A 42,543-nucleotide genomic window follows, 5' to 3' on the forward strand; every position below is an offset into this window, starting at 1 on the left:
TTGTTTCCGGGTACTTGACAAATCAAGACATTGTGTTTTCAAGTAGATATTATTTTCATATCAAAAAATGATTGAACGCAATTTTTAAACAAAAAAACAAACAGCAGTAGGGTTATCCCCAAAATATTGTTTGTTTCACTTTCTTCGTGCAGTATTTTTTCAAGCATCTCTTATTTCCGATAAGATTAGAGCCTTTATTTGCAACTTTGAGTTTTTTATAAATGAAAAATTCATATTCTAGTAAAAGGATGTTCCTCATACTATTAGCTAATTATTAAATAAGGAGGACCTTGATGAATAGATATTATAAAACAAATCAGCCTTATCTAAGTCCTTTCAGTTCTTATCCGCCAATAATGATTAAAACATACTCCACCCCATCTAATTTATTTGGATACCATCCTTCGAATCTTTCACGATTAACTTCTGGAAAGGCATTAAGGGCAGGAACCTTATGGAAATCATACGCTCCTTATTACAATCCTATATTCACTCGCAACGGAGATGGGTCCTTTCCACGTTTTCGTATGCCTAATCAAGGGATGTTACCTGAAACCGCGTACAAAAAAGTCCGCGATGAAGTTGCTCAAGATGGCAATGTCCATCTCAATCTTGCAACATTCGTTACGACCTGGATGGAGCCTTCCGCAGACCGCTTATATGCTGAATCAGTCAACAAGAATTTGATTGATAAGGATGCATATCCGCGGACAGCGGCGATAGAGGAGCGGTGTGTACGAATTTTAGCCGATCTCTGGCATTCACCAAGCCCGCATAATACGATGGGTGCTTCGACAACAGGATCGTCGGAAGCGTGCATGCTCGGGGGGCTTGCATTAAAGCGGCGCTGGCAAAACGCACGCAAGAGACAGGGGAAGCCAATTGACCGGCCAAATATCGTATTTAGTTCCGCTGTACAGGTCGTTTGGAAAAAATTCGCGAACTATTGGGATGTTGAACCGCGTTTTGTGAACATTAACCGAGAACGCCCTTATATGGATCCCGAGGGTGTACTCGCTTCCGTAGATGAAAACACAATCGGTGTGGTACCGACTCTTGGGGTGACTTATACAGGTCTTTACGAACCGGTTGCCGAAATTTCGAAAGCCTTGGATGAACTTCAATCTAGAACTGGTCTCGATATTCCGATACATGTAGACGCTGCTTCAGGAGGATTTATAGCACCATTCCTCCGGCCAGACTTGGTCTGGGACTTTCAGTTGCCCAGGGTGAAATCCATCAATGCTTCCGGACATAAATACGGATTAGTATACCCGGGAATTGGATGGATCATTTGGCGTGAGGCTGAAGATCTCCCTGAGGACCTTATCTTTCGGGTATCCTATTTAGGCGGGAACATGCCAACATTCGCCCTGAGTTTCTCCCGTCCTAGCGCACAAGTACTCCTGCAGTACTATAACTTTCTCCGTTTAGGTAAAGATGGATACTATAAGGTACAAAAGGCATCTCAATCAGTGGCGCAGTTCCTTAGCAAGGCGATTCATGACATGGAGCCTTTTGAACTATTTACAGACGGCTCGGATCTTCCGGTATTTTCTTGGCGGCTGAAAGAAGGATACACATCAAACTGGAATCTTTACGACTTGTCTCGCAGGTTGCGCTCATTTGGCTGGCAAGTGCCGGCTTATCCTTTACCCCCAGATATGGAAAATGTAACAGTTATGCGCGTTGTCATTCGAAATGGATTTTCCATGAACTTGGCCCATTTGTTCTTGATGAACCTTATACAAGCCGTCTCATTTCTGAATTCCTTAGATAGGCCAATACCACATGACCCGAAACGCGACATCAGCTTTCACCATTAATCTCGAAAACGTTCAAATGGGCAGCATGGACTGATTTTTATAGTCAGTCCTTTTTATCATGATTCCAATGTCATTGACGAAATCTATAGTTCATTTGCTCAAATTTACTTCTTCTCATCGAATGGCTCAATCGGAAAACTTTTGTCAACATAAAATGAACTATGACGATGTATAAAGGAGGTACACCATCTTTGAGCGAGAGCGGATATGGGCACGGTTCAGGCTTTATTCTGATTGTTGTCCTTTTTATTCTGTTAGTCATCGTTGGCGCTATTGGTTTCGGCGGCGGTTTTGGCCGCGGTGGCGGATTCGGCGGCGTTGGTTACGCGGGAGGCTACGGAGACGGATATGGTGGGGCCGGTTACGGCGGCGTTGGCCCAGGCTATGGCGGATTCGGCGGTTGGTGGTAATAAGTGTACTAACGGCCAATGAAAATACAGATTTACAGCGTTATTATAAAAAAGAAAGACTGCGGGTGATGGAACACCTACAGCCAATCGCACTTTTATAAAGACAAAATCTACCCGTTCTTAAAAATCCAAAGGGTAGATTAGTCTTTTTTTGTTGGTTTTTATTTATTATATCGCCACGAGGCCCAATATCTAGCACAATAATAATCAATTCATCATTATGTATCCGATACAATAAACGAAGGGATCCTATGCGAATTCGATAATCGTCATGATCGGATCCCTCAAGAGGCTTTACATTAGCTATTGCATATGGATTTTCACTAAGCTTGTTAATGACTTCTTTAACCTTGTTCTTTAATTTCGGGGGCAATTTTTCGTAATACTTGGAAGCAGGCTTTCTAAGTTTAACATGAAATCTAGGCATTAAGATCATTCCAGTCAACAAGATCTCCGTTTTTAATGTCAATATCAGCCTGCTTTAATATTTTCTTTTCATTTTCCGTTAAAGGAGAATTGTCAGCTTCAACAACGACTTCATTGTCCTTTTCAACAACAACTCTAATTAAATCATATACAAGCTTTGCATCATGTTCGCTTACAAGATCCACAAGCCTATGAATATCTTCTTTACGAATACTCATTCTTTTCACCCCTCTGGATGGCTTTGCTTTCATTATACATTTTATGAAAGTAAAAGCGATACCTTTTTACTTCCCGGCCTTCTCAATCTCGTTCAGGATCATCCCGATGCTATCCGTCGGCGCATTAGTTTCCATCGCTGCAATATAGTTGTCCCGGTTGGCGTACAATTCATTGATGCTTTCCATAAATGCTTCATTTGTTAGTTCCTCTTCTTCCAGAACGGCTGCAAAACCTTGCTTTTGAAAAGAATCTGCATTTAATAGCTGGTCGCCACGGCTTGCTGCCCTTGACAAAGGGATGAGCAGCATCGGCTTTTTTAGTGCCAGCCATTCAAAAATGGCGTTTGAGCCGGCTCTTGAGACGACGAAATCAGTCGCCGCGACGATGTCTGGAAGCTCGTCACTAACGTATTCAAATTGCCGGTAGCCTGGCGTATTTTCCAATGAATCATCGATATTCCCTTTCCCGCATAAATGGACAATTTGGTAATCTTCTAAAAGTGTTTCGAGGTTGTCTCGTATGACTGTATTTAATTTCACGGATCCAAGGCTTCCGCCCATAATGGTTATTACAGGTTTACTTAAATCAAAGCCAAGAAATTTCAAACCCTTTTCTTTACTTCCTTTCAATATTTCTTCACGTATCGGCGATCCGGTATAAAGCACTTTTCCTTTCGGAAGAAATTGTTCCGCTTCTTTGAAAGTCACAAACATCTTTGTTGCGAACTTGCCCGCAATTTTATTCGCCAACCCTGGCGTGTAATCCGATTCATGAATGAGGACAGGCACATTGTTTAGTTTGCCTGCAATGACAACTGGAACCGAAACGAAGCCGCCTTTTGAAAAAATAACTTCGGGCTTTAATTTTCGAATAATAAAATACGCATCTGCAATCCCCTTTAGCACTTTAAAAGGATCTTGAAAATTTTTTATATCAAAATAGCGGCGCAGTTTTCCGCTTGAGATTGGATAGTATGGAATGTTTACTTCTTCAATCAACGTTTTTTCGATACCATCTTTAGAACCGATGTAGTGGATATCCCAATTTTTTTCCTGAAGCTTTGGAATAAGCGCCAGGTTCGGCGTCACATGTCCCGCCGTTCCGCCGCCTGTCAATACAATCCTTCGCATAATTATCTCCCTTACCTTGATCCTTCATATAGACTATACTCAGCATTTCCCTAATCATTCTATCATTTTTATTGAAGGAGATCCTAAAAATTAAAGGCAATTGACGGGAGCGATGCATAATTTAATGTAATAATGCTCATGAAATGGAGAATAAGAGGAATGCCTTCATTAAAATACCAGCTTCAAAAAGAAGATTATTACCGTGTTCTAAGCTTTGACGGCGGGGGCATCCGTGGTATCTTAATCACAATTTTATTATGCCGATTAGCAGAACAGTGCCCGGAGGTATTTGAAAATACAGATCTGTTTGTAGGCTCCTCATCGGGGTCATTTATTGCGCTTGCCCTTGCAAGCGGGATTCCGCCTGGTGATGTCGTTGAGTTGTTCTCATATAAAAATGCGAAAAAAACATTTGGCAATCCGCGTCCCTATTACTTTTTCAAGCCGAAGTACAGCAATAAGCCATTGAAAAAATTGCTTCATGACATTTTTCCAAGCACACTCCGCCTAAAGGATTTGCCAAAACATGTTGTTGTCCCTTCCTTTAAACTTTATTCACCGAAAACGGACCGCTGGGAGCCAGCTTTTTTCAATAATTTCCCTTCATCAGACAATGCGGAGGAAACGGTAATCAATGTGGCATTGGCAAGCAGTGCTGCACCCATTTATTTCCCGTCCCATAAAAGATATATTGACGGCGGCGTTGTATCGAAAAATCCTGATATGGCAGCAATCAGTTTTGCGGCCGGAAAATGCGGAGCAGGAGCCAAGCTTGAGGATGTTGTCCATTTATCGTTTGGAACAGGCTGGAATCCGATGAAAATAAAACGCGATACATCGAATTGGGGACTCCTCCAATGGATGTACTCGCTTCTACCGGGGCCTTCAAATCCGAAGCTGCCGCTTTTAAGCATCGTCACAGAAGGTGATGTTGATTCCGATATGTTTGTCAGCGGACATTTGCTTCATGAGCGCTATCTCCGAATTAATCCAAGGCTTCACGAGAAGGTCGTCTTGGATGACTACAGAAAGATTCCAGAGCTTATTGACTTAGCGAACAATGTTGATCTTGGCCCGGCTATACAGTTTATAAAAAGATATTGGCAAAATAGCCTGCAAAGGTTAGAACCAATTGGTTGAGAACATCCAACGAAAACGGGGTACTTCCAATAAAGTTCCCCGTTTAACACGTGCATTTGATAGCAACTGCCTCTTCACCCTTGCTGTTGACTACCGAAACTTTGTAGTCATTTTCAACATTTGCCTGTTCAATGCACACTCTGAATTCTTCATCAACCGTAATCGGTTTTAGAAATGTAGCCTCCAATACGCCTTTTTGGCCCCATTTTTGAAAAAAAGCGTCCAGTTCCTTTTCAACAATCGCAAGAAGATAAACGCCTTGGACAAGCGTTTTTTTAAAACGGGTATTTTTTGCGAATTCGGGATCAGTATGAATTTTCCCATCACCTGCGGTTACCTCACCAAACTTGTTCATCTGCTCCTGGGTGATTTTGTATATGCCGCTTTCATATTTTTCACTATTCAATTCACTCAACCCCTTCCGCTGAACGCCCATAGATGGGTTGTCGTTACTCTGCTGACAAGCTCGCCATCTTTTAGAAAAGAAGCTTCGTAGATTAAGTAGTCCCTGTTTTTCCTGTTGTATTTATCGACGATTTTTACCTCAACGTTAAATTCATCGCCTAGGAAGGCGTCCCCAAAATGCTCCACCTTCTGCTTCAAGTGAATTGTCCCTTGTGCGATACGTCCGCCAAGCGCTTCATATGCCGGCCTATATACTTGAAAAATGGACGGAGGTACTTTTTCATTTGGATTGAAAGGCAAGCCTAATGTGTCCGCATATGCTTCGTACAGTTCTTTTGTGATGGCAAGCTTGCTATGTAGTATATCTCCCACTGCGTGATCGTCATAATTAAATGCTTTCAATCGGAATCCTCTCCTTCTTTAATGGCCGGGAATGCGGCCAAAATATCCTCCAATCCATTTATAAACCGAACGACATCAGTTACCCCCGTCTCAAACTCAAATTGCAGGACGGCTCCAATTCCGACCGGGTATTGTACATATCCTTCCACTCCAATCCTTTTCTTTCTTTTCGAAAGAAAGCTGAATGTCAGGCCAAAATATGGCTCTGTAGGTTCGAAAAACACTTCATTTATTTTTAAAGCCGTGAAAGCGCGCAGTTCCTCAATATAGTATGTTAATAAGTTCCCTTCCAGCATAATCTCATCGATTTCAGCTTTGAATGCAGGCAGAGTGAAAATCAAATAATTTCGATGCCAGTCCGCATCATATATATTATCAGCTTCGGGATAGGCATAATTGTACGTACAAATCTTGAAAGAAGCTGTTCCATCTTTTGAAACCAAATGCGCATGGGGAAATTGAGAAAAATAATCTGTCTTCACTTTTGCCCTCCCAACATTTGAAAACAACCACCAGCCTTTCAAACTAATGGTTGTTACATGTTTTTTCTTAATGGGTTCTTCCGCCTGATATTGTAATAGTTTCGCCAGTGACGAAGGAAGCGGCTTCTGTGCCAAGATATAGGCATGCATTCAATATGTCTTCCGGTACACCGAGGCGGCCCGCCGGCGTCTCATCGATTACTTTTTGTTTTTTCTCTTGAGTCGGAACCAATACTTCTTCCGCTCCTTCAGTTATAATGAGGCCTGGAGCGATGCAATTGACGAGAATGTTGTATTTTGCCCATTCTTTCGATAATGTTTTCGTTAAATTAATGACTCCGGCTTTTGCTGCACCATAAGCACCTAATCCGGGCGATGCGTAAATGCCTGCAACTGAACTGATATTTATGATTTTTCCGCCGCCTTGTTCTTCAAAGATCGGGCGGACGGCGGAACAGCAGTAGAATACTTGGTTTAAGTTGTTCCTTACAACGGCATCAAATCCGTTTGGGCTCAGTTCATCCAATGTATGGCCGAAGCTTCCGCCGGCATTGTTAATTAGAAGATCAATCCGGCCAAAATGTTGTTTTGTTTTTTGCATCATGTTCACAACTTCATCTACTTTTCTCATATCTGCTTGAACCGAAAGAACGTCACCGCCAAACGACTTGATTTCTTCTTCAATCGGCTGAAGCTTCTCAATTTTGCGGCTGTTGATAACAACCTTTGCTCCTTCTTTCGCAAAACCTATCGCAAGCGCCCTGCCAATTCCTTGTGAACTTCCTGTTACAACGACGACTTTGTCTTTAACTGAAAAATCTGCTAATGCCATTTTCAATCCCCCTGGTTTATCCCGGATTAACTGGCAGCAAGACCCCCACCTCTAAGATAGAGGAAATTCATAGAAGTGAAGGCGGGGAATAACTGCCGGTAAAAGCCTGGGAGTTATACTCTGTGTGTGCTAACAATCAGTGGGGGATGAAGAATCCCCACTGATTGCAGTCTCACTTTATGTGAATTTTTAACTCAAATATGTTTAATATGACATCACTTTGTTAATGGCTTTTTCGATTCTTGGTGCGTTTGGAAGCCAATCATCTTCGATGGGCGGCACCGGATATGGCGTGTCATACCCCGTCACCCTTAAAATCGGTGAAGCGAGTGAAAACAACGCGTATTCACTGACAAGCGCGGCAATTTCCCCGCCGACTCCCCCGCTCTTCACGGCTTCGTGAACGATGATGAGCCTGCTCGTTTTTTCGACAGATTGCACGATTGTCTCAAGATCGATCGGCTGAATTGTCCGAAGGTCAATCACTTCAACGGAAATGCCTTTCTTCGCTGATTCTTCTGCAACTTTTTGAACGAGCTTGACAGGAGCGCCCCACGTTACGATTGTCACATCGTCCCCTTCCCGCACAACGTTTGCTTTCCCAATCGGGACCTCGTACGGTTCCTCAGGAACCTCCATTCTGAATGCGCGGTAAAGCGGCATCGGTTCTAAAAATAAAACCGGATTATCGTCTCTCATCGCTGAGATTAAAAGGCCCTTGGCATCGTATGGGTTCGACGGAATGACAACCTTCAATCCGGGCGAATGTAGGAACAAAGCTTCCAAGCTATCAGAATGAAGCTCTGGCGTCCGAATCCCTCCCCCGTAAGGGCTGCGAATGACCATTGGCACGGTAAATCTCCCGGCAGAACGGAAGCGAATGCGCGCTGCCTGTGCTGCGATTTGATCCATTGTTTCATAGATGAATCCGAGAAACTGAATTTCAGCGACAGGGCGAAACCCATTGATTGATAGTCCGATTGAAGTGCCGATAATCGCTGACTCGGCAAGCGGTGTATCCATCACTCTATCTTCGCCAAATTTAGCCTGCAATCCTTCCGTTGCCCGAAAAACGCCTCCATTTTTTCCGACATCTTCACCAAGAATAATGATGCGATCATCTTTCTCCATTTCTTGCTCCATCGCTTCTCGTATCGCTTCAATCATCGTAAGATTAGCCATGCCCGTTCCCCTCCTTCGCAGCAAGAAAACGTTGGACTTCCCGCTTTTGTTCAGCAAGCAGCTTGTGCGGCTTATCATAAACATAATCGAAAGCTTCATCGGTCGTTGGTTGTGCAACAGCTTCCGCTTCCGCAACCGCTCTGTCGATGTCTTCGGTAAATTTTTTCTTAATTTCAGATTCGTAGCCTTCGTCAATAAGTCCTTTTTTCTGTAAAAAAGTATAAAAACGTTTTAGCGGATCCCTTCTTTCAATCCAGTCCTTCACTTCATCGTCATTTCGGTATCTCGTCGGGTCATCAGCTGTCGTGTGCGGCCCTTGCCGGTATGTGACAGCTTCAATCAAAATGGGGCCTTCCCCGTTCCTGCATTGTTCTACTGCATCTTTCATCACTTGGTAAACAGCGAGAATATCATTTCCATCAACTTGAATGCCCTTCATTCCGTATGCAACCGCTTTTTGGGCGATGGTTTTGCTTGCCGTCTGTTTTTGTAATGGGACGCTGATCGCCCAATGGTTGTTTGAACAGAAGAAAATGGCCGGCGCTTTATTCACAGACGCAATATTTAGGGCTTCATGGAAATCTCCTTGCGATGTCGCCCCGTCGCCGAAGTAAGATACGGTTACATGTTTTTCGCCTTTTAATTTTGAGGCGATTGCGCAGCCTGCGGCATGGAGCGTTTGGGCTGCAATAATAATTTGAACAGGGAAAACGTTTAGATCCTTAGGAGTTTGGGATCCTTTCAAATTCCCCATCGTATAAAGGATAATCTGCTTCATCGGATAGCCGTGAACCATCATAGCAGCCAATTCCCTATAACTCGGAAATATCCAGTCATCTTTTTCCAACGCGAATGCACTTCCAATTTGAGCGGCTTCTTGTCCACTGAACGGCGCGTACGTTCCGATCCGCCCTTGCCGTTGCAGGCGGAGCATTTTCTCGTCGAAAAGACGCATTTTAACCATCCATTCATATAGTTCAATCAGCGTTTCATTGGATAGCTGAGGGATTCCTTCATTTTTAACAATGCCGTCTTCGCTTAATAATTGGACAAATTCATGCTTTAAGTCGTTTTCATCAAACATCGGTGTTTCCCTCCTCCTTTCGAGTACTGGAGCTATCTCACATCCAACAGCAGTCTTTCGGGGTTTTCAAGAATATCTTCGATCATTTCCATAAATCGCCCTGCCGGTTCTCCGTCGATCACCCGATGATCAAATGTCAGCGAAACACCCATCATGTCGCGGATGACAATGGCATCGTCAATGACGACAGGCCTTTTCTTAATGGCATGTGCGCCAAAGATTGCCACTTCCGGGTAATTTATAATCGGTGTCGCAAACCAGCCGCTGCCTCCACCCGTACTTGTGATTGTAAACGTTCCGTCCTGCATATCTGACAGCTCTAATTTCTGTTCGTGCGCCTTCTGTGCAAGTTGTTCAATTTCCATCGCAATCTCCAAAATTGATTTTTGGTCAGCATGTTTAATAACGGGAACGTACAGGCCTTGCTTTGTAGCGGTTGCAATTCCGATGTTGTAACGTTTCTTCAATACGATTTCGTTGTGGTCATCATCAAATACCGCGTTAAAGTAAGGGTGCTCTTTTAACGCCTTTGTAACCGCTTTAATAATAAACGGCAAATAAGTAAGCTTAATTCCGGGATCGATTTGGCCAATTAATTCTTTACGCAAGCGGACGAGCTTTGTGACATCAAATTCGCTGAAACTTGATACGTGCGGCGCGGTAAATTTGGATTTCACCATTTTTTCAGCAATTTTTTTGCGAAGCCCTTTCACAGGAATTCTCTCATCATTGCCTTCTTCAAATGTATGTTGTGGCGGTGAAACGGATTTCTTTGAATCTGCCTTCTTTTCATTTTGATGGTTATGCTGGTTCAAATGATTTTCCAAATCGGCCATTGTAATTCTTCCGCCTTTTTCAGAACCAGTAACCTGTGCAATGTCTATTCCGAGTTCCCGGGCACGCTTACGTACGACAGGCGCAGCAATAACACGTTTTTTTGCCGGCTTATTGATTCGTTCATTATCCAAAGGCTGTTCATTTTCATGACGTTTCTCTTTTGCAGGAGGTTCCTTTCTCTGTCCTTCCTGTTCAATCGTTATGAATGTCTCTCCTACTTTTACAACATCGCCTTCTTCACCGGCAAGGGAAAGAATCTTTCCGCCTACTGGCGATGTAATCTCAACAACCGCTTTGTCAGTTTGGATTTCCGCGATTCGCTCATCATATTTAATGGAATCTCCTTCTTTCACAAACCAACGGACAATTTCTGCCTCATGCAGTCCTTCCCCAACATCAGGAAGTTTAAATTCGTAAGCCATACGGAAAAACCTCCTTATTTCTGAAGGTACATTTGATTATTTGTTTACAGAATTGCCTTTATTTTATCATATTATAAATACTAATGGGCGCTACAAAAATAAAAAAAGACACGCATACGTACGTGCCACTTAATAAGAAAAGCACTGTCGCGTCTTTCTTGGAGGTGAGAGATGAGATTGGTTTAGGCTAGCGACCTACCAATTTGTACTCTCTTACTTATTGACCAATGCGTAGTGCGACCTTTCCAAATTGTTCAGCTTCTTCAAGATAGCGCAGAGCATCTAATGCTTCATTTAAAGGAAACACTTTATCAACGATTGGTTTGATGTTATGTTTTTTAAAAAAGGTAAGCATTTCATAAAATTCTTCGTTGCTTCCCATCGTTGTCCCTAAGAAATTATATTGGCCATAAAAGAATTTTCGTAGATCGAGTGTAATTTCATCGCCTGCTGATGCGCCAAATACGACGATGGTGCCGCCAAGGCGCAGCTGCGCCAACGATTTAGTAAACGTCGCCGCCCCGACACTGTCAATCACGATGTCCGCTTTTTCCCCGTTCATCTGCTTACTCCAGTCTCCATCGGAATCGATGGCAGCGTCAGCTCCAAGCTCCAATGCGAGCTTTCGCTTCTTTTCACTTCTTGAGGTTACGGTTACTTTTGCACCTGCCGCTTTTGCCATTTGTAAAATATATGTCGCAACCCCGCTGCCGATTCCGGGAAGAAGCAAATGCTGCCCTTCTTGAAGATTGCCTCTCGTAAACAATGCCCGGTAACCTGTAAGCGCCGCTAAAGGCAGCACACCCGCCTCTTCCCATGAAAGATTTTCAGGTTTCTTCACAGCATTTTCTGCAGGAATGACAATTGTTTCGGCGAATGTCCCGTGATCTGGCAAGCCTAAAATTTCAAATCCTTTTGGAGGTGCATCGCTTTTTTCTTTCCATCCAAGGCTTGGAATTATGATAACCTCATCCCCGACAGCAACGTTTTTCACATTCTCGCCTATTTCTTCAATCACACCAGCCCCGTCTGAACCAAGAACCACTGCGGGCTCATTTTCTCCATGCCTGAACGGGACAAAAAGATCGCGGTGGTTTAATCCTGCTGCCTTTAATCTGACCTTCACCTCATTTGACGATGGGCTTCCCTCTTCCATCTCAATCACCTGGACACCATCTAAGCCTTGCTTGCCTTTATGTACGACTGCTTTCACTGTAGTAACCCCCAATCAATGTGTTTACTTTCTATTAAAGCATAACTAATCATAAGAAAAAATGAAAACGCTCATATTTTTGAATATAAGTGTGTGTTCAAAAAGGAGGACAACGAGAGGCAAGAAGGTCGAGGAAGCGTAGCTCTGAGCACAAAGCTGGCCACTACGTGAGCATCCGCATCGCACGCAGGAAAAGTGTTTTTCTTTTCCAAGGAACGCAGCGACGAGCGATACTTCTATGATCCTCTGCGAGTTGCACCGAGGAAGCATGCTTCGGAGCAATGCTTGTAGACGCAGGTGCATAACTCCTTTCAATTAAATGAGTAGCGGAAGAGCAAGCTGACGAAGAGATTCGCAGCCTATCGTGCCCGGACTTTTTGAATAACCTCTATAAAAATCCGGCCATGTTTCAGCCGGATTTCTTTGCATCATATTTAACTTCGCTCATTTTGCGAGGCAGCGCGGTAATGCTGTCATTCAATTTTTCAAGCTTTGCTTCAATGCGGTGAAGCAAATATAACGTGATGACAGCCGGAAAGCCAACTTCGCTAATGAGCGGCATCCATGTCTCCATGATTCGTTCCTCCGATCGAGAAGTTAGAAATTAGAAGTTGGAAAAAAGACCGATTTCAATTTGTTTATTTTTCAAAAGGGAGGCTTCCGCCCCCCTTCATTTAGTCGAGTGCAATTTCAGTTACTGTTCTTTCGACGATGCGCGCGCCCTTTTTCGCAACAAGGTTCCCGCCGCTTGATGTGAGTGCGTTTTCTGAAATGACCGTATCCATTGCCGCGCTAATCTCGGCAGGATTGACCGGGTCAACAGGATCCTCCAAGGAAATCGTCACTGTCCGGTTTTCTTCATTTAAAAATTGAAGTTCAATTTGTTTCGCCATCATTGACTCCTCCTTTCCTTATTGTTTGAATTAAAATTAACCTTCCAATGTTGATGAATCATTCCGTTCAATCTCGAACAAGCTGTGCTCTTGAAGGGGAACAAGTGCTGTCGCGATGGCATATAATGCGTCCGGAGTTGCGTCAGGCTTCACGTTGTTGAAGCTTTTGTTTCGGTAGACTGGATTACCGAATCTGTCTATACCTGTTTCAAAAATAAGGCGGAGCTGCGTGCTCTTAATTGCTGCCTGTGCCATGCTTATCACCTCCTTTCACCCTATATATAGGTTGAAAAAACAGAAAGGGGGTATATAATTACAGGAGTAAAAAATTTTTTATACAATACAATAAAAAATAAAGGGGGAGTGAAAATAATGAATGATGTTGGAGAGACGCCTGGCCTTGACATGATGGGCGCTGCATTTGGGATGTTTGGCCTTCTTTATTTCGCTTTCATTTTGTTCATGACCGTTTTGATGATTGTCTTTATTTTCAAAGCAATGGGATTCATGAAGAAGAAGAATTTGGAAGATGAACGCTTGAACGCTAATATTGAGAGACTGCTAGAAAAAATGGATGGCGACCGCCTTCCGCCAAATCCGCCAGTCGAATGACGATGAAACAGGCATGCAGCGATGCATGCCTTAAAAATTTAATGTAATAGCCACTGAGCAATCATTTTGTGAGGAGCCATAAATAATCTCTGGAAAGAATGCTTTTATTATTTTTCCTTTGCAAGTTCTTTTCTATTAGGAGCAAGCGGTGGTTGTTCTAACCATTTATTTTGAACCATGAGATTAAACCATTCTTTTGTTACCATTAGATTTTTTAGAATAACCTTTTCATACGTCGTAACGAGGTCTGTTCTCATGGCCGACGCTAAACCTGCCCCGTGATATGCTTGCGCCGTTTGATACAAGAAACCAATATGGTACAACATTAACTTCTCGGAAAAAGGAGATTCCGTTGAAGTTGTCACTTCTGTTTCCCATGACCTAGGAACTGGTAAATTATCCATACGCATGATTTTTGCAAAGGCTTGTATTTGCTTATCAGACGTGTTCTCGGAATCAGTAAAAAACTTTCTTACTTCTTTCGTTTGGGCGACTTGGCTAAATGCGATAGAAAGAGTTTTAGCCATAATACTTTTTTTAAGGTTGAAAGAAATATTTACGATTTCTGTTGCAGATAAACGTCTCCCTTTACCAAAAATTCCATCTGTGAAATCTTTGCTGGAAATAAATTCAGGGTCCTTGGCAGGATAAAATAAAGGGTCTCTCTGAAAATTCCCTTTCTCCAGCAATAAATCAATGGTTTGATGGTACATTCTTTTTCCATCATTATCACATGAATCGTAAAAAAAACGTAAATCCTCTCTGACGGAGACACCTAATCCAGTAGTATGTCCCAGCAAGCCATGCAAAGTCATGATATGTAAATAATTTAAACAAAATATGTCAGAAAACAATCTTTCCGCACCTTTATTAAGGTCAGATTCAGTAAATCCAATTGGAACTGGAAATCCCTCATTTTCCATAAAAGCTGCGATTTGTTTCTTTTGTTTTTCAAATGTCTTGATAGCATCCTGAAAAATCGTTTTTATTGACTTATCCTCAATGATAGAAAGCATATATCTATTTACTATATCTGTCATTGTTCCGTTTACATATTCGCTCCAAAGTGAACCTATTTCTGAAGATGTAAGTTTTAATTTATCTTTGTCCATATTATCACCTCTTCAGATATTATTCTCTAATATAGCACTAGTTATGTAATTCTTAGTGCAGTGAAAGTGAAGGCCAGTTAATGCGGGATCAATAAAAAAAACCCTATATCAAAATAATATAGGGTCCATTTTATTTAATTAATAAAATACTTTTTTCAACGCTTCCCCAGCGTCTTTCAACGCTTGCTGTCCCTTGTCAATGACGTTTGCCATTGTGACAAAGCCGTGAATCATGCCGGGGTAATCGACATACTCCACTTCAACGCCCGCATCTTTAAGTTTGTCGGCATATGCTTTTCCGTCATCTCTTAGTGGATCATATTCGGCCGTCATAATGAGTGCCGGTGGAAGTCCACTGACATCTTCATATAAGTAAGGGCTGAAGTATGGATTTTTAGCGTCGCTTGGATCGTTCATATAATGTTTTCGAAACCATGCCATTGTGTCTTTCGATAAATAGTACCCTTCCCCGTTTTCTTCATAGGATTTGGTTTGCCCTACTCCTGTTGAAGGGTAAATGAGAAGCTGAAAGACGATGTTGGGGGCTTGCTTTTCCTTCGCCATAATTGACATAACGGTCGCCAAATTGCCCCCAGCGCTATCTCCGCCGACAGCGATTCGCTCCCTGTCCCCACCGAAAGATTCAGCATGTTCAGCTACCCATTCAAGCGCTGCGAACGAATCTTCAACAGCAGCTGGAAATTTATGTTCAGGACCGAGCCGATAGTCAACAGATACGACGATACATTCCGCTTCGTTCGTTAATGTCCTGCAAACAGAATCATGCGTATCAAGGTCACCTATGACCCAACCGCCCCCATGATAAAAGACAAGGATCGGAAGCTTGCTGTTATGATTATGAATCGGCTTGTAAATGCGGATTGGGATGTCGCCGAGCGGTCCCGGAATTGTTTCGTCATTTACACTTCCAACTTCCTCGTTCACTTCCTTGTCTCTCATTGAACGGTAGACTTGACGCGCCTCTACAGGTGTCATTGTATGCATGCCGGCTCCCCCGGCTGCAGCCATTTGTTCCAATACTGCCTTTACTTGTGGATCTAAAGCCACTATAAACACCTCCATTTTGATAGGATAGATGCTTAAATAAAGTCACCAATTTTTACGTTGCCTTTAAGCAGGTTTCGGGAAATAATCAAGCGCTGAATTTCATCTGTCCCGTCATAAATCCGCCAAAGCCTGGCTTCTCGATACCATTTTTCAAATGGCATTTCTTTCGTATAACCCATTCCGCCGTGAATTTGAAGAACTTTATCGATCACACGGTTGCCCATGTTTGATCCGTAAAGCTTTGCAATGGAAGCGAGGTGGCGGTTATCCTCTCCTATATCAAGCGTATATGCTGCATTCAATACGAGCCATCTTGCCGCTTCCAAGTCAACTGCAGCATCCGCAATCATCCATTGGATCGCTTGTCTGTCCGCAATTGGCTTTCCGAATGTGTAGCGCTCCTTGGAATAGTCGATTGCCATTTGCAATGCTCGTTCAGCCATGCCGACTGCACGTGCACCAACGATCCAGCGGGCATTTCCAATCCACTCCAGACCCAATTTATAGCCGCCGTTCACTTCACCAAGAATGTTTTCTTCAGGTACGCGGACATTGTCGAAAATTAACGATGCAGGGCCCCAGTCACCCATTGTATGTATGTATTCAGATCTCCATCCCATATCTCGGTCTACGAGGAAGCATGTGACACCTTTCGGACCAAGTTCCTTGTCCGTTACCGCGATGACCATCACAAAGTCGGCTTCGTTTCCGCCTGTGATAAAGATTTTCTCGCCGTTAATGACCCATTCGTTGCCATCTTTTACCGCAGTCGTTTTAATATTCCTTGTGTCAGATCCTGCACCTGGTTCTGTCATCGCAAAGCAGGATTTCTTTTCGCCGTTGATTGTTGGGATTAAATATTTTTTCTTTTGCTCTTCATTTCCATAATATAAAATATTGTCTGCCGTCCCGCCAAATTGGAAAGGAACGAAGGTTTTTGCTGTTTCCATAAGGACAATCGCCATCATAACCTGTCCAAGGTCGGCGCCGCCATATTCCGCTGGCGTGTTAATTCCCCAAAATCCAGCTTCTTTCGCTTTCAGTTGAAGCTCTTTTAATTTCTCAGGAGAAAGGCTAGGTTTTCCTTCCCTGTCATTTCTTAAGACTTCATTTTCTAAAGGCATTAATTCTTTTTCAACAAATTGCCGTATCGTCCTTTGCACCATACGCTGTTCATCAGATAAACGCAAGTCCATAATTTCTTCTCCTTCTCTCATAGCGAATTCAAATTTTCAGAAATAATTATAATATTTGCACGTTAACAATGTCAATGAAATTCTGTAAGTTAAGACAGTTATTCACTAAGAAGACGCAAAACCGTTCGAAAAAAAACAAGGGTTTATAATACAAATAAGCGTAAAGACTAAGAAAATCATGAGTCTCCACGCTTTTGCTTTATAAGTACTACAGCCTTATCACCGCGTATATTAAAGTGCCTATAATTGCGGCACCGACCAAAACGACATAAATCATGAGCATTGTACCGGTTTTGTTTCCTGTTTGTTCTTCATAGGGGACATCAGCTTGCTTTCTTGCTTTAGCCAATGAATAGACAAATCCGAATGCGAGAAGCAAAATAACGAGTGTAATTAAGGTTGGATACATTTGTGCACCACCTGTCACCTGTATTCTTTTCCAATTTCTTCAATCATGTTTGTGCTTTGAATATGTTCTTTCGCTTTTTCATTTCCTAGCCGGTAAATGATTCTATAAATTTCCTGTAGCGTATTATCGTAATGATGCATATCGTAGTCCTCGCCGGATCCACTGAACGGACGCGCTACCCTGTAAGCAACATCCATGCTTTGTCTTGACGCTTGGTCAAATAATTCGCGAAGCTGATGCGCCTCATCTTCTGTCGCATGAATTTCGTATTGCCACGGTGTAATTGTAGGATCATCAACAATTTCACCGGTATTCACTGCAACGTAATATGTTCGTTTCTCCAAACTTTCCACTCCTTTGCTTAACTTCTTTTTCTTTTAGGTGGTAACGGAGATTTCGATGCTTTTCTTTTATTTTTGTCTTACGTTGCAAAATTATGCATGCTGTCTGTATGTTGTTATTCGACAGTGAATAGGTAGGAAATATCGTATCTTCATAATTCAACGACTGAACAGCCTGAAATTGATACCTTTCAATTTTACTTAAGAGCATTCTTAAGCTCCTCTTTTTCGAAGAAGAAAAAACTCAGCAAACCAAGATTTTGTTCTTGGGATTGCTGAGTTTCGTTATAAAGGTTGTTCAAAAAGTCCGGAGGCTTACAGGAGGTAAGTCAGTTCGACGTTATCACAGGGACGTGATGCTTTTAGTCGAACTTCCTTAATAGGCTACGAATCTCTTCGTCAGCTTGCTCTTCCGCTACTCACTTAATTGAAAGGAGTTATGCACCTGCGTACAAGCATTGCTCCGAAGCATGCTTCCTCGGTGCAACTCGCAGCGGATCATAGACGTATCGCTCGTCGCTGCGTTCCTTGGAAAAGAAAATCACTTTTCCTGCGTGCGGTGCGGATGCTCACGTAGCGACCAACTTTGTGCTCAGAGCTTCGCTTCCTCGATCTTCTTGCCTCTCGTTGTCCTCCTTTTTGAACACGCACTTATAGCATTTTTTTTGCGGATTTTAAAAATTCCCGGTAGCCTTTTCGATTCAAGTTATTGTTTGAATCAATATATTCGTTGCTTCGTAATAAATCAATGACAGATTCCGGCAACTCGTCTTTTAATACTTGAAAACGGCTATTAATGTCGGCAAATGACCCGCTGCTGACAAATTCCGGTCCAAGTTTTTCTACAACATCGCGAACTTGCTTTGTTTTTTCCAAAACAAACATTTCTGAAAGCGATGAATTAATTTTTTTTCTTAATTGGTTTAAGTTGGAACGTAAATTGAATAGATCATAGTTAACTTTCTCAAGCTGTGTGATGTACATTTGCTTCTCTTCATCATCCAAATCGGCTTTATGAAGCAGCTTCTCGAGTAATTGGTTTCTTTCTTCTTCCTTTAATTTCAATGTTTTTTCTTCTGCTTCAATTCGTGCTGTCGCCTCATTGATTGTATATTTATGAACCTCTTCCGGCTCCTCATCATTAAGGCTATCTTCAACTTGGACATCATTACTCATTGTCGTCTCAAATTCGTCCAATCCCTCATCATTAACAGATTCATTCGCCATGTCGTCTTTCGTTTCCATTTCAACCTCAGATGTGGCGGCTTTTGCTTGTTTTTCTACAGGTTCCACTGGATGGCTGTCCAATAATTGTTTTTCTACAGGTTCCACTGGATGGCTGTCCAATAATTGTTTTACTGAACGTAATGTTTGATTCACTTTTATGTAGAATAATAATGAAATGCCAATTGTAAACAAAGCGAGTAAAAACGTAAGTAAAATGGAAAAATCAATTTCAAAAGGTGTTATCGCGATTTTCCATAAGAGCAACAGAGCAAAAAGGCCAATGATGATCCAAAAAATTAAAAAATTGCGTTCCTTTCGTTTATTATCAAGTGCTGTTTGTTTCTTGTCGTTATTTTTCTCTTTATATCTCAATGCCAAATCCCTCACTTATATTGTTTTCATACCCTAATATTTCTATTATAAACGGTAAACAAAAATGATGAAAATAAATAAAAAACCCAAAAGGGCATTTTGACGCTTAGGAGGGAGGAGGCAACAGAACTTCAACGTCTGGGGTGACAGTCGACAATTGAATTGCCGGTTCACTAAACGCGCCGGTATTATATAAGTTTGAGAGCGGCTTAATGACGCCTGAACTTCCGATTTGCAGGACGGATGAGTTCGTAATGCCTTGTACCCGCAACTCATGGATAATGATTTTTTGATTGACAAACAAATTCATGCTGCAATCCCCACCTGTTTAATCTTCTTTTTTTGGCAAGTTTCCAATAAATTCTTCAATCGCTGTATAAATATCTTTTCGTACTTTTTCAATGATTTTCTTTTCCTTTTCCGGTTCCTCTTCATCAACCCGTTCCAATTGGTTGATGTATGTCGTAATTCTTTTGTCAACCTGGCGTCTTATGTCGTCAATAATAAACTTTCGATAAGGTTCATCAAGCGGATATTCGTATTTCTCCTCCGCTTCCTTTATATCATCCATGGCTCCGTTATTTAAATAGCTATGGATTTGCTGTTGAACCCGATCATACATGCCAGGATCGGTTTGGATAGGGAAGTCAATATCACCTTCATCGCCACTATATTGATCCCCGACTAAATATTGCCCAATTGCTTCGGGATCCTGTGGAGACAGGCCAATGTTTAGTGTGCCTTCCAACCGTTCAACTTTTAACTGATCAAATTTATATTCAATTTTATCAATATACGTTTTTTTTTCATTCCGAAGCAAGGTAATTTCATCCTCAAGTATTGTTAAACGCTGATTAAAATCTGTTAAAGAATGCTGCATTTTATCCAGTTGCTTCTGAATTTGCCTAAAAAGTTCAAATGCGTCATAAAGCGGGTACATTTCATCAACCTCCCCCTTACTAGCATATGCACGAAGGGACGGGTATTCATCTTCTTTTTTGATTTATACTTCATTGTTTTGAACTCGCTTCATTTCGTTAACGGATTGGTTTTAAACCAACCAGCACTGATTCTTCCCTATGCAACGGAGAACTATAAAAGTTCATCCTGCTCCTTCTATTGATGGTTCGCAGCCCATTTCTTACGTTAAATGAACCAGGCCCTGAAAAAATAGCCGCTTCACTTTTCGGCGAGCTCCAAACATAATCTCCCACTTGAAACATGGCTGATTCAAGCAGAAAATTAATTTTTACCGCTCCAACGATTGCTGGCACCTCTCAAACCACCTTTTCTATATAGATTTATTTTTATTACGCCGCCATTAGTGGGGAGGAAGAAAACCCCACTGATGAAATCTCGCTTTATAGTATGAAGAAAAAAGCCCTTACGTTCATTTCCTTTAAAATTGTTTCGTTTTAATTAAACGAATAACCCCTAATAAAACAACGATGATAGCAGCGTCAATTGCGAGCATATGTGTGATGTTCTCCGTATTTACATCCCTAAAATAATGCTGTAAACGATCAAGGCCATGTAAAATACTCGGCTCTTTTGCCATTGTAAGCACGCTTACCTGTGCCAGGATACCACCTGCAATAATTTGCAGCCAAAAAACGGTATGTACAATTCTTGAGAGTGCGGAAAGCAATGAAAAGATGATAAAAAGGCTCAAAGATAAACTAACCACCGCCTGAAAAAGATTTTCCGCTAGCCCGGCTGCCAGAATAACCGTATCAATTGAAATGGCAAAGTCAGTTAGCAAAATAATGAAAATCATTTGATATAGTGGAGTTGGAGGATGCCCTTTCCCTGTAGAAAATGGATGCCTGCCCTCAATGCCCCCGGCTGCCAATGCCATTCTAATGCCAATCCATAGGACAACCACCCCTGTTATAAGGTGGAAACCAGGCAATGAAGTTAAAAATTGTACGGCAGCGACACTGAATGATCTGGTTACCGTTAAAAGGACAATAGCCATTGATTTTACGAGAAACATGGCTTTTGGATAATCATCATAACAATGTTTTCTAAGCAAAGCAGCAAAAATTAAAACATTATCGATATCATTAATAAGAATTAAAAGAGTCAATTGAATGATGGACTGCATCTCAGATCCTCCGCCAATTCTTTCAATACAACCATTCTATGCTGCCAAGCAATGAGACATGCTTTTCCGGAGGTCAGGGGTCTGAAAACAGATAAAAAAACTCGGCAGTTTTTGCCGAGTTTTAATAAAGATAGAAAGTCTAATTTATACCCTCTGTCTTCTGATCTTCAACTTCCTATTATGTGGTCCCTGCCGTTGATGTATCAATTACATCGGCATCATTCGTATTCGTTGTACTTGCTCCGCTTGCCGTTCGAATAAAATCACCTGTATTAAAGGCGCCTGAGCCGGCAAACGTTTTTGCCGTATTTTTTGGCGAATTGTAAAAGGTATCGCCAAAATTGACGATTCCGCTTCCCGTCACCGTTACAATCTTAATTGGTCCAACAATCGAAGGCATTCAAAACACCCTTTACTAAAAAGTACTATTCTATGCTTTATGTCGTTCCGGCCGTTGTTGTATCTATGACATCCGGATCATTTGTGTTCGTGGCACTTGCCCCGCTTGCCGTGCTAATAAAGTCACCTGTATTGAACGCGCCCGAGCCGGCAAACGTTTTTGACGTGTTTTTTGGCGAATTGTAGAATGAGTCACCGAAATTAACGACTGCACTTCCTGCAACCTCAACAATTTTAATCGGTCCAACAATTGAAGGCATGTTTAACACCCTTTGCTCTGCTAATTACTGCTTATAACATATTTTATGGCTGAGGGCCGAGTTTTGTTCTCCGCAATTAATCAAATAACCGCACATGTTTTATTCTTGATTCCGTATCAATATATTTTGTTGAACCAATTTGAAATACAGAAGCGTTTCCGATGGCAATGATTCTGATCCCACCAACCCGGATAGAAGGTGATAGATCCTGTTTGTTCATAAGAACATTTTCAGTAATATATGGTTTTGGTATGGGCATGCGGTATATTGAATTTGAAAAGATGTTTTCAGGTTCGGTGAACGTCGGGTTTAAGCGATCCAATGCAAATCCGTTTGATCTTGGATTATAACCGACTGAATCGCCAATATGGAAAATGGCAGCTTCACGCATTGCATTCACTTTTACTGCTCCTACTTTAGAAATACGTGGTTTCATCATCTCGCCCTTGCATCGTTATTACCTGTTAACCAACGAAACCTGCGGCCCTACAATATAGGACTCTGGAGGCGTATCAAAGACAGAGGACAACGAGATCGTTTCCGTATCTCCAATCAATACAATGGAAGAACTGGCAACAGCGATAATTCGAATCATTCCGACTGCCAATTCATGGTTAATGACCTGATAATTCATGTTCTCCTCCTTTGGAAGTGTTAGATGAACTTTCCTTATCCTATGTAGTCATTCGCCTAATTGTTCACCTTCGTCACTGTTGTACCACTCTTCTTCCCATTCATCATTTTCATGTTCACTGCACCACCGGTAATTTTCTTTTCCGAATGTGAGAATGTAATTTTTTAACATGTCGTTACGGGTATTTTTTTGATGTTCTGTTAATGCACCCTTCCAATAATACAATTCAATTAAATCAACATATCCCATGTAAATACGTTGATAAATTTCATCTAATTTCTTTTTCGTTTCAGGTGAAAAATCCATCTCTTTCGTACAATCCATTTCATCCACATCATCATTAATATCCCACTGCATCGACTCCGCAAAGGAAGATAACGGCAAAATCAAAAAAAATAGCCCAATGGCTGTCCAAATGCTTATCCACTTTTTCATACTTGTTTGCTCCTTAAGTAAATTCTTTTTGCTTATTGTTTCCGGAGCCTGCTGATTCTTTCATGAAAACTGATATCATTTATTGGGTGCCCGTCCATTTTCTAGGTAGAATAATTCTCCTTCACAAAAGCAACGGCTATAATTGTAAATTTTGATTTGGTAATCGGATCCATTCGGTATGTTTGTAAACGTATGCTCAAAAAAAGGCTGGTCCCCTTTAACAATGAATGTCTCATAAGATTGCTTAAAGCCGAATCGGTTTGCCTTTATCAATGTATATTCGATCGCATTTTCTTCCCCCACGTTTTTCTGCGAGCCAAAAATGGTTACTTCTTCATCTTGTACATTGATCGTTTCGCTGTATTGGATCGGACTTGCGACGCTCAACCTCCATGTGGAGTCATCAGCATTCGATATAAAAAAATAAAAAAAGACAATAAGACATAGAATAAGTGCGCCGGCATACAAAAAGAATCCCGCCTTAAAATTCTTCATAAAACCCCTTCCTTTGCCTTTGATTCTTATATACATGTATGCATATAAGAATGGAAAGGAGGCGGCGATCATCTGCTTTGTACCGAAAATAAGAAAAACGCTGTCACTTCTTCCTTAGGAGGCCGGAAGGCAGCGGCCGGATTGGTCTAAATTTGCGAAAGAACAAATTTAATAAACACGTTCACCCAATTGGTAAACGTGTTTTCGGACCATCAATCCCAATCTTCATTTTCGTATTGATCATCGTCTTCCCAATGATCGTCATCACACATATATTTCGGATTTTCCTTCACTCTTTCAACGTGTTTTTTCATTATTTTTAGATGTCTTTCCTTTTGCTCTTTCGTGATCATTTCGTACTCTTCCATTGCTTCAATAAGTTCCGCTTTGTCGCTATACAATTTGTCATGGAGCTCGCTGAGTCTTTGCTTTTGTTCATCCGTTAAATTGGCTTTTTCCATGCATTTCTTTTCATACACGTCATCATCCCATGTTGGCTCGTTTGCCTTTTCCGCAAATGCCACTCCTGGTAAGATTAGAGATAAAGCCATGGCAAATAGTACTGTCAATTTTAGAATGGGCTTCAATAAGTTCAACTCCTTTTCTTTTTTTTCATGAATATCATCCCTCTCCCTTCTGTTTTTATTCCAGATTACTTTTATGGAAATTTTTTCTTAATAAAAAAGAGTGCTTGCACATATTGATTAGCCAACGGATAATTTTCGACGCTGCCGCGATATTCAAATCCAGCCCGTTTAACCAATTGCACAGCAGCTTTGTTCTTTGTATGAATATAAGCGTAAACTTCGTGAAGCTTTAACGTTTGAAAAGCAAAAGCGATCATTGCATGAAGTGCTTCGCTGCCATACCCTTTACTCCAGCAATCTTGCACAACATCAAGACCGACCTCCGCCCTTGAGCCGCCATTCCAATGTCTCAATCCACCTGTTCCAATGACCCTGTTCGTTTCCTTTTCAACAAAAGCCCAAACGACGGATTGCTGTGCCACATACCAGAATGGATTTCCAAACATGGCTACATACTGCTCTGCCTGTTTTCGATCAGTCATTGTGATTTCACCTTCAAACTTCATGACCTGTGGGTCGGAAAAAAGAAAAAAAATATCGTCAATATCATTTGAAGAGAGCTGTCGAAGCAATAACCTATCGGTTTCTAACGATGGAATGGCCCATTGATTTTTTTCCATAACGATCCCTCCGTTGTCATTGTATGAAGGGACTCCTTGATAGGTCAGGCATGTTTTGATGTTTCCCACTTGCACAAGGAAAATGTTTGCTACATACTGTTATGGAGAATATAAAATTTTGAAACAACCTTTAAAGGAGCGCATCATGATTCAATTCAAATCGTATAGAGAAATAGAAAAAATGAAAGAAGCCGGAAAAATTCTTACGGACTGCCATAAAGCACTCGCGAAAATGATAAAACCGGGCATATCTACAGAGGAACTGGATCGATTCGCTGAAGACTTCATAAGAAAAAACGGGGCGACGCCAGAACAAAAAGGCTATAGAGGTTATCAATTTGCGACATGTGCATCTGTCAATGATGAAATATGCCACGGATTTCCACGCAAAGAGCCTTTAGAGAATGGTGATATTGTGACCATTGATATGGTTGTCAATCTTAATGGAGGTCTTGCGGATTCAGCTTGGACTTATGCTGTTGGCAACATCTCCAACGAAAAAAAATATTTAATGGAAGTTACAAAAGAAGCCCTTTATATCGGGATTGAAAAAGCCGTCGTCGGCAATCGAATCGGCGACATCGGCCATGCCATTCAAGTGTTTGCTGAAGCGAAAGGCCTATCTGTCGTACGCGACTTTACGGGGCATGGGATTGGACCGACAATCCACGAGGAACCGCTTGTCCCTCACTTTGGTAAACCCGGAAAAGGAATGCGCTTAAAAGAAGGAATGGTCATTACGATCGAACCGATGCTTAATCTTGGCACTTATTTCAGCCAGATGGATTCAAACGGCTGGACGGCAAGAACGGTTGACGGCAAGGCTTCTGCACAATTTGAACATACTGTTGCAATCACAAAAGACGGTCCGCTCATTTTGACGAATCAAGACGAATAAGCAGGAAACTGTCGAGGAGGAGTGAATGTGAAGCAAAACCGTTTCCATTGCTGCGCGACGTGCAAACATTTTGAGGCTAGAAAAGAAAGAGAAGGGATGCGCTACTTCTGTTCCCGGCTCGGCTATGAAACAAAAACAACGTATGTCTTTACCTGTTGGGATCCGAAAGATAATGTTGTGAAATTAATTGAAAAAGAAGAAAGCAAGGAAAATTCCCTTTAAGTAGACAGGTAAAGGTACTCCAAGGAATTGAAACTGGCTGCGATGCACGATAATGAATCTGGCCAGTATTCCCTGGAGTATGAGATATCAAGCAACTCTGTTTTGAGAAAATGGATCAAGAATTTAGAAAACGCCGTTCGGTACTAAAAAGTTTTGATTTATGAGGAGCCATTTCCGTTTTGTTTCACAACAAAATCATCCTGACTAACCTTTTGAATCTCTAAGTTTTCATCCCCTGGCATTAATCTCCAACCCTTGTTTACAACAATCCGCAGCCAAGTTCCTGGAATCCACGATGTAATGAGTGCTAATAGCACAATCACCGCAAAAAACTCTTGGTTAATAATCCCTGCGCCATACGCTACAGACGCAAGTACGATCCCAGGGCCACCTCTGTCATTGATCGCCGTTGCAAGATTGAAGCTCGATAACCGATCCAATTTAACGAAACGAGCGGAAATATAAACCGCAATCGTTTGGACAATGGTCGCAAACAATAAATATTTAAGGAAAAACCAAGGGTTAAAGTGATTAACGAGATCAAGCTGTAAACCTACGATTGCGAAATAGACAGGGATAAACCAAGAAAATGAAATATTGTTAACCCCTCGCTCAACTCGATCTGATAGTTCCTTCGGCAACCCAACTTTTACAGCGATTCCCGCAAGCAGCGCCCCAAAAATTGTTTCTACATTCAGCTTTCCTGCAATAACGGCTAATAGAAACATAATAAACAGGAAATAGCCTAAATTGGACGAGCGGAAAAATAAATTTTGCTTTATCACTGTTAATCGCTTAAATAAGAAAGTGGTAATAAGTAAGGCACCAATAATGAACGCGACCGTTGTAAAGATGCTTTTCAATACAAATCCTGTCGAAACTGCCTCTCCTCCTTGCGCGGCAAGTGCTGTTGCCACACCAATCGCTGTCCATAAAAAAATGTCGTGAATTCCCGCAACGGAAATCACCGTTTTTGCAAAACGTGAATGGATAATCCCTAAGTCAAACATAATTTTTGAAATGACCGGGATGGATGTAATGGCGATGGAAACCGCAATAACGAGTTTAAGCGATGTTAAGTTATTAGCTGTGCCCAGATAAGGAGTAATTTGAAACATATAGGTTGCCAACCAGCCAACGATAAAAGCCGGAACCGTTGAACCAATAACGAGGGCCGTTGTAATTTTTACATCCTCTCTTTCAAATTTTGCCTGGAATTTCAAGCCTGCTGTAAACATCAGCATGAGCAGCCCGATTTGGTAGACAAGCCCAAACAACTTGCCTTCGGTGTCAAATCCTAAAAACAGCCATTCAAATGCCTCCGGAAAAAAATAGCCTAACAACGTAGGGCCGAGAACTATACCCGCTGCAACTTCACCAATAACTCGAGGAATAAAGAGACGTTCAGCGATGTATCCTAAGATATGTGCTACAGCCAGCAAACCTGCCATCGCCAATAGAAAATGGGTGATTTCCTCTCCCGTTAAACTAAACAATGATGTTTTCCCCCTTAATTAATTGACTTAACCACAACATATGTACAACATTTGCAGTTTGAACAGGCGTACACCTTGTTTGTTCGTCCAGATTTTATAAGGGGAAAAAATTAAGCAATCCCAGTTCTGTGGAGTACAGAAATACTAAGATTGCTTAGAAATCAAATGGATTATTAGCTCCTTCCTCAGTTTTCAGACTGAAGAAGGGTAGTCATGCTGAAATTCCTGCGGGTCGATTTACCTTCCGAGAAGCGGGTTTTTCTATCGAAAAAAAGATTCTCTCCAGGCAAAATCGCCCCATCATAGGCTTATCGAAATGAATTCGCGATCTCTGTAAACTGTTCAACTTGTAAAGGTTCCTGCCCTTCGTTCACTTTATCGCTTGTGTAATAAATCAAGCGGTAATGAAGTTCACCTTCGTTCCAAAACAAGAGTTGTCCGACGTCATCCTCTACATAAGTGGCCTCCCTTCCATTTGAAAGCGGCACACTCTCCCCTTGCGGAGGGGTTTCTTCCAAATTTGAAACGGTCACATCTAAATATCTCTCATCACGGTTTGTTTTTATGTAATGAATATAAATCTCTTCAACCTGTTCCTCTTTTTCATATAAATCTTTATAATCATTGCGTTCCGCAAAAATCTCGACAGGCTCAAATGGAAGCTTTTTCGGAAGTTTGTATGGAATCGTTGCTTGTTTTTCCAATTGTTCAAGCGTTAAGTTTTCATGGACAATCGGGATTTCTTTCATTTTTTCTTCAGATTTTTGTTGGCAGCCTACTGAAAATAGAAGCAAGAAACAGGCAAAAAGGAAAAAAATATATTTTTTCATAAAAAACTCCTAAATTTTTCATAAAAAGGTTTAAGATTCTTTGAGGTGGGAATAATGTAATTAAATCCCCCTTTTTACATTTTTATAGAGTTAACCCTTTTCCAAAACCCTTAAATGTTCCCCCGCATTTAAGGGGTTTTTTTTAGTGCGTGTTCAAAAAGGAGGACAACGAGAGGCAAGAAGATCGAGGAAGCGAAGCTCTGAGCACAAAGCTGGTCGCTACGTGAGCATCCGCATCGCACGAAGGAAAAGTGTTTTTCTTTTCCAAGGAACGAAGCGACGAGCGATACGTCTATGATCCGCTGCGAGTTGCACCGAGGAAGCATGCTTCGGAGCAATGCTTGTAAGACGCATGTGCATAACTCCTTTCAATTAAGTGAGTAGCGGAAGAGCAAGCTGACGAAGAGATTCGTAGCCTATTAAGGAAGTTCGACTAAAGGCATCACGTCCTGTGATAATATCNAGACGCATGTGCATAACTCCTTTCAATTAAGTGAGTAGCGGAAGAGCAAGCTGACGAAGAGATTCGTAGCCTATTAAGGAAGTTCGACTAAAGGCATCACGTCCTGTGATAATATCGAACTGACTTACCTCCTGTAAGCCTCCGGACTTTTTGAACACCTCTTTTACATATTTTTAATGGTTTCCTCCATAAATTCATATGTCATTGGGCCAAAGTGGACCTGCTGAACGATGCCCTTCTCATCAAGAAAATAACTTGTAGGGATAGGAATGATTTTATAAACTTCTTTTTGTTTTCCTTTTTCATCAAGCGGGATCGGGAAGGTTAAACCGAATTCCTCCACAAACTGATCTACTTCTTCCCTTTTACGCTCGAAATACGTTAAATTAACTGCCACAACCTCAACATCTTTTTCTTTATACGTTTCATAAAATTTTTGCATCGCTGGCATTTCTTCACGGCAAGGGCCACAAAAGGAACCCCAAAAATTCAAAATGACTTTTTTTCCTCGGAAATCCGATAATGACACAGGGTTGCCTTGCATATCATTCAATGTAAAATCAGGAGCCATTTCGCCTATCTTTAGTCCAGATTCCTCGTAAAAATTTTCAGTTGTCGGAGCTTGATTTTCATCGAGCTGCGCCTCATTGTCTGGAATCGTATCTGCTTTTTCAAAAAATTGTCCGTACATAAAGAAACCACCTAAGACAACAAGAATGCCTATAGCCATCCATGATTTTAATTTCACGGCAAACCCTCCCTCTTTCAACGTCATTTTAACATATTAGGCTTATCTAATTGTGTCGAAAGAAGAAAACTTCCATCAACTCTCTATGATGGAAGTAATCTTTATTCTTGATTACCAATTTTTGAGAGAATGGCTTCTCTTGCCCAATCTGGAACATCATCTAAATTAGAATCGCTCAGCAATTCAAGGATAGGTGATGAAGTTAATAAAGAGCGAATGCCTTGAATATCATTGCCGTTGCCATGTATCGAACCAAATCCTTGGTTTTGTTTCTTATAATTATTAAAATTTGATGGTAAATTATTTCCTAAATTGACGCAAGATGCTCCTTCAACCGTTCCAATTCGAATATTACCAATGAAAAAGGTAGGCGATAAAGATGTCAAGCAATCCCCTCCTACTTTCTATTTAATTTAATATGAAACCCGGAGCGATTTTGATTCATTGTAAACTCGTCAGACCTTGCAGTTTCCCCCGTTTTTTGATCATTGCTGCCAGCAAGCTCGCTTTTATGTTTGCTTTTCAGCGCTTTGTTTTTATCCTTCTGGTGAACTTGGATGCCAAAGTTATTCCCTACATTCAACGCACCACTTAATTCCTCAACATCGATCGTATCTAATTGAAATGTCAGTTCATCTAATTTCGGGTTATGAATATCCAACTTTTCAATATTAATATGGTATTCGAACGTTTTTTCAGACAATTCCTCAATTAATTTTTCTAATTTTTCGATTCGTTGATCGATGTCTTTCTTGGTTTTTGTTCCCCTAAAGAACCACATTTTTGTCACCATCTTCTGTGCTGAGAATATGGATAAATAGGTTCTATTTTTTGTGGGCTAGTCTTGTTTCGTCTCATCGTTTATAACAGTGTGATGATTCTGGCATAACTTGTTTTTATCCCCAGTTATAGAGCCTAGGCCTTCATTTATCTTTTTTACAGCTTTCCAACCGTAATGGAAATTGTCTCCTGAAAATACACCGGAAGAGTTTTTAATTTCTCTGATGATTAAATCCTTAAACGTGATCCGTTCCATTTATAGCACCCCGCTTAGATTTTTTCGGACGAGATTGTGAAGAAGAAGGAGGAAAAATATGAATAACTGGAAAGATTTCAACCCTTTTAACAAAGACACTCCTAATATGAATGATTTCTCTTCAATCGAAGACTACATTAAACAAGTTCTGTCCCAATCCATGCCTTCCTCTCTTCTACCTAACTTATTTAATGAATCGGAGAAAAATGACGGAAATGATCATAAGGAAAATAATTATAAGCAAAGAAGGGATTATCAAGTATTTGAGCTGCATTATTTTGTGATTGTTCGAATAGAAATTGAACCACATATCGATGTGAATGATTTAAAAATTTACCACACATCAAATCAATTAACTATAGAAGGCTTGCCTGACAAAAACGGTAAAAAGGTCATACCGTTGCCGGCTATCGTACACCATAAGGGAACCAAAGCAATCTTTAAAGATAATATTTTGGAAATAAGTATTCCGAAAAGGAAAGATAATCGTTTAACACAAATAGACGTCCAAAAAAATTAACTGGACGTCTATTTTACGTTAGATCGTTACGCATTTTTCTTATCATACTTGCTTTTTTACCTGTGGACAGGGTGATCGATAACATCCGGATCAATGACGATGTTATGATTGCCCTTTAAACGATTTTGATTCCCATCAACTGTCCCAAAACCAATATTTTCTTTATTATGCGAACTCCAATTCATTTGCGTATTATTTCCGACGAAAATGCCAGAAGCGTTTGTAATCGAATTCACTTGAATGGTATGAAAAGAAATCTTATATGCTGATTGTTCCTTTGTTGTCATTTCACCTATCCTTTTTTTCTTAGGCTATTCATTTCTTAATTGATTTGTGTGTTTTCACACCAAAAAAATAGGCGCATAGACTATTTGTATTGAGGAGGTAATGGGAATGGCGATGGTTTTAACGTTTAATATGGTGAATGTTGGCGGTTCGCCGCAGAATAATGGTGGCGTTCTTGTAGGTGAAGTAGCTATGACAGGTTGGGATTCACACCAGAAACAAAATTATGCATTTGGGCCGAATTTCGGATTTTTTAATGTTTTTCCGGCTAATCTCAATTGGCAAAATGATGTTGATTTAATTGACGGCATCATGAATGACATAGACAATAAAGCTTCGTTGAATGCTAATATTTAACTTTATCGGCAGAAGTATCCCACTTCTATAAGCCGTGAGGTGAATGTAAATTGGGGGGCTTTTTTATTGAAACAAACCATACAATTTCAACAAATAAAAGCAAACACGCTTGTCAATGCAAGTGCCATTTTTGTTGGTACAAACCAAACAGGTAATTGGAGTTCTCATGAAAAAGAAAACTACATTTTTACAATACATGGCCATAAAGAATATGTTGTAAATAATATTAATATTATCGAAGATAAAGATTTGATTGATACAGTAATTAACGATCAAGATACAGCAATTTCAATGCCTCATGATGCAGAAAATTTTTCATTGACCTTTGATGATATCAACACGAACACAATGCAAAATGCATCGGGTGTATTTGTTGGGGATATCGATGTAACCGGACTTGATTCTCATTTTAAAGTAAATGAAGGCATTGGGGATATATTGTCGCATCAAAATATCATTTCAGGGAATATGAACATTCAACATGATCAGGATTATATTGACGGTACCATTAATGACCAAGATAATAAAGCAATGACGAATATTAAAGCAAGGTAATATTTACGAAAAAAGTATTAGGAAAACTTCCATCAGTCATCCCACTGATGGAAGTTTTATTACTTATTGCATTTGAAGGGCTGGCTGCTGAACCGTTTGATACATTTGGGAAAATGCATTGATGGTAGCATCTGGTGCGGCTTCAAGCGGATAGTAGCCTTTTTTCACCATCCATTGCCACACATCGTACGCATGGTGCGAACACATTTGGAAAGCACTTTCCAAAAACGAGCGGATTTCAGGATGGCTCATTTCCATTGCGGCCCAAGCATATTCACGGCCGGCGCGCTTTAATGTGAGCAAATAGGCTGTTGCTATCTCACGATCATTAAATTGCTGCAGCGAAGTTCTTGGCATGACAGGCTGAATCATTGCAGGAGATTCAGTAAATGAAGAAAGTGCCGTATTCAAGGGAGGCACTTGCAATGTTTCCGATGCGCCTTCCACATTGCTAATATATTCCACCTTCATGTTGTAATCTTGAATATGAAGAGGAAAATGCATCTCAATGATTGATTTAAGTTCGGCATCCTTCACGTGATTCATAAAGCAAGCCATATTTGTAATTGAATTCACACAGCTCATTGTTAATTCATGCAGATCCTGAAGTTCATGGGCAGCTAATTTCATCAGAAGTCCCTCCAGCAATTTTAATGATGTGTACGTTAACATGTACACGTTACATAGGTTGCGATATCAGCAACATCCTATTCGTTAATAAAATTGGAAAACCTCTTCGTTTTGAAAAGATATAAATGGTATAATATTGTTAAAATTATGTTTATTGGGAGGACGTCAATATGTATGACGAAAGAACGCAGAAAACGCTAGATCGAATTAAAGAGTATTACGGAGGGGTTCCTGATACATATATAGCGATGGCAGATGCCGGGGTTGTTTCTCGTGTATGGTCTCTTTCAGCTCCAACGTTCTTTACGAATGCGGCAACAGACGAAGACAAACGGATCTGTGCTGCCGTCGTAGGCAAAGCGGTCGGTTCCGAACGATTAATTGAAGCCCATTATATGATTCTAAAACGTATGGGCTGGTCAAGAGAAGAACTTGAAGGGTTAGTCAATGAAAACTACCCGGAAAGAATGAATGAAAAACAGATTTTATATGCAAAATTGGCAAAATCATTGGCTACAAACCCTATGCAAGTTGATCGAGAAATTGTTAAGGAAGTAAAAAATGCAGCCTCAAAAAATGAGGTGGCGGAAATCGTTTCACTTATTGCTTTTGTAAGATATACAAGCACATTCATCGGTTTCTATGGACAAACGGAAAACGAAGAATGGATTAAGCATTTACAGGAACAAAAATAAAAAGCAGCCTAACCGCTGCTTTTTATTTTAATTCAGGCAATATCCGAACTTCTTGTTTCATTTCCGATTGGCATAACGGACAAGTTGGGTTATCTAGAAAAGAAAAAGAGTTGCGCATCCAACCAGTGCAATCATGATTCACGCAAGACCAGACTTCAGTTTCGATTTCGGGAATAGGTTCCTGTTGCCTTCGAGAAAAAACCAAGTTTTTCTCCCCCTTAATTGTACTTATATATAGTATACCCTAATCTCAGAATTTATGCGAGTTGCTGTCATTCTATTCATAGGTTTCCAAAAAGACAAGGCGCTCAAGCATTGTCGGATGTCCATACCGTAGCCATTTTACGAGCAGTGGCGGATTTACTTCACTTAATCCTGTTGCCGTCAGTTTCTGAAACGCGTGGATTGCCGCTTCCTTATCTTGTGTCATTTCAATCGCATAAACATCAGCCTCATGCTCATGATAACGGGACACCGCATTTGTTATAGGGCTCGCTGCAAAAGAAAGCAAAGAGAAAATAAGCAGCAAAACGGGCAGTGATGCCAATTCATTATGGCGCCGAATGGATAACCGTTCACCGTACCGATTCAGCATAAAATGAAAAAGCTTTGAACCAAAGTACAGCCCGAAAAAAGTTAATACGATGGAACCGATGACATTCAAATAAAGATGGTGCTTCACATAATGCCCAATTTCATGCGCCATAACAAAAAGCGTTTCTTCATCTTCAAGCTTGTTTAACGTTGTATCCCATAACACAATTCGTAAATTTGAACCAATCCCTGTAACATATGCATTTAAAGCATTCGTTTTTTCAGACATATTCACTTCATATACATGCTCGGCAGGAATGTCTGCCCGATCAGCCAATTCCAAAATCTTTGTTTCAAGTTCTTTGTCTTTCAAAGAATAGAAATCATTGTAAAGCGGATCAATGACGACAGGCTGAATAAACATAAGAAAAACAGTAAATGGAATTGAAATGAGCCAAACGTGAAACCACCAGCGCTTTTCATTTCTCCGCATAAATATGTAGATAACCCAAACCGTTAATGCCGTCATGATAAAGCTAACCCAGAAACTAATCGTGTAATCTCGCATCCAGCCCGTGAATGATTGCGAAGTAATTCCGTATTCGAGAGAAACCTTTCGGCTAATATAGCTAAGCGGAAATGAAATCACCGAGCTGACAAGTGAAAGCAGAAACACGTACAATGCGGATTGAAGAAAGAAAAAGCGTGTCACCTCTTTACTTAGCCGATTAAAATAAACGGAGATTCCAAAAATAAGAACAAACAAATAAATCATCCAATCTACCGGGATGGAGAGGAAGAAAAGTAAGTTTTTCAAACGAGAAAAATCTGTACTTAAAATTTGCTCTTCCTTCGTCATAAATAATTTTGGATCTGCCGCTGTTCCTTCAAAAGAAGTTGGAATCGTATTGTCCGAGCCAACGTACAAATAATAAAACATAATGAGTCCATACAAAAGATACCCGCCTATAAAAAGGCAAAACAGCTTTGCTTTTTTCTTCACATTTCTCCTCCAAATGAAGTTGACGTCTCTACCATATAGTTTAGTCTTCTTGTCCTTTTTTAGAACAAAAAAACAGCAGGAGTTTTTCTCCGCTGTCTTGTAGGAATTTAACCAAGAATCGCACGATCGTTTGCCATTTGCGTTCCACGAATGCGCTGAAATTCCTGTAAAAGTGCTTCAATTGTTAAGTTTTTCTTCTCTTCTTCTCCAACATCAAGAATGATTTGGCCTTTATCCATCATAATGAGCCGGTTGCCGAGATCTAATGCTTGCTGCATATTGTGCGTAACCATCAGTGTCGTCAATTTGGATTTCTCAACAATTTCTTTCGTTAAATTCGTTATGAGTTCAGCCCTTGACGGATCAAGTGCTGCCGTATGTTCATCAAGCAATAAGATTTTCGGATCGGTAAATGTCGCCATAAGAAGCGATAGTGCTTGGCGTTCACCGCCTGACAACAAGCCGACTTTGGCATTTAGGCGATCTTCAAGCCCCAAATGAAGCGTTGCTAAAAAGTCGCGAAAATGTTCTTTTTTCTTTTTCGTCACACCGATATGAAGGGTTCTTTTTTTGTTTCGTGAATAGGCAAGCGCCAAATTTTCTTCAATCGTCATCGTCGGCGCCGTCCCTGCCATCGGATCCTGGAATACTCGCCCAATGAGCTTGGAACGTTTAAATTCAGGCAATGTTGTCACGTCTTTATTATCGATAATGACATTTCCAAAATCGGGAATGAGCACACCGGAAATCATGTTCATTAACGTTGATTTTCCTGCGCCGTTGCTGCCAATAATTGTTACAAAATCGCCAGGCTTTAGTTCAAGATTAATTTCTTGAAGTGCAATTTTTTCATCGACAGTTCCTTCATTAAAAACTTTATGAATCCTTTTCAAATTAAGCAAGACGCTCACCATCTTCCTGAACGCTCTCAAATTGGCTAATTTGGCGCTGTTTCCGCCGTTTCTTCTCTTTCATGTTTTCAATAATTTTTGGCATGACAAGCGCGAAAATAACAATCACCGCTGTAATTAATTTCATATCGCCCGTTTCAAGAAACTCCACCCTAAGTGCAAGGGCAACAACAATTCGGTAAATAATGGCTCCGCCTATGACGGCAAACGTCGTTCTAACAATGGTTTTTGTGCCAAAAAGGGCTTCCCCGATAATGACAGAAGCGAGTCCTATGACAATCATTCCAACACCAGCACCAATGTCGGAGAAGCCACTGTACTGCGCAACGAAAGCGCCGCTTAATGCAACGAGGGCATTGGATAAGCCGAGGCCAAGAATCGTGAGCCGATCAGTGTTGGCAGATAAACTGCGAATCATCCGTTTATTATCACCAGTTGCACGAATCGCAAGGCCAATTTCCGTTTTTAAAAACGCGTCCACTAAAAACTTTATAATAAGTGTAATCATCGCCATCACAATTAAAGCCGCCCAGAAAACGGGGATCACACTGCCAATTGCCGAACTTTCCCAAAATGAGCGAAGTTGTGTAAAAAAGGTTTCTTCATTCAAAAGCGGTACGTTCGCACGCCCCATAATCCTTAAGTTGATGGAGTACAAGGCAATCATCATTAAAATCCCTGACAAAAGCGGATTAATTTTCCCTTTCGTATGCAGTATACCTGTTATACAGCCAGCAAGAAAACCGGCAACAATCGCTGAAAGCGTCGCAATAACTGGATGTATACCATTTATAAGCATTGAAGCCGCCACAGCCGCCCCTGTAACAAAACTTCCATCTACCGTTAAGTCTGGAAAATCTAAAATACGGAATGATAAATAAACACCAAGTGCCATTAGAGCATATATAATTCCCGATTCCAACGAACCGAATAAGGCTGTCAACATAAAAGATCCTCCCTTTTAGGGTTAAAAAAGTGTATGATGTTGCTCAAAAAGGAGCTGAAACAAATGGTTTTCCAGCCTCTTTTTCAACAACACGGCAACTACTTGGTTCTCCTTCTTCGCTGCCTTGCACCAAGGAAGCAATCCATCCAAGCCATACGCTCGTTAAACGCCAGTGCTTCCATCAAAAAAGGAAGGATAGACTGACAGGTTTCAGTCTATCCCTGCTGTTCATTATTTAAGGTATTCTGCGATGTCATCCCATTCAGGTTTTAGCTTAACACCCATATCTTCCGCTGCTTTTTTGTTAATGAGAAGATCTAAATCTCCAGATGGATATTCAGCAGGAATTTGATCAGGTGTTTTTTCACCTTTCAAAATTTGGATTGCCATTTTTCCTGTTTGGTATCCTAAATCATAATAAGATGTGCCATATGCCGCAAAACCACCGGCTTCGACAGAATCGTGCTCACCAACGAATAGTGGAATGTCGTTATCGCTTGCAACTTGAACCACTGTTTCTATTGCGGATACTACGGTATTATCAGTAATTACATAGAAAACATCAGCTCGTCCAATTAAAGATTCCGCAGCTTGTTTTACTTCCGCAGATGTCGACACAGTTGCTTCCACTGTTTTAAGATCTGTTCCCTTAACAGCCTCTTTCACAGCATCAATTTGAACTTGAGAATTTTGTTCACCAGCATTAAAGATTAAGCCAATTGTCTTAGCATCCATCTGCTCATCAATAAACTTTACAGTGTTTGGAATCGCGTCTGGATGAGTATCGCTAGTTCCTGTAACATTACCGCCAGGCTTTTCCATTGATTCTACTAATTTAGACCCAACAGGATCCGTTACAGATGTAAAAACAATAGGAATATCTTTTGTTTCATTTAATGCAGCTATCGCACTCGGTGTAGCATTCGCAAAAATAAGATCCACTTTATCCCCTACTAAATTTTGCGCGATGCTTGCCGCATTGTTCGGATCGCCTTGTGCATTTTGATCGTTAAATTTCACATCAAGATCGCTTTCCTCAAGAGCCGCTTTAAATCCTTTTGTCGCAGCATCTAATGAACGATGTGTCACGTATTGGGAAATCCCCACTGTCACCGTTTCAGCGGATTTCTCTTTATCTTTTCCGCCCGCGCTGCCCTCTTCCTTTTCTTTGTCAGATGTTCCGCATGCGGCTAACAAAGCCAGGCTAAGGAAGGAAGCCCCAACGATTTTTGTCCACTTTCTCCTCATCTTCTAATCCCCAATCAATTTTTCTTTGTTTCATAGTCGCAAAAATGCTTTAACGCATGAAAATACTGAAGTTATCCTAACATTATTCTACAAAAAAGTCAATCATCGCTAAGCCGAAAATACTAGAATTGCAGAGTAGAAAAGGCTTACATGCTATCATTCGCCATACTTTTTATTTTTTTCTAAAAATTTATTTCCGTATATCGATTATCTTGTACTTTCGGCATCGTGATTTCCAATATTCGATTTTTAAATTTCGTCCTCGTTTTCTTATGTTTTACTAGCGCCGGCAGGGGGATTTCATGTTTATCTTTTTTGTTTGGGATTCCTTTAACCGTAAGAAGTGAGGATGTATGATAAATTTTTAATTCTGAAACGTTTATTTTACGGTTAATTGGAATTCTGACGATGACAAAGTCATGGAGATCAAAGATTTGGTACTCTAATTTCTTCTTCTCAATTTCTTCTTTCTTCTGTTTATTTGGATTTTTTTTCTCTTTCTCTTCAAATAAATCGGGAAACATAGAGGGGGGCATCGTCTGGGAAAAAATATGTTTAATATATTCATCAATGGAAGAAAAACCTTCCATGTTTTGAGTAATCTTTTTAAATTCATCCATGTTATCGAACGGATAAAAGTTTTTCCAGCTCATGCTATCCTCCCCCATCTTAATAAAATGTGATAGATGGATGGATTGAAATGTAAACAGAGTTGATCTATGTATTCATATTCCAGTTTTTTCAATTGGTGACTGGATGTGAGGAGGAAGGGACGGAAATTTCCATTCTACCCCTCCCACGTCCACCCTTCTTTAGCAAGCTCAACATTTCCTTTGAAAACGCCCTTCGCTTGTCGAACAAGATCTGAAAGATTCCCAAAATGAGGGAGATGTGTGAGAAGCAATGTGCCAACCTTTGCTTCTTTCGCGATTGTTGCAGCTTCTGTACTTGTCATATGCCCGGCATCGGAGCCATTCATGCCGGCATAAAAGTTCGATTCACATACAAGAAGATCAGCTTGTTTAGAAAATGGGATAAATTCTTCTTTAAAAGCGGAATCCGCTGTATAGACGACGGTACTTCTTTGATCCGTTATTCTCATCGCAAAACAAGGAACCGGATGCTTTGTCTGTAAAAACGAAATCGTAAAAGGGCCAATTTGAAGCGATTCAGCCGGATGATAAGGAACACCTACCGTATCAGGCTCATGTGTTAAACGGCCGAATTCCAATTCATCAAGCTGGTGGCCGTATATTGGCAAAACGGGCTGTTCAACTCCCATATAGCGTTTCACGAGCCTCCCATGTTGCAGCGGTCCGATATCCGCCACATGATCGTGATGATAGTGAGAAATGATGACAGCGTCCAGTTCTTCAACTTGTATATACTGCTGCAGTTTGGAAAGAACCGCACTTCCGCAATCAATGAGTAAATTAAACCCATCCGCCTGAAATAAATATCCTGAACTTGCTCCATTCACTTTCGGAAATCCGCCCCATTCTCCAATAACAGTTACTTTCATTTCACCTCATCCTTTCATTGAAATAGCACCCGCCAAGAGGGATTAGTAACAATCGCTATTGCTTCTCATACGGTTTAATTAATCGGTATAACGTTCGAACGACAGGAAGATCAACACCCTTTTCTTTCGCAAGCCTCAAGGCTCCACCTTGCAAGCTCTCTACTTCAAGCGGCAACCCTTTTCTAAAATCCTGATGCATCGAAGATGTTGCATTTTCAGGTAAATGAAATGCTTTTTCTACCGTGTCTTCGCTAAATTTAGAACCTAAATCAATTCCGTAGGCCGCAGCCAGCTTCTGCATCTCTTCTGCTGTCTCACGGTATAACGCCAGTGTTTCCGGTACTTCACGTATCGCGCCGATCTCAAGCCGGGTTGCTGTGGTCACCCCTGAATACGCTGTAATAAAAGCATATTTATTCCAAATTTGTTTAAGAATATCTTCTGTGTATGTCACATTCATATTCGCTTTTTCCATCAAAGTGTTTGCTTTGTCACACACTTCTTTTTGCTCTTTCTCAAGCGGGCCGAAAACGATGTCATGCTGGTTGCTCGTATGAATAATATAGCCGTTTTCATCCAAAGTAGTAATGATAAAGCATAAACCTCCAACCACGGCACTTCGCCCAAACTTTTGTTGCAAGATTTCGTAATGCTCCATCCCGTTTAATAACGGCAAAATCTTTGCTCCTTTACTCACAAGCTGTTCAAGTTGAAGCAAGACACCATCGAGATGGTAGCCTTTCACAGCCACTATAACAAGATCACTGGATGAGATGTTTGATGCGTCACTTTCAAGTGAAACATGATGAAGGATAGTGTCGCCTTTTACACTCATTACTTTGAAGCCATTTTCTTCAATTTGCTTTTTTCGCTTTTCACGAACGAGAAACGTAACCTTTGCTCCAGCCTCTTGCAAACGTGCGCCGAAATATCCCCCGACTGCCCCAGCTCCAATAACAGTGATATTCATATGTAAACATCCTTTCATACTCTTTCTCTTCTAAGCGTATGAAAACGTTTTATTAATGTCAATCGTCCGATTCCGGTTGGTTTCAATTGTTTGTGTAAAAAATAGAAATGAGGGTAAAACAATGTTAAGATATTAAACGGCCGGTTTAAAACAAAGATTAAAAAAGGAGGAGAAAAAATGGGTTCTCATACAGTGGCAGCTGTATGGCAAAACCTGTGGAAGCAGCATCAAGCGATTAAAAACATGCTTCTCTTTGCTGTAACAGGTGATGGCCAATCTTTTAAATCGGGGAAAACGCAAAAAATTGAAAAACAAAAGGACGGCTCAGATCCGCCAAATTTCTATACGAGACGGCAATTAATCGGACTTATACTTGGACCGCTTTTATTTTTAATCACACTTCTTTTCATTTCACCTGAAGGAATGCCGAAAGAAGCCCAAGCCGTTCTTGCAAGTACATTGTGGATTGCGACATGGTGGATTACAGAAGCAATTCCAATTCCTGCAACATCATTGCTTCCAATCATTCTTTTTCCAATCACCGGAGCTTTAGATAGTAAAACAACTACCTCCTCTTATGGCGACGACACCATTTTCCTATTTATGGGGGGCTTTATTATCGCTCTTGCAATGGAACGCTGGCACTTACATAAACGAATCGCCCTTACGATTATTTCATTGATTGGAACGAGTACAGAACGAATCATTCTTGGGTTTATGGTAGCGACAGGATTTCTATCAATGTGGATTTCAAATACGGCAACCGCAATGATGATGGTTCCGATTGGGCTTGCGATTATTTATCAAGTAAAAGAAAGCTTGGCCAGCGAAGGCATTGATGTTAGTCAAGAGAATTTTAATTTTGGGAAGGCCTTAATGCTTGGCATTGCCTACTCCGCTTCGATCGGGGGATTGGGAACGTTAATTGGGACACCGCCAAACGCCATTTTCGCAGGTGTAGCAAAAGAACTTTATGGTGTAACCATTTCCTTTGCAGGCTGGATGCTCTTCGGTGCACCATTAGCCGCCGTTCTGCTCATTCTCGTATGGGTTTATTTAGTAAAAATCGCATTCCCTATGAATTTTAAAAAAATCCCCGGAGGAAAAGAAGTCATTCAACGCGAGAAACAGTCACTCGGCGTCATGTCATATGAAGAAAAAGCAGTGCTTACTGTGTTCGTCTTGACAGCACTAGCCTGGATCTCCCGTACGTTTGTCTTGGAAAAATTTATAACGATTAATGATACGGGTATCGCAATAATTGCTGCAGTTGTTCTATTCATCATTCCATCTGTCAATAAAAAGGGCGGCTATTTAATGAATTGGGATACTGCCAAAGAATTGCCTTGGGGTATCTTGCTTTTATTCGGCGGAGGCCTGGCAATCGCTGCGGGCTTCAGTCAATCCGGCCTTGCAGAATGGATTGGAAAACAATTAACAGTTGTATCTGGCATACACTTCTTGTGGGTGATTGTCATCGTTACGACGCTTGTCATATTCCTGACAGAAATTACTTCAAATACAGCAACTGCGACGATGATGTATCCGATTATGGCCTCACTTGCTTTAGCGATAAATGTCCATCCATACAGTTTAATGATCGCTGCTGGAATTGCTGCTTCCTGTGCCTTCATGCTTCCAGTCGCGACGCCGCCAAACGCCGTTGTCTTTGGCTCAGGCTATATAAAAATTGGCGACATGGCAAAAGCAGGATTTTGGATTAACATCTTTTCGATAGTGGTTATTACACTTGCGATTTACTTCCTGCTTCCAAATGTTTTTAACATTGATTTATCGATCTTCCCAGAATCGATGAAATAAATAAGCTGTTCCATCCACCTTGATTGGGATGGAACAGCTTTTTTGTGAAAAGAAAACCATACGCTAGGCGTATGGT

General features: G+C 40.9%; 59 protein-coding genes and 1 pseudogene. 11 read left to right on the forward strand and 49 right to left on the reverse strand.

Translation table 11 applies throughout. The annotated features are described in order from the left end of the window. The first annotated feature begins 293 nt into the window (after positions 1-293). Positions 294-1,826: a glutamate decarboxylase gene (locus DCC39_RS13675; protein WP_116555461.1), complete on the forward strand. Its 1,533-nt coding sequence runs from the start codon at positions 294-296 to the stop codon at positions 1,824-1,826. Between the two features lie 167 nt (positions 1,827-1,993). After that, positions 1,994-2,098 (forward strand): annotated as a pseudogene (locus DCC39_RS19855) (YjcZ family sporulation protein); the annotation flags it as partial. A 181-nt stretch (positions 2,099-2,279) separates the two neighbouring features. Here DCC39_RS19855 and DCC39_RS13685 read toward each other — a convergent pair. From DCC39_RS13685 to DCC39_RS13695, 3 genes are all read right to left on the reverse strand, one after another. Next, positions 2,280-2,663 carry a type II toxin-antitoxin system RelE family toxin gene (locus DCC39_RS13685; RefSeq protein WP_165820878.1) on the reverse strand — a complete coding sequence of 128 codons (384 nt, stop codon included), beginning with the start codon at positions 2,661-2,663 and terminating at the stop codon, positions 2,280-2,282. Continuing rightward, a complete protein-coding gene (locus DCC39_RS13690) occupies positions 2,656-2,880 on the reverse strand; it encodes a hypothetical protein (protein ID WP_116555463.1) in 225 nt (74 codons plus the stop codon). The genes DCC39_RS13685 and DCC39_RS13690 overlap by 8 nt, the downstream gene beginning before the upstream one ends. Positions 2,881-2,946: 66 nt before the next feature. After that, positions 2,947-4,011, reverse strand: coding sequence for an undecaprenyldiphospho-muramoylpentapeptide beta-N-acetylglucosaminyltransferase (locus DCC39_RS13695; protein WP_116555464.1), 1,065 nt, complete (start codon positions 4,009-4,011; stop codon positions 2,947-2,949). A gap of 159 nt (positions 4,012-4,170) precedes the next feature. Between DCC39_RS13695 and DCC39_RS13700 the strand changes: the two genes are divergently transcribed. Further along, positions 4,171-5,151 (forward strand): patatin-like phospholipase family protein, encoded by a 981-nt coding sequence (locus tag DCC39_RS13700; protein WP_165820879.1) that lies wholly within the window; start codon positions 4,171-4,173, stop codon positions 5,149-5,151. Between the two features lie 43 nt (positions 5,152-5,194). On the opposite strand, the gene DCC39_RS13705 is transcribed toward DCC39_RS13700, so the two are convergent. The 11 genes from DCC39_RS13705 to DCC39_RS13755 form a co-directional block, all read right to left on the reverse strand. Then, positions 5,195-5,557: a MaoC family dehydratase gene (locus DCC39_RS13705; RefSeq protein ID WP_165820880.1), complete on the reverse strand. Its 363-nt coding sequence runs from the start codon at positions 5,555-5,557 to the stop codon at positions 5,195-5,197. A 5-nt stretch (positions 5,558-5,562) separates the two neighbouring features. Next, positions 5,563-5,958 (reverse strand): hypothetical protein, encoded by a 396-nt coding sequence (locus tag DCC39_RS13710; protein ID WP_116555467.1) that lies wholly within the window; start codon positions 5,956-5,958, stop codon positions 5,563-5,565. Continuing rightward, entirely contained in the window at positions 5,955-6,440 is a 486-nt protein-coding gene (locus tag DCC39_RS13715) for a WapI family immunity protein (protein WP_116555468.1), read from the reverse strand. The genes DCC39_RS13710 and DCC39_RS13715 overlap by 4 nt, the downstream gene beginning before the upstream one ends. A 67-nt stretch (positions 6,441-6,507) precedes the next feature. Continuing rightward, positions 6,508-7,272, reverse strand: a complete 765-nt coding sequence (locus DCC39_RS13720) for an SDR family NAD(P)-dependent oxidoreductase (RefSeq protein WP_116555469.1) — start codon at positions 7,270-7,272, stop codon at positions 6,508-6,510. A gap of 204 nt (positions 7,273-7,476) precedes the next feature. Further along, on the reverse strand, positions 7,477-8,454 hold the full coding sequence (locus DCC39_RS13725) for an alpha-ketoacid dehydrogenase subunit beta (protein ID WP_116555470.1): 978 nt from the start codon (positions 8,452-8,454) through the stop codon (positions 7,477-7,479). Beyond that, complete coding sequence (gene pdhA / locus DCC39_RS13730) at positions 8,447-9,538, reverse strand: pyruvate dehydrogenase (acetyl-transferring) E1 component subunit alpha (RefSeq protein ID WP_116555471.1); 1,092 nt, start codon at positions 9,536-9,538, stop codon at positions 8,447-8,449. The genes DCC39_RS13725 and pdhA overlap by 8 nt, the downstream gene beginning before the upstream one ends. Before the next feature lie 32 nt (positions 9,539-9,570). Next, positions 9,571-10,797, reverse strand: coding sequence for a dihydrolipoamide acetyltransferase family protein (locus DCC39_RS13735; protein WP_116555472.1), 1,227 nt, complete (start codon positions 10,795-10,797; stop codon positions 9,571-9,573). Positions 10,798-11,014: 217 nt separating this feature from the next. Continuing rightward, positions 11,015-12,010: a zinc-binding dehydrogenase gene (locus tag DCC39_RS13740; RefSeq protein WP_116555473.1), complete on the reverse strand. Its 996-nt coding sequence runs from the start codon at positions 12,008-12,010 to the stop codon at positions 11,015-11,017. A 409-nt stretch (positions 12,011-12,419) separates the two neighbouring features. After that, positions 12,420-12,584, reverse strand: a complete 165-nt coding sequence (locus tag DCC39_RS13745) for a YvrJ family protein (RefSeq protein ID WP_116555474.1) — start codon at positions 12,582-12,584, stop codon at positions 12,420-12,422. 100 nt (positions 12,585-12,684) lie between these two features. Next, positions 12,685-12,903: a DUF2922 domain-containing protein gene (locus tag DCC39_RS13750; protein ID WP_116555475.1), complete on the reverse strand. Its 219-nt coding sequence runs from the start codon at positions 12,901-12,903 to the stop codon at positions 12,685-12,687. Between the two features lie 36 nt (positions 12,904-12,939). After that, on the reverse strand, positions 12,940-13,158 hold the full coding sequence (locus DCC39_RS13755; RefSeq protein WP_116555476.1) for a DUF1659 domain-containing protein: 219 nt from the start codon (positions 13,156-13,158) through the stop codon (positions 12,940-12,942). Positions 13,159-13,275: 117 nt separating this feature from the next. On the opposite strand from DCC39_RS13755, the gene DCC39_RS13760 reads away from it, so the two are divergent. Next, the gene (locus DCC39_RS13760; protein WP_116555477.1) at positions 13,276-13,515 is read left to right on the forward strand and encodes a hypothetical protein; all 240 of its coding nucleotides are present in this window, start codon (positions 13,276-13,278) and stop codon (positions 13,513-13,515) included. A 107-nt stretch (positions 13,516-13,622) separates the two neighbouring features. Here DCC39_RS13760 and DCC39_RS13765 read toward each other — a convergent pair whose 3' ends face one another. The 18 genes from DCC39_RS13765 to DCC39_RS13850 all read right to left on the reverse strand — a co-directional run bounded on the left by DCC39_RS13765 (position 13,623) and on the right by DCC39_RS13850 (position 24,777). Beyond that, a complete protein-coding gene (locus DCC39_RS13765; protein ID WP_116555478.1) occupies positions 13,623-14,627 on the reverse strand; it encodes a DUF3231 family protein in 1,005 nt (334 codons plus the stop codon). 138 nt (positions 14,628-14,765) lie between these two features. After that, positions 14,766-15,695, reverse strand: coding sequence for an alpha/beta hydrolase (locus DCC39_RS13770; protein WP_165820881.1), 930 nt, complete (start codon positions 15,693-15,695; stop codon positions 14,766-14,768). Between the two features lie 32 nt (positions 15,696-15,727). Beyond that, positions 15,728-16,891: an acyl-CoA dehydrogenase family protein gene (locus DCC39_RS13775; protein WP_116555479.1), complete on the reverse strand. Its 1,164-nt coding sequence runs from the start codon at positions 16,889-16,891 to the stop codon at positions 15,728-15,730. A 208-nt stretch (positions 16,892-17,099) separates the two neighbouring features. Continuing rightward, positions 17,100-17,300 carry a hypothetical protein gene (locus DCC39_RS13780; protein ID WP_116555480.1) on the reverse strand — a complete coding sequence of 67 codons (201 nt, stop codon included), beginning with the start codon at positions 17,298-17,300 and terminating at the stop codon, positions 17,100-17,102. Between the two features lie 14 nt (positions 17,301-17,314). Next, positions 17,315-17,644 carry a hydrolase gene (locus tag DCC39_RS13785; protein WP_116555481.1) on the reverse strand — a complete coding sequence of 110 codons (330 nt, stop codon included), beginning with the start codon at positions 17,642-17,644 and terminating at the stop codon, positions 17,315-17,317. A 648-nt stretch (positions 17,645-18,292) separates the two neighbouring features. Further along, positions 18,293-19,240: a hypothetical protein gene (locus DCC39_RS13790; protein WP_116555482.1), complete on the reverse strand. Its 948-nt coding sequence runs from the start codon at positions 19,238-19,240 to the stop codon at positions 18,293-18,295. A gap of 106 nt (positions 19,241-19,346) precedes the next feature. After that, positions 19,347-19,550, reverse strand: a complete 204-nt coding sequence (locus tag DCC39_RS13795) for a spore germination protein GerPB (RefSeq protein WP_116555483.1) — start codon at positions 19,548-19,550, stop codon at positions 19,347-19,349. A gap of 18 nt (positions 19,551-19,568) precedes the next feature. Further along, positions 19,569-20,180: a spore germination protein GerPC gene (gerPC, locus tag DCC39_RS13800; RefSeq protein WP_116555484.1), complete on the reverse strand. Its 612-nt coding sequence runs from the start codon at positions 20,178-20,180 to the stop codon at positions 19,569-19,571. A gap of 97 nt (positions 20,181-20,277) precedes the next feature. Further along, positions 20,278-20,514 (reverse strand): spore germination protein, encoded by a 237-nt coding sequence (locus tag DCC39_RS13805; protein ID WP_116555485.1) that lies wholly within the window; start codon positions 20,512-20,514, stop codon positions 20,278-20,280. Between the two features lie 125 nt (positions 20,515-20,639). After that, positions 20,640-21,347 carry a TerC family protein gene (locus DCC39_RS13810; protein WP_116555486.1) on the reverse strand — a complete coding sequence of 236 codons (708 nt, stop codon included), beginning with the start codon at positions 21,345-21,347 and terminating at the stop codon, positions 20,640-20,642. A 178-nt stretch (positions 21,348-21,525) separates the two neighbouring features. Then, positions 21,526-21,747, reverse strand: a complete 222-nt coding sequence (locus DCC39_RS13815) for a spore germination protein (RefSeq protein WP_116555487.1) — start codon at positions 21,745-21,747, stop codon at positions 21,526-21,528. 37 nt (positions 21,748-21,784) lie between these two features. Further along, positions 21,785-22,006 carry a spore germination protein gene (locus tag DCC39_RS13820; RefSeq protein ID WP_116555488.1) on the reverse strand — a complete coding sequence of 74 codons (222 nt, stop codon included), beginning with the start codon at positions 22,004-22,006 and terminating at the stop codon, positions 21,785-21,787. A 76-nt stretch (positions 22,007-22,082) separates the two neighbouring features. After that, entirely contained in the window at positions 22,083-22,442 is a 360-nt protein-coding gene (locus DCC39_RS13825) for a spore germination protein GerPE (RefSeq protein ID WP_165820882.1), read from the reverse strand. Between the two features lie 21 nt (positions 22,443-22,463). Further along, entirely contained in the window at positions 22,464-22,640 is a 177-nt protein-coding gene (locus tag DCC39_RS13830) for a spore gernimation protein GerPD (protein ID WP_116555490.1), read from the reverse strand. 48 nt (positions 22,641-22,688) lie between these two features. Next, positions 22,689-23,075: a DUF2680 domain-containing protein gene (locus DCC39_RS13835; protein WP_116555491.1), complete on the reverse strand. Its 387-nt coding sequence runs from the start codon at positions 23,073-23,075 to the stop codon at positions 22,689-22,691. A gap of 75 nt (positions 23,076-23,150) precedes the next feature. Beyond that, complete coding sequence (locus DCC39_RS13840) at positions 23,151-23,570, reverse strand: hypothetical protein (RefSeq protein ID WP_116555492.1); 420 nt, start codon at positions 23,568-23,570, stop codon at positions 23,151-23,153. Positions 23,571-23,782: 212 nt separating this feature from the next. After that, positions 23,783-24,157, reverse strand: coding sequence for a hypothetical protein (locus DCC39_RS13845; protein ID WP_116555493.1), 375 nt, complete (start codon positions 24,155-24,157; stop codon positions 23,783-23,785). A 71-nt stretch (positions 24,158-24,228) separates the two neighbouring features. Further along, the gene (locus DCC39_RS13850; RefSeq protein ID WP_116555494.1) at positions 24,229-24,777 is read right to left on the reverse strand and encodes a GNAT family N-acetyltransferase; all 549 of its coding nucleotides are present in this window, start codon (positions 24,775-24,777) and stop codon (positions 24,229-24,231) included. 145 nt (positions 24,778-24,922) lie between these two features. Between DCC39_RS13850 and map the strand changes: the two genes are divergently transcribed. Continuing rightward, on the forward strand, positions 24,923-25,675 hold the full coding sequence (map, locus tag DCC39_RS13855) for a type I methionyl aminopeptidase (RefSeq protein ID WP_116555517.1): 753 nt from the start codon (positions 24,923-24,925) through the stop codon (positions 25,673-25,675). A 27-nt stretch (positions 25,676-25,702) separates the two neighbouring features. Next, a complete protein-coding gene (locus DCC39_RS13860) occupies positions 25,703-25,897 on the forward strand; it encodes a hypothetical protein (protein ID WP_116555495.1) in 195 nt (64 codons plus the stop codon). 158 nt (positions 25,898-26,055) lie between these two features. On the opposite strand, the gene DCC39_RS13865 is transcribed toward DCC39_RS13860, so the two are convergent. From DCC39_RS13865 to DCC39_RS13890, 7 genes are all read right to left on the reverse strand, one after another. Further along, the gene (locus DCC39_RS13865) at positions 26,056-27,393 is read right to left on the reverse strand and encodes a cation:proton antiporter (protein ID WP_116555496.1); all 1,338 of its coding nucleotides are present in this window, start codon (positions 27,391-27,393) and stop codon (positions 26,056-26,058) included. A gap of 308 nt (positions 27,394-27,701) precedes the next feature. Beyond that, entirely contained in the window at positions 27,702-28,223 is a 522-nt protein-coding gene (locus tag DCC39_RS13870) for a hypothetical protein (RefSeq protein WP_116555497.1), read from the reverse strand. Between the two features lie 219 nt (positions 28,224-28,442). After that, a complete protein-coding gene (locus DCC39_RS19675; RefSeq protein ID WP_276309924.1) occupies positions 28,443-28,577 on the reverse strand; it encodes a hypothetical protein in 135 nt (44 codons plus the stop codon). A 272-nt stretch (positions 28,578-28,849) separates the two neighbouring features. After that, positions 28,850-29,434, reverse strand: a complete 585-nt coding sequence (locus DCC39_RS13875; protein WP_165820883.1) for a redoxin domain-containing protein — start codon at positions 29,432-29,434, stop codon at positions 28,850-28,852. A gap of 101 nt (positions 29,435-29,535) precedes the next feature. Continuing rightward, complete coding sequence (locus DCC39_RS13880; RefSeq protein ID WP_116555499.1) at positions 29,536-29,820, reverse strand: hypothetical protein; 285 nt, start codon at positions 29,818-29,820, stop codon at positions 29,536-29,538. Between the two features lie 11 nt (positions 29,821-29,831). After that, complete coding sequence (locus tag DCC39_RS13885; protein WP_205948516.1) at positions 29,832-30,215, reverse strand: hypothetical protein; 384 nt, start codon at positions 30,213-30,215, stop codon at positions 29,832-29,834. Positions 30,216-30,272: 57 nt separating this feature from the next. Next, positions 30,273-30,470: a hypothetical protein gene (locus DCC39_RS13890; RefSeq protein WP_116555500.1), complete on the reverse strand. Its 198-nt coding sequence runs from the start codon at positions 30,468-30,470 to the stop codon at positions 30,273-30,275. Positions 30,471-30,528: 58 nt separating this feature from the next. On the opposite strand from DCC39_RS13890, the gene DCC39_RS13895 reads away from it, so the two are divergent. After that, complete coding sequence (locus DCC39_RS13895; protein ID WP_116555501.1) at positions 30,529-30,990, forward strand: Hsp20/alpha crystallin family protein; 462 nt, start codon at positions 30,529-30,531, stop codon at positions 30,988-30,990. A gap of 56 nt (positions 30,991-31,046) precedes the next feature. Here DCC39_RS13895 and DCC39_RS13900 read toward each other — a convergent pair whose 3' ends face one another. Then, a complete protein-coding gene (locus DCC39_RS13900) occupies positions 31,047-31,277 on the reverse strand; it encodes a hypothetical protein (protein ID WP_116555502.1) in 231 nt (76 codons plus the stop codon). Between the two features lie 106 nt (positions 31,278-31,383). On the opposite strand from DCC39_RS13900, the gene DCC39_RS13905 reads away from it, so the two are divergent. Next, complete coding sequence (locus DCC39_RS13905) at positions 31,384-31,632, forward strand: hypothetical protein (RefSeq protein ID WP_116555503.1); 249 nt, start codon at positions 31,384-31,386, stop codon at positions 31,630-31,632. A 66-nt stretch (positions 31,633-31,698) separates the two neighbouring features. Then, positions 31,699-32,187, forward strand: coding sequence for a hypothetical protein (locus DCC39_RS13910; protein WP_116555504.1), 489 nt, complete (start codon positions 31,699-31,701; stop codon positions 32,185-32,187). 63 nt (positions 32,188-32,250) lie between these two features. Here DCC39_RS13910 and DCC39_RS13915 read toward each other — a convergent pair whose 3' ends face one another. After that, on the reverse strand, positions 32,251-32,817 hold the full coding sequence (locus DCC39_RS13915) for a spore coat protein (RefSeq protein ID WP_116555505.1): 567 nt from the start codon (positions 32,815-32,817) through the stop codon (positions 32,251-32,253). Positions 32,818-32,987: 170 nt separating this feature from the next. Here DCC39_RS13915 and DCC39_RS13920 point away from each other — a divergent pair, with 170 nt between their 5' ends. After that, complete coding sequence (locus tag DCC39_RS13920) at positions 32,988-33,512, forward strand: carboxymuconolactone decarboxylase family protein (protein WP_116555506.1); 525 nt, start codon at positions 32,988-32,990, stop codon at positions 33,510-33,512. 22 nt (positions 33,513-33,534) lie between these two features. On the opposite strand, the gene DCC39_RS13925 is transcribed toward DCC39_RS13920, so the two are convergent. The 8 genes from DCC39_RS13925 to DCC39_RS13960 form a co-directional block, all read right to left on the reverse strand. Next, complete coding sequence (locus tag DCC39_RS13925; protein WP_116555507.1) at positions 33,535-33,717, reverse strand: cold-shock protein; 183 nt, start codon at positions 33,715-33,717, stop codon at positions 33,535-33,537. Positions 33,718-33,789: 72 nt separating this feature from the next. Next, complete coding sequence (locus DCC39_RS13930) at positions 33,790-34,986, reverse strand: M48 family metallopeptidase (RefSeq protein WP_116555518.1); 1,197 nt, start codon at positions 34,984-34,986, stop codon at positions 33,790-33,792. 170 nt (positions 34,987-35,156) lie between these two features. Next, positions 35,157-35,951, reverse strand: a complete 795-nt coding sequence (locus DCC39_RS13935) for an ABC transporter ATP-binding protein (RefSeq protein ID WP_116555508.1) — start codon at positions 35,949-35,951, stop codon at positions 35,157-35,159. Then, the gene (locus tag DCC39_RS13940; protein ID WP_116555509.1) at positions 35,944-36,906 is read right to left on the reverse strand and encodes an ABC transporter permease; all 963 of its coding nucleotides are present in this window, start codon (positions 36,904-36,906) and stop codon (positions 35,944-35,946) included. Before DCC39_RS13940 ends, DCC39_RS13935 begins: the two co-directional genes overlap by 8 nt. Before the next feature lie 231 nt (positions 36,907-37,137). Further along, positions 37,138-38,154 carry an ABC transporter substrate-binding protein gene (locus DCC39_RS13945; protein WP_116555510.1) on the reverse strand — a complete coding sequence of 339 codons (1,017 nt, stop codon included), beginning with the start codon at positions 38,152-38,154 and terminating at the stop codon, positions 37,138-37,140. 182 nt (positions 38,155-38,336) lie between these two features. Continuing rightward, on the reverse strand, positions 38,337-38,807 hold the full coding sequence (locus DCC39_RS13950; protein WP_116555511.1) for an Hsp20/alpha crystallin family protein: 471 nt from the start codon (positions 38,805-38,807) through the stop codon (positions 38,337-38,339). Positions 38,808-38,941: 134 nt separating this feature from the next. Further along, positions 38,942-39,676: an MBL fold metallo-hydrolase gene (locus DCC39_RS13955; protein WP_116555512.1), complete on the reverse strand. Its 735-nt coding sequence runs from the start codon at positions 39,674-39,676 to the stop codon at positions 38,942-38,944. A 55-nt stretch (positions 39,677-39,731) separates the two neighbouring features. Further along, positions 39,732-40,646 (reverse strand): ketopantoate reductase family protein, encoded by a 915-nt coding sequence (locus tag DCC39_RS13960; RefSeq protein ID WP_116555513.1) that lies wholly within the window; start codon positions 40,644-40,646, stop codon positions 39,732-39,734. A 177-nt stretch (positions 40,647-40,823) separates the two neighbouring features. Between DCC39_RS13960 and DCC39_RS13965 the strand changes: the two genes are divergently transcribed. After that, positions 40,824-42,467, forward strand: coding sequence for an SLC13 family permease (locus tag DCC39_RS13965; protein ID WP_116555514.1), 1,644 nt, complete (start codon positions 40,824-40,826; stop codon positions 42,465-42,467). Positions 42,468-42,543 lie beyond the last annotated feature (76 nt).

Source organism: Pueribacillus theae (genome assembly GCF_003097615.1).
GTDB classification, from domain to species: domain Bacteria; phylum Bacillota; class Bacilli; order Bacillales; family UBA6769; genus Pueribacillus; species Pueribacillus theae.

Bases quoted from the DNA above. Each gene is read 5' to 3' on its own strand.
- DCC39_RS13675 (WP_116555461.1), top strand. From the start codon at position 294: ATGAATAGATATTATAAAACAAATCAGCCTTATCTAAGTCCTTTCAGT.
- DCC39_RS13685 (WP_165820878.1), bottom strand. From the start codon at position 2,663: ATGCCTAGATTTCATGTTAAACTTAGAAAGCCTGCTTCCAAGTATTAC.
- DCC39_RS13690 (WP_116555463.1), bottom strand. From the start codon at position 2,880: ATGAGTATTCGTAAAGAAGATATTCATAGGCTTGTGGATCTTGTAAGC.
- DCC39_RS13695 (WP_116555464.1), bottom strand. From the start codon at position 4,011: ATGCGAAGGATTGTATTGACAGGCGGCGGAACGGCGGGACATGTGACG.
- DCC39_RS13700 (WP_165820879.1), top strand. From the start codon at position 4,171: ATGCCTTCATTAAAATACCAGCTTCAAAAAGAAGATTATTACCGTGTT.
- DCC39_RS13720 (WP_116555469.1), bottom strand. From the start codon at position 7,272: ATGGCATTAGCAGATTTTTCAGTTAAAGACAAAGTCGTCGTTGTAACA.
- DCC39_RS13725 (WP_116555470.1), bottom strand. From the start codon at position 8,454: ATGGCTAATCTTACGATGATTGAAGCGATACGAGAAGCGATGGAGCAA.
- pdhA (WP_116555471.1), bottom strand. From the start codon at position 9,538: ATGTTTGATGAAAACGACTTAAAGCATGAATTTGTCCAATTATTAAGC.
- DCC39_RS13735 (WP_116555472.1), bottom strand. From the start codon at position 10,797: ATGGCTTACGAATTTAAACTTCCTGATGTTGGGGAAGGACTGCATGAG.
- DCC39_RS13745 (WP_116555474.1), bottom strand. From the start codon at position 12,584: ATGGAGACATGGATGCCGCTCATTAGCGAAGTTGGCTTTCCGGCTGTC.
- DCC39_RS13750 (WP_116555475.1), bottom strand. From the start codon at position 12,903: ATGGCGAAACAAATTGAACTTCAATTTTTAAATGAAGAAAACCGGACA.
- DCC39_RS13755 (WP_116555476.1), bottom strand. From the start codon at position 13,158: ATGGCACAGGCAGCAATTAAGAGCACGCAGCTCCGCCTTATTTTTGAA.
- DCC39_RS13760 (WP_116555477.1), top strand. From the start codon at position 13,276: ATGAATGATGTTGGAGAGACGCCTGGCCTTGACATGATGGGCGCTGCA.
- DCC39_RS13765 (WP_116555478.1), bottom strand. From the start codon at position 14,627: ATGGACAAAGATAAATTAAAACTTACATCTTCAGAAATAGGTTCACTT.
- DCC39_RS13775 (WP_116555479.1), bottom strand. From the start codon at position 16,891: ATGGACTTGCGTTTATCTGATGAACAGCGTATGGTGCAAAGGACGATA.
- DCC39_RS13780 (WP_116555480.1), bottom strand. From the start codon at position 17,300: ATGTATCCAACCTTAATTACACTCGTTATTTTGCTTCTCGCATTCGGA.
- DCC39_RS13795 (WP_116555483.1), bottom strand. From the start codon at position 19,550: ATGAATTTGTTTGTCAATCAAAAAATCATTATCCATGAGTTGCGGGTA.
- gerPC (WP_116555484.1), bottom strand. From the start codon at position 20,180: ATGTACCCGCTTTATGACGCATTTGAACTTTTTAGGCAAATTCAGAAG.
- DCC39_RS13810 (WP_116555486.1), bottom strand. From the start codon at position 21,347: ATGCAGTCCATCATTCAATTGACTCTTTTAATTCTTATTAATGATATC.
- DCC39_RS13815 (WP_116555487.1), bottom strand. From the start codon at position 21,747: ATGCCTTCGATTGTTGGACCAATTAAGATTGTAACGGTGACGGGAAGC.
- DCC39_RS13820 (WP_116555488.1), bottom strand. From the start codon at position 22,006: ATGCCTTCAATTGTTGGACCGATTAAAATTGTTGAGGTTGCAGGAAGT.
- DCC39_RS13825 (WP_165820882.1), bottom strand. From the start codon at position 22,442: ATGAAACCACGTATTTCTAAAGTAGGAGCAGTAAAAGTGAATGCAATG.
- DCC39_RS13830 (WP_116555490.1), bottom strand. From the start codon at position 22,640: ATGAATTATCAGGTCATTAACCATGAATTGGCAGTCGGAATGATTCGA.
- DCC39_RS13835 (WP_116555491.1), bottom strand. From the start codon at position 23,075: ATGAAAAAGTGGATAAGCATTTGGACAGCCATTGGGCTATTTTTTTTG.
- DCC39_RS13840 (WP_116555492.1), bottom strand. From the start codon at position 23,570: ATGAAGAATTTTAAGGCGGGATTCTTTTTGTATGCCGGCGCACTTATT.
- DCC39_RS13850 (WP_116555494.1), bottom strand. From the start codon at position 24,777: ATGGAAAAAAATCAATGGGCCATTCCATCGTTAGAAACCGATAGGTTA.
- map (WP_116555517.1), top strand. From the start codon at position 24,923: ATGATTCAATTCAAATCGTATAGAGAAATAGAAAAAATGAAAGAAGCC.
- DCC39_RS13870 (WP_116555497.1), bottom strand. From the start codon at position 28,223: ATGAAAAAATATATTTTTTTCCTTTTTGCCTGTTTCTTGCTTCTATTT.
- DCC39_RS19675 (WP_276309924.1), bottom strand. From the start codon at position 28,577: ATGCGTCTTACAAGCATTGCTCCGAAGCATGCTTCCTCGGTGCAACTC.
- DCC39_RS13885 (WP_205948516.1), bottom strand. From the start codon at position 30,215: ATGTGGTTCTTTAGGGGAACAAAAACCAAGAAAGACATCGATCAACGA.
- DCC39_RS13890 (WP_116555500.1), bottom strand. From the start codon at position 30,470: ATGGAACGGATCACGTTTAAGGATTTAATCATCAGAGAAATTAAAAAC.
- DCC39_RS13895 (WP_116555501.1), top strand. From the start codon at position 30,529: ATGAATAACTGGAAAGATTTCAACCCTTTTAACAAAGACACTCCTAAT.
- DCC39_RS13900 (WP_116555502.1), bottom strand. From the start codon at position 31,277: ATGACAACAAAGGAACAATCAGCATATAAGATTTCTTTTCATACCATT.
- DCC39_RS13905 (WP_116555503.1), top strand. From the start codon at position 31,384: ATGGCGATGGTTTTAACGTTTAATATGGTGAATGTTGGCGGTTCGCCG.
- DCC39_RS13915 (WP_116555505.1), bottom strand. From the start codon at position 32,817: ATGAAATTAGCTGCCCATGAACTTCAGGATCTGCATGAATTAACAATG.
- DCC39_RS13920 (WP_116555506.1), top strand. From the start codon at position 32,988: ATGTATGACGAAAGAACGCAGAAAACGCTAGATCGAATTAAAGAGTAT.
- DCC39_RS13930 (WP_116555518.1), bottom strand. From the start codon at position 34,986: ATGTTTTATTATTTGTACGTTGGCTCGGACAATACGATTCCAACTTCT.
- DCC39_RS13940 (WP_116555509.1), bottom strand. From the start codon at position 36,906: ATGTTGACAGCCTTATTCGGTTCGTTGGAATCGGGAATTATATATGCT.
- DCC39_RS13945 (WP_116555510.1), bottom strand. From the start codon at position 38,154: ATGAGGAGAAAGTGGACAAAAATCGTTGGGGCTTCCTTCCTTAGCCTG.
- DCC39_RS13950 (WP_116555511.1), bottom strand. From the start codon at position 38,807: ATGAGCTGGAAAAACTTTTATCCGTTCGATAACATGGATGAATTTAAA.
- DCC39_RS13955 (WP_116555512.1), bottom strand. From the start codon at position 39,676: ATGAAAGTAACTGTTATTGGAGAATGGGGCGGATTTCCGAAAGTGAAT.
- DCC39_RS13960 (WP_116555513.1), bottom strand. From the start codon at position 40,646: ATGAATATCACTGTTATTGGAGCTGGGGCAGTCGGGGGATATTTCGGC.
- DCC39_RS13965 (WP_116555514.1), top strand. From the start codon at position 40,824: ATGGGTTCTCATACAGTGGCAGCTGTATGGCAAAACCTGTGGAAGCAG.